General features: G+C 64.2%; 61 protein-coding genes, 1 tRNA gene and 1 other RNA gene (2 of these 63 cut by a window edge). 40 read left to right on the top strand and 23 right to left on the bottom strand.

Annotation, left to right across the window (positions count from 1 at the left end):
• Positions 1-460: the 5' end (the start) of a transketolase gene (gene tkt, locus AABF56_RS14460; protein WP_272806451.1), read on the bottom strand. Its footprint begins 1523 nt before the window's first position; the window shows 460 of its 1983 coding nt (coding positions 1-460); the start codon lies at positions 458-460; its stop codon lies beyond the left edge, outside the window.
• A gap of 329 nt (positions 461-789) precedes the next feature.
• Between tkt and AABF56_RS14455 the strand changes: the two genes are divergently transcribed.
• The 3 genes from AABF56_RS14455 to ssrS all read left to right on the top strand — a co-directional run bounded on the left by AABF56_RS14455 (position 790) and on the right by ssrS (position 1666).
• A complete protein-coding gene (locus AABF56_RS14455; protein WP_037408596.1) occupies positions 790-1062 on the top strand; it encodes a DUF4164 domain-containing protein in 273 nt (90 codons plus the stop codon).
• Between the two features lie 23 nt (positions 1063-1085).
• The gene (locus tag AABF56_RS14450) at positions 1086-1457 is read left to right on the top strand and encodes a cell division protein ZapA (protein ID WP_244768321.1); all 372 of its coding nucleotides are present in this window, start codon (positions 1086-1088) and stop codon (positions 1455-1457) included.
• Between the two features lie 50 nt (positions 1458-1507).
• Positions 1508-1666: non-coding RNA, 6S RNA (gene ssrS, locus AABF56_RS14445), on the top strand.
• Between the two features lie 109 nt (positions 1667-1775).
• Here ssrS and AABF56_RS14440 read toward each other — a convergent pair.
• Both AABF56_RS14440 and tal read right to left on the bottom strand, forming a co-directional pair.
• Positions 1776-2183, bottom strand: coding sequence for a hypothetical protein (locus AABF56_RS14440; RefSeq protein ID WP_272806450.1), 408 nt, complete (start codon positions 2181-2183; stop codon positions 1776-1778).
• Positions 2184-2337: 154 nt separating this feature from the next.
• Complete coding sequence (gene tal, locus AABF56_RS14435) at positions 2338-3300, bottom strand: transaldolase (RefSeq protein WP_272806449.1); 963 nt, start codon at positions 3298-3300, stop codon at positions 2338-2340.
• Positions 3301-3589: 289 nt separating this feature from the next.
• Here tal and AABF56_RS14430 point away from each other — a divergent pair, with 289 nt between their 5' ends.
• A complete protein-coding gene (locus AABF56_RS14430) occupies positions 3590-4576 on the top strand; it encodes a sugar-binding transcriptional regulator (protein WP_272806448.1) in 987 nt (328 codons plus the stop codon).
• A 4-nt stretch (positions 4577-4580) separates the two neighbouring features.
• Here AABF56_RS14430 and AABF56_RS14425 read toward each other — a convergent pair whose 3' ends face one another.
• Positions 4581-4802, bottom strand: a complete 222-nt coding sequence (locus AABF56_RS14425) for a LuxR C-terminal-related transcriptional regulator (protein ID WP_244768325.1) — start codon at positions 4800-4802, stop codon at positions 4581-4583.
• A gap of 219 nt (positions 4803-5021) precedes the next feature.
• Between AABF56_RS14425 and AABF56_RS14420 the strand changes: the two genes are divergently transcribed.
• Positions 5022-5606 carry a 5-formyltetrahydrofolate cyclo-ligase gene (locus AABF56_RS14420; protein WP_272806447.1) on the top strand — a complete coding sequence of 195 codons (585 nt, stop codon included), beginning with the start codon at positions 5022-5024 and terminating at the stop codon, positions 5604-5606.
• 9 nt (positions 5607-5615) lie between these two features.
• Positions 5616-6440 (top strand): TIGR00282 family metallophosphoesterase, encoded by an 825-nt coding sequence (locus tag AABF56_RS14415; protein WP_244768327.1) that lies wholly within the window; start codon positions 5616-5618, stop codon positions 6438-6440.
• 97 nt (positions 6441-6537) lie between these two features.
• Here the strand turns inward: AABF56_RS14415 and AABF56_RS14410 are convergent, their stop codons facing one another.
• Positions 6538-7074, bottom strand: coding sequence for a pyridoxamine 5'-phosphate oxidase family protein (locus AABF56_RS14410; RefSeq protein WP_244768328.1), 537 nt, complete (start codon positions 7072-7074; stop codon positions 6538-6540).
• 166 nt (positions 7075-7240) lie between these two features.
• Between AABF56_RS14410 and AABF56_RS14405 the strand changes: the two genes are divergently transcribed.
• The 3 genes from AABF56_RS14405 to AABF56_RS14395 all read left to right on the top strand — a co-directional run bounded on the left by AABF56_RS14405 (position 7241) and on the right by AABF56_RS14395 (position 9503).
• A complete protein-coding gene (locus tag AABF56_RS14405) occupies positions 7241-8077 on the top strand; it encodes an MBL fold metallo-hydrolase (protein ID WP_272806446.1) in 837 nt (278 codons plus the stop codon).
• A gap of 15 nt (positions 8078-8092) precedes the next feature.
• Positions 8093-8587, top strand: a complete 495-nt coding sequence (locus tag AABF56_RS14400; RefSeq protein ID WP_272806445.1) for a hypothetical protein — start codon at positions 8093-8095, stop codon at positions 8585-8587.
• A gap of 169 nt (positions 8588-8756) precedes the next feature.
• Positions 8757-9503: a YebC/PmpR family DNA-binding transcriptional regulator gene (locus AABF56_RS14395; RefSeq protein WP_272806444.1), complete on the top strand. Its 747-nt coding sequence runs from the start codon at positions 8757-8759 to the stop codon at positions 9501-9503.
• Positions 9504-9708: 205 nt separating this feature from the next.
• Here the strand turns inward: AABF56_RS14395 and AABF56_RS14390 are convergent, their stop codons facing one another.
• Positions 9709-10710, bottom strand: a complete 1002-nt coding sequence (locus tag AABF56_RS14390) for an LLM class flavin-dependent oxidoreductase (protein ID WP_272806443.1) — start codon at positions 10708-10710, stop codon at positions 9709-9711.
• A 171-nt stretch (positions 10711-10881) separates the two neighbouring features.
• Here AABF56_RS14390 and ruvC point away from each other — a divergent pair, with 171 nt between their 5' ends.
• From ruvC to serA, 20 genes are all read left to right on the top strand, one after another.
• Complete coding sequence (gene ruvC / locus AABF56_RS14385; RefSeq protein WP_272806442.1) at positions 10882-11394, top strand: crossover junction endodeoxyribonuclease RuvC; 513 nt, start codon at positions 10882-10884, stop codon at positions 11392-11394.
• Positions 11395-11449: 55 nt separating this feature from the next.
• Entirely contained in the window at positions 11450-11710 is a 261-nt protein-coding gene (locus tag AABF56_RS14380) for an AbrB/MazE/SpoVT family DNA-binding domain-containing protein (protein WP_064331122.1), read from the top strand.
• The gene (locus tag AABF56_RS14375; protein WP_272806441.1) at positions 11691-12107 is read left to right on the top strand and encodes a type II toxin-antitoxin system VapC family toxin; all 417 of its coding nucleotides are present in this window, start codon (positions 11691-11693) and stop codon (positions 12105-12107) included. Before AABF56_RS14380 ends, AABF56_RS14375 begins: the two co-directional genes overlap by 20 nt.
• Positions 12108-12118: 11 nt before the next feature.
• Positions 12119-12736, top strand: a complete 618-nt coding sequence (gene ruvA, locus AABF56_RS14370; RefSeq protein ID WP_064331120.1) for a Holliday junction branch migration protein RuvA — start codon at positions 12119-12121, stop codon at positions 12734-12736.
• A 40-nt stretch (positions 12737-12776) separates the two neighbouring features.
• Positions 12777-13817 carry a Holliday junction branch migration DNA helicase RuvB gene (gene ruvB / locus AABF56_RS14365; protein ID WP_272806440.1) on the top strand — a complete coding sequence of 347 codons (1041 nt, stop codon included), beginning with the start codon at positions 12777-12779 and terminating at the stop codon, positions 13815-13817.
• Entirely contained in the window at positions 13818-14720 is a 903-nt protein-coding gene (locus AABF56_RS14360) for a metallophosphoesterase (protein WP_272806439.1), read from the top strand.
• A 66-nt stretch (positions 14721-14786) separates the two neighbouring features.
• Positions 14787-15257, top strand: coding sequence for a tol-pal system-associated acyl-CoA thioesterase (ybgC, locus tag AABF56_RS14355; RefSeq protein ID WP_272806438.1), 471 nt, complete (start codon positions 14787-14789; stop codon positions 15255-15257).
• Between the two features lie 314 nt (positions 15258-15571).
• Entirely contained in the window at positions 15572-16288 is a 717-nt protein-coding gene (gene tolQ, locus AABF56_RS14350; protein WP_244768339.1) for a protein TolQ, read from the top strand.
• A gap of 26 nt (positions 16289-16314) precedes the next feature.
• Positions 16315-16767: a protein TolR gene (tolR, locus tag AABF56_RS14345; RefSeq protein ID WP_244768340.1), complete on the top strand. Its 453-nt coding sequence runs from the start codon at positions 16315-16317 to the stop codon at positions 16765-16767.
• Between the two features lie 9 nt (positions 16768-16776).
• Complete coding sequence (locus tag AABF56_RS14340) at positions 16777-17889, top strand: hypothetical protein (RefSeq protein WP_244768341.1); 1113 nt, start codon at positions 16777-16779, stop codon at positions 17887-17889.
• A gap of 75 nt (positions 17890-17964) precedes the next feature.
• Positions 17965-19269, top strand: coding sequence for a Tol-Pal system beta propeller repeat protein TolB (gene tolB, locus AABF56_RS14335; protein WP_244768342.1), 1305 nt, complete (start codon positions 17965-17967; stop codon positions 19267-19269).
• A 243-nt stretch (positions 19270-19512) separates the two neighbouring features.
• Positions 19513-20049 (top strand): peptidoglycan-associated lipoprotein Pal, encoded by a 537-nt coding sequence (gene pal / locus AABF56_RS14330; RefSeq protein ID WP_064331113.1) that lies wholly within the window; start codon positions 19513-19515, stop codon positions 20047-20049.
• A 151-nt stretch (positions 20050-20200) separates the two neighbouring features.
• Complete coding sequence (ybgF, locus tag AABF56_RS14325) at positions 20201-21196, top strand: tol-pal system protein YbgF (protein WP_244768343.1); 996 nt, start codon at positions 20201-20203, stop codon at positions 21194-21196.
• A gap of 20 nt (positions 21197-21216) precedes the next feature.
• The gene (gene tilS, locus AABF56_RS14320; protein WP_272806437.1) at positions 21217-22503 is read left to right on the top strand and encodes a tRNA lysidine(34) synthetase TilS; all 1287 of its coding nucleotides are present in this window, start codon (positions 21217-21219) and stop codon (positions 22501-22503) included.
• A 200-nt stretch (positions 22504-22703) separates the two neighbouring features.
• Positions 22704-24626, top strand: coding sequence for an ATP-dependent zinc metalloprotease FtsH (ftsH, locus tag AABF56_RS14315; protein ID WP_244768345.1), 1923 nt, complete (start codon positions 22704-22706; stop codon positions 24624-24626).
• Positions 24627-24908: 282 nt separating this feature from the next.
• The gene (glmM, locus tag AABF56_RS14310; protein ID WP_272806436.1) at positions 24909-26261 is read left to right on the top strand and encodes a phosphoglucosamine mutase; all 1353 of its coding nucleotides are present in this window, start codon (positions 24909-24911) and stop codon (positions 26259-26261) included.
• Positions 26262-26521: 260 nt separating this feature from the next.
• On the top strand, positions 26522-27355 hold the full coding sequence (locus AABF56_RS14305; RefSeq protein ID WP_272806435.1) for an outer membrane protein: 834 nt from the start codon (positions 26522-26524) through the stop codon (positions 27353-27355).
• Positions 27356-27562: 207 nt separating this feature from the next.
• A complete protein-coding gene (locus AABF56_RS14300) occupies positions 27563-28396 on the top strand; it encodes an outer membrane protein (protein WP_272806434.1) in 834 nt (277 codons plus the stop codon).
• A gap of 177 nt (positions 28397-28573) precedes the next feature.
• Positions 28574-29755 carry a phosphoserine transaminase gene (locus tag AABF56_RS14295; RefSeq protein WP_272806433.1) on the top strand — a complete coding sequence of 394 codons (1182 nt, stop codon included), beginning with the start codon at positions 28574-28576 and terminating at the stop codon, positions 29753-29755.
• Positions 29756-29830: 75 nt separating this feature from the next.
• The gene (gene serA / locus AABF56_RS14290) at positions 29831-31426 is read left to right on the top strand and encodes a phosphoglycerate dehydrogenase (RefSeq protein WP_244768350.1); all 1596 of its coding nucleotides are present in this window, start codon (positions 29831-29833) and stop codon (positions 31424-31426) included.
• A 219-nt stretch (positions 31427-31645) separates the two neighbouring features.
• On the opposite strand, the gene AABF56_RS14285 is transcribed toward serA, so the two are convergent.
• Positions 31646-32539, bottom strand: a complete 894-nt coding sequence (locus AABF56_RS14285) for a DMT family transporter (RefSeq protein WP_244768351.1) — start codon at positions 32537-32539, stop codon at positions 31646-31648.
• A 221-nt stretch (positions 32540-32760) separates the two neighbouring features.
• Between AABF56_RS14285 and AABF56_RS14280 the strand changes: the two genes are divergently transcribed.
• Together AABF56_RS14280 and AABF56_RS14275 are read left to right on the top strand one after the other, a co-directional pair.
• Positions 32761-34065 carry an adenylosuccinate synthase gene (locus AABF56_RS14280; RefSeq protein ID WP_244768352.1) on the top strand — a complete coding sequence of 435 codons (1305 nt, stop codon included), beginning with the start codon at positions 32761-32763 and terminating at the stop codon, positions 34063-34065.
• Between the two features lie 69 nt (positions 34066-34134).
• Positions 34135-36387, top strand: a complete 2253-nt coding sequence (locus AABF56_RS14275) for a hypothetical protein (protein ID WP_272806432.1) — start codon at positions 34135-34137, stop codon at positions 36385-36387.
• A 62-nt stretch (positions 36388-36449) separates the two neighbouring features.
• On the opposite strand, the gene AABF56_RS14270 is transcribed toward AABF56_RS14275, so the two are convergent.
• The 3 genes from AABF56_RS14270 to AABF56_RS14260 form a co-directional block, all read right to left on the bottom strand.
• Positions 36450-36998: a GNAT family N-acetyltransferase gene (locus AABF56_RS14270; protein ID WP_272806431.1), complete on the bottom strand. Its 549-nt coding sequence runs from the start codon at positions 36996-36998 to the stop codon at positions 36450-36452.
• Between the two features lie 164 nt (positions 36999-37162).
• Positions 37163-38068 (bottom strand): RNA polymerase sigma factor RpoH, encoded by a 906-nt coding sequence (gene rpoH / locus AABF56_RS14265; protein ID WP_064331103.1) that lies wholly within the window; start codon positions 38066-38068, stop codon positions 37163-37165.
• A 257-nt stretch (positions 38069-38325) separates the two neighbouring features.
• Positions 38326-39351: an RluA family pseudouridine synthase gene (locus AABF56_RS14260; RefSeq protein ID WP_272806430.1), complete on the bottom strand. Its 1026-nt coding sequence runs from the start codon at positions 39349-39351 to the stop codon at positions 38326-38328.
• A 35-nt stretch (positions 39352-39386) separates the two neighbouring features.
• Between AABF56_RS14260 and AABF56_RS14255 the strand changes: the two genes are divergently transcribed.
• Both AABF56_RS14255 and AABF56_RS14250 read left to right on the top strand, forming a co-directional pair.
• Positions 39387-39779 carry a hypothetical protein gene (locus AABF56_RS14255; RefSeq protein ID WP_272806429.1) on the top strand — a complete coding sequence of 131 codons (393 nt, stop codon included), beginning with the start codon at positions 39387-39389 and terminating at the stop codon, positions 39777-39779.
• Positions 39780-39785: 6 nt separating this feature from the next.
• Entirely contained in the window at positions 39786-40616 is an 831-nt protein-coding gene (locus tag AABF56_RS14250; RefSeq protein WP_272806428.1) for a TrmH family RNA methyltransferase, read from the top strand.
• A 34-nt stretch (positions 40617-40650) separates the two neighbouring features.
• On the opposite strand, the gene AABF56_RS14245 is transcribed toward AABF56_RS14250, so the two are convergent.
• The 3 genes from AABF56_RS14245 to AABF56_RS14235 form a co-directional block, all read right to left on the bottom strand.
• Positions 40651-41034 carry a hypothetical protein gene (locus tag AABF56_RS14245; protein ID WP_272806427.1) on the bottom strand — a complete coding sequence of 128 codons (384 nt, stop codon included), beginning with the start codon at positions 41032-41034 and terminating at the stop codon, positions 40651-40653.
• Between the two features lie 25 nt (positions 41035-41059).
• Complete coding sequence (locus tag AABF56_RS14240; RefSeq protein ID WP_272806426.1) at positions 41060-42208, bottom strand: hypothetical protein; 1149 nt, start codon at positions 42206-42208, stop codon at positions 41060-41062.
• Positions 42209-42345: 137 nt separating this feature from the next.
• Entirely contained in the window at positions 42346-42924 is a 579-nt protein-coding gene (locus tag AABF56_RS14235) for a DUF1134 domain-containing protein (protein ID WP_244768360.1), read from the bottom strand.
• 219 nt (positions 42925-43143) lie between these two features.
• Here AABF56_RS14235 and chpT point away from each other — a divergent pair, with 219 nt between their 5' ends.
• Both chpT and AABF56_RS14225 read left to right on the top strand, forming a co-directional pair.
• Positions 43144-43797: a histidine phosphotransferase ChpT gene (gene chpT, locus AABF56_RS14230; RefSeq protein ID WP_244768361.1), complete on the top strand. Its 654-nt coding sequence runs from the start codon at positions 43144-43146 to the stop codon at positions 43795-43797.
• A 115-nt stretch (positions 43798-43912) separates the two neighbouring features.
• Entirely contained in the window at positions 43913-44275 is a 363-nt protein-coding gene (locus AABF56_RS14225) for a response regulator (RefSeq protein ID WP_244768362.1), read from the top strand.
• Between the two features lie 158 nt (positions 44276-44433).
• Here AABF56_RS14225 and ctrA read toward each other — a convergent pair whose 3' ends face one another.
• The gene (ctrA, locus tag AABF56_RS14220) at positions 44434-45132 is read right to left on the bottom strand and encodes a response regulator transcription factor CtrA (RefSeq protein ID WP_064331096.1); all 699 of its coding nucleotides are present in this window, start codon (positions 45130-45132) and stop codon (positions 44434-44436) included.
• Between the two features lie 527 nt (positions 45133-45659).
• Here ctrA and AABF56_RS14215 point away from each other — a divergent pair.
• Positions 45660-46010 carry a flagellar export protein FliJ gene (locus AABF56_RS14215; protein WP_244768503.1) on the top strand — a complete coding sequence of 117 codons (351 nt, stop codon included), beginning with the start codon at positions 45660-45662 and terminating at the stop codon, positions 46008-46010.
• Positions 46011-46094: 84 nt separating this feature from the next.
• Here AABF56_RS14215 and AABF56_RS14210 read toward each other — a convergent pair whose 3' ends face one another.
• Positions 46095-46376, bottom strand: coding sequence for a GNAT family N-acetyltransferase (locus tag AABF56_RS14210; protein WP_272806425.1), 282 nt, complete (start codon positions 46374-46376; stop codon positions 46095-46097).
• A 140-nt stretch (positions 46377-46516) separates the two neighbouring features.
• Between AABF56_RS14210 and AABF56_RS14205 the strand changes: the two genes are divergently transcribed.
• Entirely contained in the window at positions 46517-46978 is a 462-nt protein-coding gene (locus tag AABF56_RS14205) for a paraquat-inducible protein A (RefSeq protein ID WP_272806424.1), read from the top strand.
• A 65-nt stretch (positions 46979-47043) separates the two neighbouring features.
• Here AABF56_RS14205 and sciP read toward each other — a convergent pair whose 3' ends face one another.
• Positions 47044-47319: a CtrA inhibitor SciP gene (gene sciP, locus AABF56_RS14200; RefSeq protein WP_023515011.1), complete on the bottom strand. Its 276-nt coding sequence runs from the start codon at positions 47317-47319 to the stop codon at positions 47044-47046.
• A 436-nt stretch (positions 47320-47755) separates the two neighbouring features.
• On the opposite strand from sciP, the gene AABF56_RS14195 reads away from it, so the two are divergent.
• The 3 genes from AABF56_RS14195 to AABF56_RS14185 all read left to right on the top strand — a co-directional run bounded on the left by AABF56_RS14195 (position 47756) and on the right by AABF56_RS14185 (position 50136).
• The gene (locus tag AABF56_RS14195) at positions 47756-48505 is read left to right on the top strand and encodes a helix-turn-helix transcriptional regulator (RefSeq protein ID WP_244768365.1); all 750 of its coding nucleotides are present in this window, start codon (positions 47756-47758) and stop codon (positions 48503-48505) included.
• Between the two features lie 226 nt (positions 48506-48731).
• Positions 48732-49928 carry a tRNA 2-thiouridine(34) synthase MnmA gene (gene mnmA / locus AABF56_RS14190; protein ID WP_272806423.1) on the top strand — a complete coding sequence of 399 codons (1197 nt, stop codon included), beginning with the start codon at positions 48732-48734 and terminating at the stop codon, positions 49926-49928.
• A gap of 131 nt (positions 49929-50059) precedes the next feature.
• Positions 50060-50136, top strand: a tRNA-Met gene (locus AABF56_RS14185).
• 179 nt (positions 50137-50315) lie between these two features.
• Here the strand turns inward: AABF56_RS14185 and AABF56_RS14180 are convergent.
• From AABF56_RS14180 to AABF56_RS14150, 7 genes are all read right to left on the bottom strand, one after another.
• Positions 50316-51056, bottom strand: a complete 741-nt coding sequence (locus AABF56_RS14180) for a hypothetical protein (protein WP_272806422.1) — start codon at positions 51054-51056, stop codon at positions 50316-50318.
• Between the two features lie 24 nt (positions 51057-51080).
• Positions 51081-52016, bottom strand: coding sequence for a hypothetical protein (locus AABF56_RS14175; protein WP_272806421.1), 936 nt, complete (start codon positions 52014-52016; stop codon positions 51081-51083).
• A gap of 132 nt (positions 52017-52148) precedes the next feature.
• Positions 52149-52337, bottom strand: a complete 189-nt coding sequence (locus AABF56_RS14170) for a hypothetical protein (RefSeq protein WP_272806420.1) — start codon at positions 52335-52337, stop codon at positions 52149-52151.
• Positions 52334-53335 carry a contractile injection system protein, VgrG/Pvc8 family gene (locus tag AABF56_RS14165; protein WP_272806419.1) on the bottom strand — a complete coding sequence of 334 codons (1002 nt, stop codon included), beginning with the start codon at positions 53333-53335 and terminating at the stop codon, positions 52334-52336. Before AABF56_RS14165 ends, AABF56_RS14170 begins: the two co-directional genes overlap by 4 nt.
• On the bottom strand, positions 53332-53547 hold the full coding sequence (locus AABF56_RS14160; RefSeq protein WP_272806418.1) for a tail protein X: 216 nt from the start codon (positions 53545-53547) through the stop codon (positions 53332-53334). The genes AABF56_RS14165 and AABF56_RS14160 overlap by 4 nt, the downstream gene beginning before the upstream one ends.
• 1 nt (position 53548) lies before the next feature.
• Positions 53549-53965, bottom strand: coding sequence for a phage tail protein (locus tag AABF56_RS14155; RefSeq protein ID WP_272807511.1), 417 nt, complete (start codon positions 53963-53965; stop codon positions 53549-53551).
• A 12-nt stretch (positions 53966-53977) separates the two neighbouring features.
• On the bottom strand, positions 53978-54133 hold the 3' portion of the coding sequence (locus tag AABF56_RS14150) for a phage tail tape measure protein (RefSeq protein ID WP_272806417.1). The gene runs 2310 nt beyond the window's last position; 156 of the gene's 2466 nt are visible here — the last part of the coding sequence; its start codon lies off the right edge, out of view; the stop codon is at positions 53978-53980.

Raw genomic sequence — 54133 nt, 5'->3', positions numbered from 1 at the left:
CAAGAACGTAGGTGTAGTGTTCGATGAGGTCGGAACCGAACTCGTCGCGCAGCTTGCGTTCGGCGAGCGCCATGCCGACGGCGTTGGCGATGCCCTGGCCGAGCGGACCGGTGGTCGTCTCGATGCCGGCGGCGTGGCCGTATTCCGGGTGGCCGGCGGTCCTGGCGCCGAGCTGGCGGAAGTTCTTGATCTCGTCGATCGTGATGTCCTCGTAGCCCGTCAAGTACAGGAGCGAATAGAGGAGCATCGAGCCGTGGCCGGCCGACAGCACGAAGCGGTCGCGGTTCGGCCAGGACGGCGTCTTCGGATCGAAGGAGAGGAAGCGGGTGAAAAGAACCGTTGCGATGTCTGCTGCGCCCATGGGCAGGCCGGGGTGACCCGAGTTCGCCTTTTCCACGGCATCCATGGAAAGGAAGCGAATTGCGTTCGCCATCCGGTCGTGTTTTTCGCGAGAGATCATGACTGTTCCGTATTCTTCGGGGTTCAGGGCCGCTGCCCTTTCGGGCATCGGTTAGGAAGCGGGGTGACACATAGCAGGTGCACCGTCGGAGTCAACGAATTCGGCGGTTTTTCCGGCCTTTGAAGGCCGATTCCGCCGGCTTTTTTAGCGTTTTCGAAAGGGTGCGGGAGGGGGCTTGCGCTCCCTGCGGGAACGCTGATCCACAGGGGCTTTCCCGCGTGCACGGCCGCGCTGTTGACGCTCGGGCCCGCAGTTGAATACTGTCAACGCAAGAGAACCGGCGCTGGCGGCGGCGATTCGCGTTTTTTGAGAGTGCCGGTGAAGGCTTTATGACGAACGGGGAAACAGTCAGGGCGGCGATCGAGGAACTTCGCAGGGCGATACTCAGCCTCGACAATGCGCTCGACATGCGCTTCGACCGCGAGCGCGACCATGGCGAGGTCGAAGGCGAGGTGCGGCGGGTGAATGCCGACCGCTCGCGGCTCGCCCAAGAGCTCGACCAGTCCGAATTCCGTGCAAATCGCCTGGAGGAGGTCAACCGCGAGGTCTCCCGGCGGCTCGTCACGGCCATGGAAACCATCCGGGCCGTGCTCGACCGCTAGTCCCCGCAATCAGGAAAATCCGCATGGCACAGGTAACCGTACAGATCGATGGCAAGGCCTATCGCATGGCCTGCGAAGAGGGCCAGGAGGCGCATCTCGAAGAGCTCGCCTCCGGCTTCGATCAATATGTCGGGCACCTGAAGAGCCAGTTCGGCGAGATCGGCGACCTGCGCCTGACCGTCATGGCCGGCATCATGGTCATGGACGAGCTCAACGACGTCAGGCGCCGGCTGACCAAGCTGGAGGCGGAGACCGAGGACCTGCGCAAGGGCCGCGAAGGCGTGATGAGCGAGGTTTCCCGCAACGAGGATGCGATCGCCCAGGCGCTCGGTGAGCTGACCAGCCAGATCCAGGGCATGGCTGCGAAACTGTCCGGCAAGCCGCCGGTCAACTGAGCGGCAGAATTGCCACTGGCGAAGACGCCGGTTTGCGCCTATATATCGGATGCGATCTGCGCTTCCCGACAGGAACCACAATCCCTGGGGCCATACTCGATCCAAAGGGAGCTGTCCCTGACCCGGCCCGTGGGCTTGGTCACACGGTGCCCACCTACGTTTGTAGGCACCCAGGATCGTAACTCTCCATCGGTCGTCGCGGATCGTGCTTGTTCTAAAGCATGTTGCGCAAAAGTGCGCAGCGGTTTTGCGGCAACGACATGCGAAAAAACAGGGAGCTAAAGCGCAAGGAGCGAATCTGAAAGATCGCGGCGCGCTTTAGATTGCCAGCCGTTCGATGCGCTTGAACACGCCCTGGATTGTGCGGCTTTTCCCCTGGATCGGCTCGATCCTCATCTTCATCAGAAGCTCGTCGTCCGTGTTCAGGCGCATGCGGATGTTGAACGTCTTTCCGGAATAGGTCTTCCGCGTTCCCCGTTTCCAGAATCCGGCACCGCTTGCGGTGTCACGATCGCCGGTCTCCGCAAGTGCCGTCCAGTCGTTGTTGGCGATGATCTGGAGGGAGGCGCCGTTTTGGCGAATGGTGATGCGGCAGCTCGGGCATTCACCCGCATTCGAGGCGATCTGCTGCCACTCGCCGTGGAAGGCGTCTTCGGCGGCCACAGGCGCGGCAAATCCCGATATGCAGAATAAGGCTGCCGCCACCAGAAAACGCCGCATGCCCAAGTCCTTTCGTCGTCTCGCCTCGGTGTAATCTAGGCGTGTGACGGTGGCTTCGCGAGTCCCTCCAGCGTGTTTGTCGATCTATGGTTAAGGCACAAAAGAAAGGCCGCCCCGAGGGCGGCCTTCATGACGGAAGGGCAGTGCTTCTTGACAGGCCTCAAGCAGCCGCCTTCAGTTCCTTGTCGATCATGGCGCGCAGGCTGCCGAGGTCCTTGGCGAAGGCGCGGATGCCTTCGGAGAGCTTTTCGGTCGCCATGGCGTCTTCGTTCAGCATCCAGCGGAAGGCCTTCTCGTCGATCTTGATCGGCGAGACCCTGGCGACCTTTTCCGGCGAGAGCTTGCGCTCCAGCGTGCCTTCGGCGGCGTCGAGCTCTTCGAGCAGTGCCGGGCTGATCGTCAGGCGGTCGCAGCCGGCAAGGGCTTCGATCTCGCCGGTGTTGCGGAAGGAGGCGCCCATGACGATCGTGTCGATGCCGTTAGACTTGTAGTAGTCGTAGATGGCGCGGACGGAGAGCACGCCCGGATCCTCTTCCGCCGTGAAGGTCTTGCCGCTGGCCTTGACGTGCCAGTCGAGGATGCGGCCGACGAAGGGCGAGATGAGGAAGACGCCGGCATCGGCGCAGGCGATGGCCTGCGCCTTGTTGAAGAGCAGCGTCAGGTTGCAGTCGATGCCGTCCTTCTGGAGGACTTCCGCGGCGCGGATGCCTTCCCAGGTGGAGGCGAGCTTGATGAGGATGCGGTCGCGGGTGATGCCACGCGCCTCATAGGCCTTGATGATTTCGCGGCCCTTGGCGATGGAGGCTTCGGTGTCGAAGGAGAGGTCGGCGTCGACTTCGGTCGAGACGCGGCCGGGCACGAGTTCGGCAAGCGCCGCGCCGACGGAGATGGCAAGGCGGTCGGCCACGGCCGAGACGACGCCCTCGCGGTTGCCGCCCTGCGACTGGCCCCAGCGGATGGCTTCCGTGACGGTGTCGGCGAACATCGGCGTGCCGAGTGCCTTCAGGACGATCGTGGGGTTGGTGGTGCAATCGACCGGCTTCAGGCGGCGCACGGCTTCGATGTCGCCGGTGTCTGCCACGACGGTCGTCATCGCACGAAGTTGTTCAAGCTTGGACGTCATATCCGAAATCCCGAATGGTTGTTGCTGGGCCGCCGGGCGCTGGAACGCTCGGGCCCTCCTCCATGTTCCTGTGATAGCGCGCGCGGCGACCGTGCTTCCTGTTTCAGTCGCCGTGCGGGCCGGCACAACCAATCCGCCGACGGAATGCCGCCAGCCGATATGACGCGGACTATCATCGCTTCCGCGGGGAAAAGTCAAGCACTTTTGATCAATCTCTTGAACATATGTCGCATTTTTTGTTTCCTGTGTTATGGTGCGATCGAATATTGCAGAGAAAGATGGAGGCGACGTGGCAAGGCTCCGGCGCGACACACATACGGCCTATTCGGAATCGGCGGCACTGCGCCTGCGGGCGGCCTGGCTCTATTACAACCAAGGCCTCACCCAGAAGGACGTGGCGGAGAAGATCGGCGTCAGCCGCACCACGGTCATCCGCATGCTGGACGAGGCGCTGAAGCGCTCCGAGGTGCAGATCTGGATCAACGAGGGTGTCGCCGATTGCGTCGAGCTCGCCGTGCGGCTGGAGAAGGCCTATGGGCTCGACGAGGCCGTGGTGGTGCCGGCGGCCGACAGCGCCGAGGCGACCGCCAAGGGCGTGGGCCTCGCGCTCGGCCAGTTTCTCACCGAGGCGATCCCGGACGATTGCACGATCGGCGTCGGCTGGGGACGTACGCTCACCGCCTCGCTCGCCAGCTTCCGTCCGGCGCGGCGCGAACGGGTGAAGGTCGTCTCGCTGCTCGGCGGGGTCGTCGAGGCGCACCATATCAACCCGATCGAATACACCTGGCGGCTGGCGAGCCAGCTCGGCGCGGAGTGCTACCTGTTCCTGGCGCCGCTGCTCGTCGATTCGCGGGAGACCAAGCGCAGCCTCATCGAGAAATGCGGCCTGAAGATGCTGTTCGAACTGGCGGAGAACATGGATATCGCCGTCGTCAGCTGCGGCGACATCGGCCCGCGCTCTAGCTCGCTCTCGCGCGATTTCATCGCCCGCCACGAGCTGGAGGAGCTGATCGCGGCCGGCTGCGTCTGCGATACGATGTGCAATTTCCTCGACGCCGAGGGCCATACGATCGACCACCCGATCCGCCACCGGGTCATGTCCATCGACCTCGACACGGTCAGCAAGGCGCGTCACATCGTGCTCGTCTCGGGCGGCGCGCATCGCGCGCCGGCGATCCGCGCCACCATCCGCAGGGTCGGCTGCAACACGCTGATCACCGACGAGGGGGCGGCGCTCGCCATGCTGCGGCTGGCGGAGGCTTCCGCCGCCGCATAGGGCCCTAGATCAGCCTGAGGCGGACGGCGCGGGTGATCGCGCCGGTGATGTTGCGGGCGCCGAGCTTTTCGATGGCGCTGCGCATGGCGTCCGTCACGCGCGTCATGGCGATGTCGGTTTCGAGCACGATATCGGCCGGCGTCCTGCCGTTGGCGGCAAGTTCTAGGCACCGCTTTTCGATCTCGGTCAGCTCGGGGAGGGGGGAAAGATCATTTTCCGAGGACATGCGCCCCGCTTAAACGCTGCAGCCTGCCGCCGAAAGCACAAGCTGTCCCAATGCTTAACGGGCCGGCCCGGCTTTTCGCCGCCTTGTCCCGATGTGGCACAGCCGCCTTTCCCGCGTGCCAGTCGGCTTCTGCGACGTCCCGCCGTCGCAACCGGGATGGGGATTTGCCTTCCGGCGCTGCTAGCTGGTAAGCCACGCGCAGCAAGGCTGGAGACGACAGTGACACCGAAGGAACAGAAGGCGGCGATCCGCAACGAGCGGCTGGCGCTGCGCGATGCCATGGCGCCCGAGGCGCGTATCGAGGGCAGCCTTGCCATGGTGGAGCTTGCGGGCGACTGCATCGCATTTGCGCCTGGCACGGTGATTTCGGGTTTCTGGCCGATCCGTTCGGAGGCCGATATCCGCCCGCTGATGGCGCATCTTCGCACGCGCGGGGCGCGGCTTTGCCTTCCCGTCGTGCTCGACCGCGAGACGATCATCTTCCGGGAACTGGCCGTCGGCGCGCCGGTGGTCAAGACCGGCTTCGGCACGACCGGGCCGGGGCCGGACGCGGCGGTGCTCGATCCCGATATCCTCCTCGTGCCGCTCTCCGCCTTCGACCGGGCAGGCCACCGCATCGGCTACGGCGCCGGCCACTATGACCGGGCGATCGATCGCCTCAAGGCAAAAGGCCGTGTGCCGAGGCTGATCGGCATTGCTTTCGATTGCCAGGAAGTGGCATCAGTACCCGCGGAGCCGCACGACGTCGCGCTGGACGCGATCCTCACCGAAAGCGGCCTTCGTTTGTTCCAACAGGTTTCATAAGGTTCTTCGATGCGTTTTCTCTTTCTCGGCGACATGGTGGGCAAGACCGGGCGGACCGCCGTCTGGCAGCGCCTGCCGGGGCTGATCAGCGATCTCAAGCTGGATTTCGTCGTCGTCAACGGGGAGAACGCGGCCGGCGGCTTCGGCATCACGGAAGACATCTTCCTCGAGACGATCAATGCCGGCGCGGACGTCGTGACGACCGGCAACCACGTCTGGGACCAAAAGGAGGCCGTGACCTTCGCCAGCCGGCACGACCAGTTCCTGCGCCCCGCCAACTATCCCGCCGGCACGCCCGGCCGCGGCGCCAATCTCTTCATTGCGCGGAACGGCGCGCGCGTGCTCGTCGCCAACATCATGGGCCGGGTCTTCATGCATCCGGAACTCGACGACCCCTTCACCGCGGGCGAGACGATCCTCGCCTCCTGCCCGCTCGGCGAGCAAGCCGACGCCGTGATCTTCGATTTCCACGCGGAGGCGACCAGCGAGAAGCAGTGCTTCGGTCATTTCGTCGATGGCCGCGCCAGCGTCGTCGTCGGCACGCACACCCATGTGCCGACCGCCGATTGCCAGATCCTCAACGGCGGCACCGGCTACATGTCGGATGCCGGCATGTGCGGCGACTACGATTCCTCCCTCGGCATGGAGAAGGAGGAGCCGCTCAACCGCTTCATCTCAAAGATGCCGAAAGGCCGCTTCGAGGCGGCCTCCGGGCCGGCGACGATCTGCGGCCTGGCGGTCGATATCTCCGATCGCACCGGCCTTGCCGAAAAGATCGCGCCGCTTCGCCTCGGCCCGCGCCTTGCCGAAACCCTGCCGGATTTCTGGACCTAGAGAAATTCCAGCAAAAGTGCGAAGCGGTTTTGCGTCCGGAATTGCGACAAAACAAAAGGTTGAGTGTTTTCGCCGGAAAAGCGGAAACGCTCTGACGTCAGATCATGTGGCGCAGGTGATCGGCCGAGCCGTCGGTGAAGGTCAGGTGTGCCTTCACGCCGACATCCGGCTCCTCGTCCGGGTTGAAGTTGGCCTTGGCGATCTCCCAGCCGAATTTCAGCTTGCTGCCCGTCGAGGCCCAGACTTCCGCGTCCTCGATCTCCAGCGCCAGCATGGTGAGCTTCGGGTCGTCCTTGCCATGGTCGAACCAGGCTTCGACGATGGAGCTCCAGTATTCGTCGACCTTGATCGGATCCTTGCGCACGGAGATGCGGCCCGCAAGGCAGGCATGATAGTCATGGTCCTTGCCGACCACGCAGAAATGGGCGCGGGCGCCCGGTGAAATCGCCTCGACGATCTCCGCATCGGTCTTGGTGAAGAACCAGATCGTTGCGGTCTGGCGGTCGAGCTGCGGGGCCATCGGCTGCATGTGCATGTGGCTTCCGTCGACGCCGAGCATGCCGGCATGGATCCTGTCGATCTCGTCGAAAAGCTGCTCCTTCGGGTTTTCGCGTGCCTGGGTGAGGTTGGACATGGTTGCTCCTCGCAATCGTTGGATTGATGGACGGGGAACGTGAGGCGGCGGGCAAGGTTCCGCTCAACAAGCGCTCAACGGATTGTGATCGGCCGGCCCGCCGCACAATCTCGACCCATCGGCCCCGCGGGCGCATAGTCGCGCCGACCAATGAACGGAGCCGCCCATGCCGCATCTCCTGCTCATTCCGTTGATCCTTGCCGTCCTTGCGGTCTTCGCCGCTCCGCGGGCCTCGCTCGCGCAGGCCGAAACGCCGGTCAGCCAGTGCCAGATGATCGCGCGCTCGCTTCCCGCCGTCACCTTCGCCAGTTTTTCGGCAAGCGCCGCCTTGCGGGCTCAGGCGAAGGCGAACGAGGAGGTGCGCATCACCTATGTCGGCCATTCGACCTTCTTCATCGAGACGCCGGGCGGCGTGAAGATCGCGACGGACTATAACGGCTGGTACAAGCCGCCGGCGCTGCCGACCGTGGTGACGATGAACAAGGCGCATTCCAGCCACTACACGACGAACCCGGAGCCGGGCATCGAATATGTGCTGCACGGCTGGCAGGACGGTTCGGAGAAGGGCGCGGACCATGATGTCGTGGTGGGCGACACCTATATCCGCAACGTGCCGACCGATATCCGCGGCTGGGGCGGGGCGATGGAGCCGAACGGCAATTCCATCTTCATCTTCGAGGTGGCGGGCCTGTGCATCGGCCATCTCGGCCACCTGCATCATGAGCTGACGGAGAAGCAATATGCCGAGATCGGCCGGCTCGACGTGTTGATGGTGCCGGTGGATGGCGGGCTGACCATGGGCGCGGAGAGCATGAGCCGTGTCGTGCAGCGCCTGCGCTCGGCGCTGATCCTGCCGATGCACCGCCGCGGGCCGCCGATCAGCCAGTTCCTCTCCATGTTCGGCGAGGGCTTCGACGCGGTGACCGATGACGATGCGACGGTCACAGTGTCGATCCGCAACTTGCCCAAGCGGCCGACGATTCATATTCTCTCCGGCGTCTGATGCCCGGAGTTTTTCATGCGTTTCCTTCTTGCCGTGCCCGCCGTCCTGCTCTCCTCCGCCCTTGCCTTCGCAAGCAGCGCGCCGACGCCGGGCGGTCCCGGCGCGGAGTCGGGTCAGCCGCGGGAGATCGTGACCCAGCCGGTGGAAAAGCTGCCCACACGCACCTTCGGCGTGGCGCAAAGTTTCGTCATGCCGTCCGGCAATATCGGCTGCATCTACATTCCCGAGGGCGGCACGGAGACCTACCAGCCGGCCGATGGCGGTCCGGAACTCTCCTGCGACCGGGTGGAGCCGAAATATGTGCGCGCGACGCTAGGCCGGAGCGGCAAGGCGGTGGTGCGCACCAATGTCGGCGACCAGGGATGCTGCGGCGGCGACAGGACCATACCCTATGGAGAAACCTGGTCGGCCGGCCCCTTCACCTGCTATTCGGAGCGCACGGGGCTGACCTGCGAGCGCAATGACGGTCATTCCTTCCTCTTGAGCCGTGCCCGCCTGCGCGCCGACTGAAACCGGCCGTCGCTTTGTTCGCCGGACTGCTGGACGTGCGGCGGCAATGAAATTATAAGGCGGCATTCCGAAAATCGGGGCGGCAGGGCGACGCTTTACCGCGGCGACACGCTCCGCACACAGCCGGCGACCAAAGAAACGGGCGCCGAACAGATGAGACAGGGGTGCCATGGCTGGCCATTCACAGTTCAAGAATATCATGCACCGCAAGGGTCGGCAGGACGCCGTGCGGTCGAAAATGTTCTCCAAGCTCGCCCGTGAAATCACGGTTGCGGCAAAGACGGGCCTGCCCGACCCGGCGATGAACGCCCGCCTGCGCCTGGCGATCCAGAACGCCAAGGCGCAGTCCATGCCGAAGGACAATATCGAGCGCGCCATCAAGAAGGCGTCCGGCGCAGACAGCGAGAACTACGAGGAAGTCCGCTACGAGGGTTACGGCCCGGGCGGCGTCGCCGTCATCGTCGAGGCGTTGACCGACAACCGCAACCGCACCGCCTCCTCCGTCCGCTCGACCTTCTCCAAGGCCGGCGGCGCGCTCGGCGAAACCGGCTCGGTCTCCTTCTCCTTCGATCGCGTCGGCGAGATCACCTACAAGCTGTCGGCCGGTGACGCGGACGCCGTCATGGAAGCTGCCATCGAGGCCGGGGCCGAGGACGTGACGACCGACGAGGACGGCCACACGATCATCTGCGGCTTCGAGGATATCGGCGAGGTCTCCAAGGCGCTGGAAGACAAGCTCGGCGAAGCCGAGACGGTCAAGGCGATCTGGAAGGCGCAGAACACGGTGCCGGTCGACGAGGAGAAGGCGCAGTCGCTGATGAAGCTCATCGACACGCTGGAAGACGACGACGACGTGCAGAACGTCTATTCGAACTTCGAGGTCTCCGACGAGGTGATGGCCAAGCTTTCGGCTTGACGAGACAGGAAATCGCGGCTGCTCCTCATCCGGCCTGCCGGCCACCTTCTCCCCGCAGGCGGGGAGAAGGGACAAGCCGCTGGGCTTTCCTCAAACGCGATACCTATTTGTCTTGGAAAAGGGGGGGCATCCCTTCCTTCTCCCCGCTTGCGGGGAGAAGGTGCCGGCAGGCGGATGAGGGGCGGTTTTACGCCACGCTCTCCCCTTATACCGCCTCAGCCAGCGCCTCCCGCGCCTCGGCGAAGAGCCGCACCGATTTCAGCCGCGCCTCCATGTCGTAGACCGGCATCGACACGATCAGTTCGTCCGCCCCGGTCAGCGCTAGGAAATCGGCGATGCGGCGCCTGATCGTCTCCGGCCCGCCGACCACCGCATATTGCAGCGTGTGCCCGACCATGATGCGCTCCTCGCCGCTCCAATGCGGGTCCATATCGTCGACCGGGGGCGGAAACGCTCCGGGCGTGCCGCGGCGCAGGCGCACGAAGGATTGCTGCATGGACGTGAAGAGATAATCGGCCTCCGCGTCCGTATCGGCGGCCGCGCCCATCACGCCGACCATGACATGCGGCTTGTCGAGGTGCTGCGAGGGCTCGAAGCGCTCGCGGTAGATTTCGAGTGCCGTCAGCAGCATGTCCGGTGCGAAATGCGAGGCGAAGGCGAAGGGTAGGCCCAGCATGCCGGCAAGATGCGCCGAATAATGGCTGGAGCCGAGCAGCCAGACCGGCACGTTGCTGTCCGCGCCGGGAATGGCGATGACCTTCTGCGCGGGGCTTGCCGGCCCCATCAGCTGCATCAGCTCGACGACGTCCTGCGGGAAGTTGTTGGCGGCGCTGTCGAGGTTGCGGCGGAGCGCCTGCGCGGTGCGCATGTCGGTGCCGGGCGCACGGCCAAGGCCGAGATCGATGCGATCCGGAAAGAGCGCGGCGAGCGTGCCGAACTGTTCGGCGATGACGAGCGGTGAATGGTTCGGCAGCATGATGCCGCCGGAGCCGACGCGGATCTTTTCCGTGCCTGCGGCGACGTGCTGGATGACCAGAGACGTGGCGGCGCTGGCGATGCCGCGCATGCCGTGGTGCTCGGCGAGCCAGAAGCGCTTGTAGCCGTGCGCTTCGGCTTCCTGCGCGAGGCGCCGGGAGTTCTCGAGCGACTGGGCGACGGTGCCGCCTTCGATGATCGGGGAAAGATCGAGGATGGAGAAGGGCACCATGGCCGCGGCCTCTTTGTAAGCGGATTTGATTGTGCTCCCATGTAGGTTCAGTTTCGTGAAATCCAAGCGATGGCCCGAGGGTTTTCGCGGCGCCGGATGGAATTGCCGGTCTGTTTTTGTTTTGTTCACATTTCGCTGGCAGGGTCCGGCCGACGGGATTAGGGTTTCGCCATGCAGGAAACGATTCGCATCATCGGCATCGATCCGGGGCTTCGCCGCACCGGCTGGGGCATCATCGAGACGCTCGGCAATTCGTTGCGCTTCGTTGCGTCCGGCACCGTGACCTCCGATGGCGACATGGACCTTGCCTCCCGCCTCTGCCAGCTGCATGACGGCCTTTCGGAGGTCGTGCACGGCTATCAGCCGCACGAGGCCGCCGTGGAGCAGACCTTCGTCAACAAGGATGCGACGGCGACCCTGAAACTCGGCCAGGCGCGCGGCATCGCCATGCTGGTACCGGCGCGCGCGGGCCTGCGCGTGGCGGAATATGCGCCGAACGCGGTGAAGAAGGCCGTCATCGGCGTCGGGCACGGTGAAAAGCAGCAGATCCACATGATGCTGAAGGTGCTGATGCCGAAGGCGACCTTCACCGGCAACGACGCTGCCGACGCGCTCGCCATCGCCATCTGCCACGCCCACAACCGCCAAGGGCTTTCCGGTCGCCTCGCCAAACTCGCGGGCTGATTTGTTCTTGACTTGTTCCGGTCTGGCCGTTAAGTAATACCTCGGAGGTATTACTATGCGCGTGACGGAAAAAGGCCAGGTGACGATCCCCAAACCCATCCGCGACCGGCTTGCCATCGAGCCTGGCTCGGAAGTGGATTTCGTCGTGTCGGATGAAGGTGTGATGCTCGTCAAGGTTGGCGACGGCAAACCCGGCTTTGATGATTTCGAAGCCTGGGCGGCCAGTGTCCAGGGCACCTGGGATCTGGACGGCATGACGCCGGACGAATATTTCGAATGGCTGCGGGGGCCGCGTGATGACCTCGACCGTCGTTGATACGAATATCCTCATCGACATGGTGGGCCCGGATCGGCCACAGCGGGACTGGTCCTTCAACGCGCTGAAGCGATGCTTGGAAGAGGGGGAACTGGTCCTCAATCCCATCGTCTGGTCGGAGCTTGCGACCTCGCCGCTCAGCGAACTGGAACTCAACCTCGCCTTCGGCTGGCTGCGCATGCGGCGCGAACCTCTGTCCTACGAAGCCGCCTTCGCCGCAGGCAAGGCACATTATGCCTATCGCCGGGCTGGCGGGTTGCGCGAGCGCACGCTTCCCGATTTCCTGGTCGGCGCGCAGGCGGAAGCGCGGGGCCATCGCCTGCTCACCCGCGATGCCGCGCGCTATCGCAGCTATTTCCCCGCGCTCGACATCATCTCCCCCGAAACCCATCCCTGACGGATTTTCTCATGATCGGCAAACTCAAGGGCACAATCGACGAGATCGGCGAGGACCATGTGGTCGTCGACGTGCACGGCGTCGGTTACGTCGCCTTCTGCTCGGCGCGCACGCTCGGCAAGCTCGGTTCGAGCGGCGAGGCGGCGGTGCTGTTCATCGAGACCTATGTGCGGGAGGACCAGTTCAGGCTGTTCGGCTTCCTGACGGCGCTGGAGCGGGAGTGGTTCCGGCTGCTGCAGAGCGTGCAAGGCGTCGGCTCCAAGGTGGCGCTGGCCGTTCTCTCGACCCTGACGCCAGGGGAACTCGCCAACGCCATCGCGCTGCAGGACAAGACGGCGGTTTCGCGCGCGCCGGGCGTCGGGCCGAAGGTGGCGGTGCGCATCATCACGGAACTGCGCAACAAGGCGCCGGCCTTCGCGGGGGAGGCGTCCGCCTCGATCGGGCTCAAGCAGGAGCTCGGCGAGGGCGTCGCCTCCGCGCCGGTTTCCGATGCCGTCTCGGCGCTGACCAATCTCGGCTATTCGCGCGACCAGGCGGCCAATGCGGTCGCGGCGGCGCTGAAGAATGGCGGGGAGGGGGCCGACAGCGCCAAGCTCATCCGCCTCGGCCTCAAGGAATTGTCGCGGTGATGCGGTTGCCTTCCTTGGCCGACAATGGGATTAGGCGCTCATGAACGACGAGAACAGACTGCTTTCGCCGGAAAAGCGCGGCGAGGACATCGATACCGCCTTGCGGCCGCAGACGCTGGACGATTTCACCGGCCAGGCGGAGGCGCGCGCCAACCTGAAGATCTTCATCGAGGCGGCGAAGAACCGCGGCGAGGCGCTCGACCATGTGCTGTTCGTCGGGCCGCCCGGCCTCGGCAAGACGACGCTGGCGCAGATCATGGCGAAGGAGCTCGGCGTCAATTTCCGCTCGACCTCCGGTCCCGTCATCGCGAAGGCCGGCGACCTTGCGGCGCTGCTCACCAATCTCGAAGAGCGCGACGTGCTTTTCATCGACGAGATCCATCGTCTCAACCCGGCCGTCGAGGAAATCCTCTATCCGGCCATGGAGGATTTCCAGCTCGACCTCATCATCGGCGAAGGCCCGGCTGCCCGCTCGGTGAAGATCGACCTGTCGAAATTCACCCTCGTCGCCGCCACCACGCGGCTCGGCCTCCTCACCACGCCGCTGCGCGACCGCTTCGGCATCCCGGTGCGGCTGAACTTCTACACCGCCGAGGAACTGGAATTGATCGTGCGCCGCGGTGCGCGGTTGATGGGCCTCGGCATGACGGAAGAGGGCGCGCGCGAGATCGCGCGGCGCGCGCGGGGCACGCCGCGCATCGCCGGCCGGCTGCTCCGCCGCGTGCGCGATTTCGCCGAAGTGGCGCGGGCCGAGGCGGTGACGCAAAAGATCGCCGACGAGGCGCTGACGCGGCTGCTGGTCGACAATATGGGTCTCGACCAGCTCGACCGGCGCTATCTGTCGATGATCGCGCACAATTTCGGCGGCGGGCCTGTCGGCATCGAGACCATCGCGGCGGGGCTTTCCGAACCGCGCGACGCGATCGAGGACATCATCGAGCCCTACATGATCCAGCAGGGTTTCATCCAGCGCACGCCGCGCGGCCGTGTTTTAACCGTAAATGCCTGGAAACATATGGGCCTGACGCCGCCGAAAGACCTGGAGGCGACGCAGTTCAGGCTGTTTTCCGAGGACGATTGAGTGATCACCCGCCGCGGTTTGCTGAAGGCTTTTGGAGGCTTCATCGCCGCGGGGTTCGCTTCCTCCGCCTATGCGGTGGGCGTCGAGCCGATGCTGCGGCTGCGCACGGTGACCTACCGGATCGTGCCGCCCGGCTGGCCGACGGGCCAGACGCTGCGCCTCGTCGCGCTTGCCGATATCCATGCCTGCGAGCCTTGGATGAGCGCTGCGCGCATCCGCGGCATCTGCGAACATGCCAACACGCTCGGCGGCGATATCGTCCTGCTGCTCGGTGACTACCTTTCGAGCATGCGGGCCGTCTGGGGCAAGGTGCCGCCGGCCGATTGGGCCGCGGCGCTGTCGATCCTGAAGGCTCCGCTCGGCGTGCACGCGGTGCTTGGAAATCACGACTGGTGGGACGACCTGGAAGCGCAGGCGGCCGGCGGCGGGGAAACGTTCAGCCATCGCATGCTTCGCGAGGCCGGCATCGCGGTCTATTCCAACCGGGCCGTGCGGATCGAGACAATGACGGGCGCGTTCTGGCTCGCCGGCCTCGAGGACCAGATCGCGCTTCGGCCGGGCCGGCAATGGAATCGCGGCGGCTTCGTCGGGCTGGATGACCTGCCGGGAACGCTCGCGCAGGTGACGGACGACGCGCCGCTCATCCTCATGGCGCACGAGCCGGATGTTTTCCCGCGGGTGCCGCCCCGGGTTTCCCTGACACTCTCGGGGCATACGCATGGCGGGCAGGTACGCCTTTTCGGCTACTCGCCCATGGTTCCCTCCGCCTATGGCAACCGCTATGCCTACGGTCATGTCGTCGAAGACGGTCGGCACCTCTGCGTCTCCGGCGGCCTCGGCTGCTCGATCGCGCCGATCCGTTTCGGCTCACCCCCGGAAATCATGGTCGTCGAACTCGGCTGAGCGTGAAACCCTTGCAATTGCCGGCGCTTTGCGGGAGAGAGGCGGAAATTCTTGCCGGACGGGGCCATGACGGATTTCGACCACTATCTTTCAGGCGAACTGAGCGAAGCGGGCCATCGGCTCGCGCAGCGGGTCTATTACGAGGACACGGACTTCTCCGGCGTCGTCTATCACGCCCGCTACCTGCATTTCCTGGAGCGCGGGCGCACGGACTACCTGCGGCTGCTCGGGATCGAACAGGGCAGCCTCATTCTGGAAGAGGACCGCGAGGGACTGGTCTTCGTCGTGCATCGCATGGAGATCGACTTCCGGCTGCCTGCGCGCATGGACGATATCCTGACGATCCTCACCGCCACCGAAAAGGCCGGCGGGGCGAAGATGATCCTCAACCAGGAAATCCGCAGGGGCGAGCAATTGCTGATCGCGGCACGCGTCATCATCGCCGTCATCAATGCGGCGGGCCGGCCGCGGCGGCTGCCGGAGGGGCTGGCGGCGCGGTTCCTTGCGAGGGCAGGGCGCGTTGCCGGCGCGCATTAGCAGTAACACTCTCTTAACCATAATGATGTCTTACTCGCTTCATGAGGATTTTGTGCACTGCACGTCATCCTTTAACCAAAATTGCCGTCAAGAAGGCAGGTTGTAAGCGTTTGACCGGCATGGCGGCCGGCGGCATCAACCGGACATTCTTGACGGACATGCGGAGCGGGTGCGGAGTAAATCCTTCCGAGCGACGCCATGTTTGTGAATGCCGATGCGGGAACCACCTCCCAGGAGACCGCAACGGCGTGAATGTTACCCGGTTCGAGCCGCAAAGGCCCGTGCCGGGTGTCTGGATTCGGGGACATAGGTCTATGGAACAAGTGGGTTTGGAAGCGGCGGCGAATGTGACCCTTTGGGGTCTCTTCATGCAGGCCGGGTTCGTCGTGAAGCTGGTCATGCTCGGCCTCATTGCCGCGTCCGTCTGGACCTGGGCCATCGTCGTCGACAAGACGGTGAGCTACGGGAAGGCGCGCCGCCAGCTCGACAGTTTCGAGCAGGTCTTCTGGTCGGGCCAGTCGCTGGAGGAGCTGTATCGCACGCTCTCCGACCGCCAGACCTCGGGCATGAGCGCCATCTTCGTCGCCGCGATGCGCGAATGGAAGAAGAGCTTCGAGCGCGGCGCTCGTTCGCCGATCGGCCTGCAGATGCGTATCGACCGGGCAATGGACGTGACGCTCTCGCGCGAATCGGAGACCTTGGAGGCGCGGCTCGGCTCGCTCGCCACCATCGGTTCGGCCGCCCCATTCGTCGGCCTGTTCGGCACGGTCGTCGGCATCATGACCTCGTTCCAGGCGATCGCCGGTTCCAAGCAGACGAGCCTTGCGGTCGTGGCGCCCGGCATTGCCGAAGCGCTTCTGGCCACCGCCATCGGCCTTCTTGCCGCAATTCCGGCGGTTATTGCCTACAACAAGTTCTCTGCCGATGCCGGCAAGCTGACGGCGCGCATGGAAGGTTTCGCGGACGAGTTCTCCGCCATCCTGTCGCGCCAGATCGACGAGAAGCTGCAGCCGCGCGCCGCGGCGCAGTGACCGCCCTTTAGACGGAGAACGATGCCATGGGCATGTCAGTCGGAGCGAAAAATGCAGGCGGTGGCCGTCGCCGTCGCGGCGGAGGCAAGAGGGCCCCGATGAGCGAGATCAACGTGACGCCGTTCGTCGACGTCATGCTCGTTCTGCTCATCATCTTCATGGTGGCGGCGCCCCTGATGACGGTCGGCGTGCCGCTCGACCTGCCGAAGACGCAGGCGAAGGCTCTCAACGCCGACACGCAGCCGATCACCGTTTCCGTCAAGGCGGACGGCCAGGTCTACCTGCAGGAAACGCCGATCCCGATCGACGAGATTGCCGCAAAGCTCCAGGCCGTGGCGACCACGGGCTATACGGAGCGCGTCTTCGTGCGCGGCGACGGCACGGCGCCCTATGGCGTCATCGCCGACGTGATGTCGCGCATCCAGGCCGGCGGGTTCACCAATATCGGCCTCGTCACCGAGCAGAAACCGGACAGGTGATCGCACGCCATGAAGGGCAGCCTCGCCACATCCGCCGTCATCCACTCCCTGGTTCTCACCTGGGCGCTGGTTTCGCTCGGCAGTCCTGAAAGCTTCGACGTCGCCAATGTCGAGGCCATGCCGGTCGATATCGTGTCGATCGAGGAGCTGACGCAGATCCAGCAGGGCGACAAGAAGGCCGAAATGAAGGAAAAGGCCGCGCCTATTCCGACCAAGAAGGAAACGCCGGTCGAGAACGCGGAAAATGCCGGCGAAAACGACGTCGACCTGAAGAACCTGCCGACGCCGGAGGAAAAGCCGCGCGACATCGAGACCGCCGCCGCGCCGGAAAAGGCCGAGAAGGTCGTGCAGACGCCGGACACGAAACCCGTCGAGGACGTCAAGCAGGAAGAGCCTGCCAGCGAACCCTCGACCGAGGTTGCGGCGCTTCCCGAGACCAGGCAGGAGGTCAAGCCCGACCCGAAGCCCGAGGCGACGCCTTCCGAGGAGAAGCCGGCCGAGGTCGAGGATGCCGAGGCGCTGCCGGACAGGATCCCGCTTCCCGAGATGAAGCCGAAGCTCGAGACGAAGAAGGCGGAGACCGCGGAAAAGCCGGCCGAGAAGAAGGTGGAGACGGCGAAGGCCGAGACCGCCAAGACGCCGGACCGCAAGAAGGATCAGAAGAAGAAGCAGGAAAAGGCGAGCTCGCTGAACGACAGCGACTTCAACGCCGACGAGATCTCCGCGCTCCTCAACAAGGAAAAGGCGGCCGGCGGCGGTGCGAAGCGCTCGCAGGAACAGGCGGCGCTCGGCGGCAAGAAGACGACGAGCGGCACCAAGCTGTCGCTCAGCGAGATGGATGCGCTGCGCGGCCAGATCCAGAACAACTGGTCGATCATCCCCGGCCTTGCCGATGCCGCCGACGTGCGCATCAAGGTCACGATGCAGCTCGACCAGAACGGCGACATCATCGGCGAGCCGGAAGTGGTCGCGACGGGCGGTTCGGATACCGCGCGCCGCGCGCTTGCCGGCGGCGCCCGCCGCGCCATCATGAAATCGCGGCCCTTCAAGGGCCTGCCCCCGGAAAAATATGATGCCTGGAGCGAAGTCGTCGTGAACTTCGACCCCAGCCAGATGATGTAATACCAAGTCTCGATGATAGGATCCTATGGGTTCCTATCATCGAGACTTGGTATAAAACTAGGAAGGCCTAGATTTATGTTCAGACGCACTCTCCTCCGTTTGCTGGTCGTGCTGACCGGCCTTGCGGCGTCCCTGCCGCAGGCCTGGGCGCTTGTGGAAATCAACATCAACAAGGGCAATGTCGAGCCGCTGCCGATCGCCGTCACCGATTTCATCGCCGGCGGTGATCTCGGCCAGCGCGTCACCGACGTGATCGCGGCCGACCTCAAGCGCTCCGGCCTCTTCGCGCCGGTGAACAAGCAGGCTTTCATCGAGAAGATATCCAATCCCGACCAGGCGCCGCGCTTCGATGACTGGAAGGTCATCAATGCACAGGCCCTCGTGACGGGCCGCGTGACGCAGGAGGGTGACGGGCGCCTGCGCGCCGAGTTCCGCCTGTGGGACACCTTCGCCGGCAAGCAGATCACCGGCCAGCAGTTCTATACCCAGCCGGAAAACTGGCGCCGCGTCGCGCACATCATCGCTGACGCGATCTATGAGAGCCTGACCGGCGAGAAGGGGTATTTCGACACCCGCATCGTCTATGTCGCCGAAAGCGGCCCGAAGACGGCCCGCAAGCGCCAGCTCGCCATCATGGACCAGGACGGCTTCAACGCCCGCGCGCTCACCAACGCCAACGAGCTGGTCCTGACGCCGCGCTTCTCGCCGAACCGCCAGGAAATCACCTACATGTCCTTCGAGGGCAACCAGCCGCGCGTCTACCTGCTCCAGCTTGAGACGGGGCAGCGCGAGGTGGTCGGCAACTTCCCGGGCATGACCTTCTCGCCGCGCTTCTCGCCGGATGGCCAGAAGGTCATCATGAGCCTTCAGCAGGAAGGCAATTCCAACATCTACACGATGGACCTGCGCTCGCGCACCACGACGCGACTCACCTCGACGGCGGCGATCGACACCTCGCCCTCCTACTCGCCGGACGGCTCGCAGATCGTCTTCGAGAGCGACCGCGGCGGCAGGCCGCAGCTCTACGTGATGGGCGCCGACGGCTCCAACCAGCGCCGCATTTCCTTCGGCGACGGTTCCTATTCCACCCCGGTCTGGTCGCCGCGCGGCGACCTCATCGCCTTCACCAAGCAGTCGGGCGGCAAGTTCTCGATCGGCGTGATGAAGACGGACGGTTCGGGCGAGCGCATCCTCACCTCCGGCTTCCACAACGAGGGGCCGACCTGGGCGCCGAACGGACGGGTGCTGATGTTCTTCCGCCAGGCCGCCGGTGCCGGCGGTCCGCAGATCTATTCGATCGACCTTTCCGGCTACAACGAGCAGATCGTGCAGACGAAGGGTTTTGCTTCCGACCCGGCCTGGTCGCCGCTTCTGGAATAGCATCGACACGCGTAAGGCGGGCCTGCCGCGTTCTTGCCGCAAAGTCCTGTAAATCAGGCGGCAGCGAGACGCGGCAGGCCCGTCTCCATTTGATATGCCGAGGGCCGGGGACGGTCTTACAAGCAATCGTTAACCATAATCGTTGAACGCGGATTAACCGACCGCGGTTACAGTCTGGCAACCCTGATTGAAACCGACGCTTCAACGAACTTGACGCAAGAACTGATGCAAGGAGACCGGCTCATGAGCCGCATTCATTCCCCGGCCGCTGGCCGCATGCAGACCATCGCCCGCAACCCGGCAATGATCGCCCTGTTCATGACGCTGGCGCTTGCCGGCTGCGCATCCAAGAAGAACATGCCGAACAATGCCGGCGACCTCGGCCTCAACGGTGGCGCGGGCGCGGCAACCCCGGGCTCGCAGCAGGACTTCACCGTCAATGTCGGCGATCGCATCTTCTTCGACACCGACTCCTCGTCGGTTCGCGCCGATGCCGCCGCGACGCTCGACCGTCAGGCCCAGTGGCTGCAGCGCTACCCGAACTACGCCATCACGATCGAAGGCCATGCCGACGAGCGCGGTACGCGTGAATACAACCTCGCGCTCGGTGCACGCCGCGCTGCCGCGACCCGCCAGTACCTCGCTTCGCGCGGCGTTCCGGCAAACCGCATGAAGACGATCTCCTACGGCAAGGAAAAGCCGGTCGCCGTCTGCGACGACATTTCCTGCTGGTCGCAGAACCGCCGCGCCGTGACCGTTCTGGGTGGCGCCGGCATGTAATTCCTTCCCGGGAAGGATGCGGAAAAGGCGGCCGAGAGGCCGCCTTTCTTTTTTCAACACACTTTGGCCGAACTCCGTTGCTTTTTGAGAGTATTTGGAAAACTCTTCGGCAGCGCTTCGGCGTACAATGGGACCAACAGGACGAAGATAGATGAAGAAACTTGTCGCGGCAGGCGTTCTCAGTCTCGCAGCGGTAGCAGGCATGGTCGGGCCGATCAGCGCATCGCCGCTTTTCCCGCTTGCGAACGGCTTCCTGCCGGCACAAAGCGAGCGGGCGGAGAAGGGCAACGTGATCCTGGCACAGGCCATGGATCCGCGCGTCGGACAGCTCGAAGAGCAGATCCGCAGCCTCAACGGCCGGATCGAGGAAATGAGCTACCAGCTCCTGCAGATGCAGGAGCAGCTTCGCAAGACGCAGGAAGACAACGAGTACCGTTTCCAGGATCTCGAAAGCGGCAAGAGCGGGGGCTCCGGCAAGAGCGGCGCCCTCGACAAGCCGGTGAACGGCGGGACTGCCGACCAGCAGATCGCCACGAACAGGGGGCCGGCGGATGACACCGCCGGAACCGACACGCTCGGCACGGGTGGCGGTGCCCAGCCGCAGGAACTGGGCTCGATCCGCTTCGACGAGAACGGCAACCCGATCGGTGCCGACGCCAATCCGGACCTGAACAACCAGAGCGCCTCGATCGGCAACGACAATTCGCTGCCGGGCGTGGAGAACGGCCTGCCGCAGGCCTCGCAGTCGTCTTCCGCCTCGCTCGACAATCCAGACGATCTCTATCAGGTCGCCTACGGCCATGTTCTGTCCGGCGACTACCAGCTCGCCGAACGCGAATTCCGCGACTATCTCGATATCTTCCCGAAGGGCGAGAAGGCGGCGGACGCCAATTTCTGGCTGGGCGAGGCCCAATATTCGCAAGGCAACTTCAACGATGCCGCAAAGACCTTCCTCAACGCCCACCAGACGTTCAGCAAGTCGAAGAAGGCGCCGGAAATGCTGCTGAAGCTCGGCATGTCGCTTGCCGCCCTCGACAACCGCGAGACCGCCTGCGCGACGCTGCGCGAAGTGAACAAGCGCTACCCGAACGCCTCCAAGGCCGTGAAGACCAAGGTTTCGTCCGAGCAGAGCCGTCTGTCCTGCTGATTGCGGACGGAAGAAACACCGTGGCCCATGCGGACGATCCCGCTCTTGAGGCAGCGGGCCGTTTCCTGAAGAGTTTCAAGCATCCCGCGCACCTGCTGGTCGCCGTTTCCGGCGGCAGCGATTCGACGGGGCTTCTCGTGGCGCTCGCCACGCTCTGCGCGGCCGGGCGCTGTCCCGGCATCACCCTTTCCGCCTGCACGATCGACCATGACCTGCGGCCCGGCTCCGCCGGGGAGGCTGCATGGGTCGGCGCCCTTTGCGCACGCCATGGCGTGAGGCACGTCATCCGCCGCTGGGAAGGCGAAAAGCCGGTTTCCGGCCTGCAAGCCGCCGCCCGCGCCAGGCGCTACGATCTCCTCGCCGGCACCGCCGTGGAAATGGGCGCCGATGCCGTTCTCGCTGCCCATACGCGCGACGACCAGAACGAAACCGTGGCGATGCGCGCCGCGCGGTCGGTGGAAGGGATCGGCCTTTCCGGGATGGCGGATGCCGTCCTGCTCCATGGTGCCGTCTGGCTGCTGCGGCCTTTCCTCGCCATCGACCGGGCGGCCATCCGCGCCTTCCTCGCCGCGCGCGGCGAAGGCTGGCGCGAGGATCCGAGCAACGACAATCCTCGCTTCGAGCGGGTCCGCATTCGGGCGCGCGGCGTTTCGCCCGAACCTGCCGGCGGGGACAGGGCCTTGCTTTCCCGGTGCGCGGCCGCCTTCCTGGCCGAAAATGTCCGGACGGAGGGCGCCTTCTTCGTGCTGGCACCCGCGGCCGTCGGCACTCTCCTTGTCGATCCGGCTGCCTGGCGTGGTTTTCTGGTGCTGGCGGCGGTAGCGGGGGGGCGGGTACATGCCCTTGAGGCGGCGTCGGCCGGTCGCCTGCGGGGATTCCTTGCCAGCGGCACACTGTCGCGGCTGACCGCCGGCCGCGTGGTCTTCGATCGCCGGCGCGACGGCCTTTTCCTCTACCGCGAATGCCGCGGCATCGAGACCCTTGCCCTGCCGGCAGGCGCGGCGGCCGTCTGGGACGGGCGGTACCATGTCGCCAACCGTACCGGCCGGACGATCATGGTTTCGGCTGCCGGCAGCGGGCGAGGGCGGGATGACGGCGCCGGACTGGGCGGACCCGCCTTGCGCGCCAGCCGCGCCGCGCCGCGCCTGGAATTCGAGCATGGCGGGCGGGTGCCTGCGGATCTTGCCGCCATCGAGCCCGTGGTGGCGCCCTATGCCCGTTTCCTGCCGCGCTTCGACCTGCCGCTCGCCAATGCGCTCGCGGAGATTCTCGGGCGCGCGCCGTTTTCGTCTCCGCCGAACGAATGAAGGCGCGCATGAAAGCGTTGTGGTAGAATGGAGGCAATGTCGACGGCAGGCGGCTGCAGGGCCATCCTCGCCGTTGACGATATTGAGAGAAAAGCCCTGGTCCCGTGTGCTTTGCCTTGGCAAGGCCGCATGGCGACCCTATGTTAGGCGACAGAGAAGCGGCCGGGAAACTCCGGCCGGGAAAGTGCCCGGAACGTTCGATGAATCCCAATTTCCGCAACTTCGCCCTGTGGGCGATTATCGCCCTCTTGCTGATCGCGCTGTTCAGCATGTTCCAGACGAGCCCGGCGCAGACCGGCTCGCGGGAAATCCCCTATTCGCAGTTCCTGAAAGAGGTGGACTCGAGCCGGGTGAAGGAAGTCGTCATCACCGGCGACAAGATCGTCGGCAGCTATGTCGAGACCGGCGCGACCTTCCAGACCTACGCGCCGACCGGCGACAATTCGCTCGTCCAGCGGCTTGAGGCGAAGAACGTCGTCGTCAGCGCGCGGCCGGAGACGGATGGCTCGTCTGGGTTCCTCAGCTATATCGGCACGCTGCTGCCCATGCTCCTGATCCTCGGCGTCTGGCTGTTCTTCATGCGCCAGATGCAGGGCGGCTCGCGCGGGGCGATGGGTTTCGGCAAGTCCAAGGCGAAGCTGCTCACCGAAGCGCATGGCCGCGTCACCTTCGCGGACGTCGCCGGCGTCGACGAAGCCAAGCAGGACCTCGAGGAGATCGTCGAATTCCTGCGCGACCCGCAGAAGTTCCAGCGCCTTGGCGGGCGCATTCCGCGCGGCGTGCTGCTCGTCGGCCCGCCCGGCACCGGTAAGACGCTGCTCGCACGCTCTGTCGCGGGCGAGGCGAATGTGCCCTTCTTCACCATTTCCGGTTCCGACTTCGTCGAGATGTTCGTCGGCGTCGGCGCAAGCCGCGTGCGCGACATGTTCGAGCAGGCCAAGAAGAACGCGCCCTGCATCATCTTCATCGACGAAATCGACGCCGTCGGCCGTCACCGCGGCGCGGGCCTCGGCGGCGGCAACGACGAGCGCGAGCAGACGCTGAACCAGCTTCTCGTCGAGATGGACGGTTTCGAGGCCAATGAAGGCATCATCCTGATCGCCGCGACCAACCGCCCCGACGTTCTCGATCCGGCGCTCCTGCGTCCCGGCCGTTTCGACCGCCAGGTCGTCGTGCCGAACCCCGACATCGTTGGCCGCGAGCGCATCCTCAAGGTGCATGTGCGCAACGTGCCGCTGGCCCCGAATGTCGACCTCAAGGTCCTTGCCCGCGGTACGCCCGGCTTCTCCGGCGCCGATCTCATGAACCTCGTCAACGAGGCCGCGCTGATGGCCGCGCGGCGCAACAAGCGCCTTGTCACCATGCAGGAGTTCGAGGACGCCAAGGACAAGATCATGATGGGCGCCGAGCGCCGTTCCTCGGCCATGACCGAGGCGGAAAAGAAGCTCACCGCCTATCACGAGGCCGGCCACGCCATCGTCGCGCTCAAGGTGCCGCTCGCCGACCCGCTGCACAAGGCGACGATCATCCCGCGCGGCCGTGCGCTCGGCATGGTCATGCAGCTTCCCGAGGGCGACCGCTACTCGATGAGCTACAAGTGGATGGTCTCGCGCCTCGCCATCATGATGGGCGGCCGCGTCGCCGAGGAGATCACCTTCGGCAAGGACAACATCACCTCCGGCGCCTCCTCCGACATCGAGCAGGCGACCAAGCTCGCCCGCGCCATGGTCACCCAGTGGGGCTTTTCCGACCAGCTCGGCCAGGTCGCCTATGGCGAGAACCAACAGGAGGTCTTCCTCGGTCATTCGGTCGCGCAGCAGAAGAACGTCTCCGAGGCGACCGCGCAGAAGATCGACAACGAGATCCGCCGCCTGATCGACGAGGCCTATGCCGAGGCCAAGCGCATCATCACCGAGCAGCACCACGAATTCGTGGCGCTCGCCGAAGGCCTGCTCGAATATGAGACGCTGACGGGCGACGAGATCAAGGCGCTCATCCGCGGCGAGAAGCCGGCGCGCGATCTCGGTGACGACACGCCGCCGCACCGTGGTTCCGCCGTGCCGAAGGCCGGCCACAAGAAGGGCGGCGAGGCGGAAGGCGGACTGGAGCCGCAGCCGCAATAAGGCGAGCCGCCGAAAAAGAATCGAAGACGGCCGGGAAGTCTTTCCCGGCCGTTTCCTTCGGTAACGGTCTGTAACGAATTCTGATGCGTGGGTGGATGCTCTTTTTTCGCTTTTGTGGCAAGGAAATGGGGCGGCCGCACGATGTTTAAGGTTTGAACGACGGGGCGGCTATAGAATAGTTTCGCCCCGCGGCCCGTCTTAAATGCTGGGCGTGGCAGGATGAACGCATCAGGATCGGGCGCGGCACGAGTGCCGCCCGGCCAGCGATTTTCAGGAGTGACTATGAAGCGTCGTTATTTCGGTACGGACGGCATTCGGGGACAATCCAACATTTTCCCGATGACGCCGGACCTTGCCATGCGGGTTGGCATCGCCGTGGGTACGATCTTCCGCCGTGGCGCGCATCGCCACCGCGTGGTGATCGGCAAGGACACGCGCCTTTCCGGCTACATGTTGGAAAACGCCATGGTGGCGGGCTTTACCGCCGCCGGCATCGACGCCTTCATCCTTGGGCCGATCTCGACGCCTGCCGTCGCCATGCTGACGCGGTCGCTGCGCGCCGATATCGGCGTGATGATCTCCGCCTCGCACAATCCTTTCTACGACAACGGCATCAAGCTCTTCGGTCCCGATGGCTACAAGCTCTCCGACGAGATCGAGATGGAAATCGAGGAGCTGATCGACAGGGACATCACGGCGCAACTCGCGAAGGCCGCCGATATCGGCCGGGCGAAGCGCATCGACGGCGTGCATGACCGCTATATAGAACATGCCAAGCGCACGCTGCCGCGCGACACGACGCTGAAGGGCCTGCGCGTGGCCATCGACTGCGCCAATGGCGCCGCCTACCGCGTCGCCCCCGCCGCCCTCTGGGAACTCGGCGCCGACGTCGTGACGATCGGTAACGAGCCGGATGGCCTCAACATCAATCTCGAATGCGGCTCCACCCACCCGGACGCCCTGCAGCGCAAGGTGCATGAGGTGCGCGCCGATATCGGCATCGCGCTCGACGGCGATGCCGACCGCGTGCAGATCGTCGACGAGAACGGCAAGATCATCGATGGCGACCAGCTGATGGCTGTCATCGCCGAAAGCTGGGCGGCGGACGGCATGCTGCGCGGCGGCGGCATCGTCGCGACCGTCATGTCCAATCTCGGCCTTGAACGCTTCCTCTCCGGCCAGGGCCTCGGCCTGCAGCGGACCAAGGTCGGCGACCGCTATGTCGTCGAGCACATGCGCCAGCACGATTACAATGTCGGCGGCGAGCAATCCGGCCATATCGTCCTGTCCGATTTCGGTACGACCGGCGACGGTCTTGTCGCCGCGCTCCAGGTGCTCGCCTGCGTCAAGCGCAGCGGCAAGACGGTGAGTGAGGTATGCAACCGCTTCGAGCCGGTGCCGCAGGTGCTGAAGAACGTGCGCATCCAGGCCGGTTCGCCGCTGGAGGACGCCGCGGTTCGCCAGGCGATCGCCGATGCCGAAAGCGAGCTCGCCCGCAACGGCCGCCTCCTCATCCGCCCCTCCGGCACGGAGCCGCTGATCCGCGTGATGGCGGAAGGTGACGACCGGGCACAGGTGGAGCGCATCGTCGACGAGCTGGTGGGCGTGATCGGCTCCGTGCGCAACGCCGCCTGAGCCCGCCCGACGCATTCTTTGAAAAGGCCGAAGCTCTGCTTCGGCCTTTTCTTTTGCGCTCAAGTCGCGTCGAAGTTTCTTTCGGAAGCTTTCCGAAATTTATTCATCCTTTACCGAATTCGTGAACGACGATTAACAAATACGGTAAATCTTTGTAGTTAATCGCCCCTTAACCTTTCCTCGCCATTATCCGTGGCTGATCGAGGGACTTGGAATCCGGCGCGCCGGCCATCCCAAGCAAAGCCTATTGGAGCAAGGCCATGAGGAAAGTTTTGAGTGGCGTGGTTGCCGTCCTGCTGACGGGCACGTCGGGTTATGCGGCCGATGTCTACCAGCCGGAGGTCATCGAGGCGCCGGTGCAGGAAACCGTCATCGAGACGGGCGGCTGGTATCTGCGCGGCGACATGGGCTGGTCCTATAACAAGATGCGCGGCGCGAGCTTCTACCAGGGTTCGAACGACACCTATCGCAGCTTCGATTCCACGCGCCTGAAGAGCGGCTTCACCATCGGCGGCGGTGTCGGTTACCAGATCAACGACCACTTCCGCACGGACGTGACGCTCGACTACATGTTCAAGTCCAAGTTCAAGGGCTCGACGACGGGCGGCTGCGGCGTCGCCGTGAACTGCACCTCCACCGACGTCTCCTCGCTGACCGCCCTCAGCCTCCTCGCCAACGCCTATGTCGACATCGGCACCTACGGCATCGTCACGCCCTATGTCGGCGCAGGTATCGGCGGCACCTATGTGAACTGGAAGGGCCTCAAGAACACCTCGTGCGAAACCGGCGACCCGACGAACTGCGACCCGACCTTCGAACATCGCGGCAGGAAGAGCTGGCGCTTCACCTATGCGCTGATGGCCGGTGCCTCCGTCGACGTCACCTGCAACCTGAAGGCCGACCTTGGCTATCGCTTCCGCCATGTCACCAAGGGCGAGATGTTCGGCTTCAATGCCGGCGGCGGCCCGGGCTACGACAAGGGCTTCTACAGCCACGAGGCACGCGCCGGTCTGCGCTACGCCTTCAACGGCTGCGAGCAGCAGGCCTATATCCCGCCGGCCGACATCCCGATCGAGCAGCCGGTCTACAAATAAGCGGCGTACTGCCGACCGCCTTGCAAGGCCGCCCTCCGGGCGGCCTTTTCGCATTCCCGAACGCGTTGCAGATCCGGACACTTAACCGTTTCTTCATGCCTTAAGATTTATGGTTAACCAACGGTGTAGGGCAGCAATCTCTTAAGGATGCCTGGCCCTGCGCCGATCACGCAACCGCCGGCCCGCCGGCCTTGAGGGATCGAGACCATGTTCCGCCGCATCGCACCGCTTGGTATTGCCATTCTTGCCGGCCTCGTCGCGACGAGCGTGACGGCGAGTGATCTCGACATCATCAACGCGCCGGAAATCGACGTCTCCAGCAGCACGGTGGCCGAGGGCTGGTATATCCGCGGCGATCTCGGTTACTCCGGCTGGGTCAAGCACGACAAGCCGAACTACAGGATCGATGCCTTCGGCGCGACCTTTGCTGACGGGGATTTCGACAATGCCCGTTTCTCCAAGCCCATCTCCTACGGCGTCGGCATGGGCTACCAGTTCAACAATTTCCTGCGCGCCGACCTGACGACGGACTTCTTCAACGGCTCGCTGCGCGGCAGCTCGAACCTCGATTCGCCCTGCATCGCGGCCCCGGCGGGCACGACCTGCCGTCTCGGCCAGAAGGCGGACTACAGCGCGGCCCATTTCCTGGCCAACGGCTATGTGGATCTCGGAACCTATGCCGGCATAACGCCCTATGTCGGTGCAGGCGCGGGCGTGACCTACATGAAATGGGACAGCTTCCGCACCCAGGCGAACTGCCAGAACGACACGGGCTCCTGCGCAGGTGCGACCTTCGACGAGCTCCGCGTGAAGGGCGACGACAGCTGGCGTTTCACCTATGCGCTGATGGCGGGTGCCGCCATCGACCTCACCGAACGCGTCAAGCTCGACCTCGGTTATCGTTTCTCCGACATGGCGGGCGGCAAGGCCTTCGGCGGCACGGCCGAGGTGCCCGGCGTCGGCTCGGTCAGCGTCAAGGGACGGGACGAGGGCTTCCAGAAGCATGAGTTCCGTGCCGGTATCCGCGTCACCACCTGGTGACACCCCTTCTTTTGCTTGCGCGGCGGCGCGTCGGGAAACCGGCGCGCCGTTTCCGTTGCGCCGCATTATTTTTCGTTCGCGACATAATCCTCTTGACTTGAAAACGGCTCTTCCATATTCACGGCGGCGGGACACTCCTCCCCAACGAGGAGCTATCTATCTGGAAGGATAGCGATCATGACGAAGACCGTCACACCGCCGGACGTGCGTCCGAACAATACCCATTTCTCTTCTGGCCCTTGCTCGAAGCGCCCAAATTGGTCGCTCGAAGCGCTTTCCGATGCTCCGCTCGGTCGTTCGCACCGCGCCAAGATCGGCAAGACCAAGCTCAAGCAGGCCATCGATCTCACCCGTGACGTCCTGGAAGTGCCGGCGGATTACCGCATCGGCATCGTGCCGGCCTCCGATACCGGCGCCGTCGAGATGGCGCTGTGGTCGCTGCTCGGCCCGCGCGGCGTCGACATGGTCGCCTGGGAAAGCTTCGGCTCGGGCTGGGTTTCCGATGTCGTGAAGGAGCTGAAGCTCCCCGACACGCGCAAGATCACGGCCGATTACGGTCTTCTCCCCGACCTTTCCACGATCGACTTCGACCGTGACGTGGTCTTCACCTGGAACGGTACGACCTCGGGCGTGCGTGTGCCGAACGCCGACTTCATCCCGGCCGACCGCAAGGGCCTGACCATCTGCGACGCGACCTCGGCCGCCTTCGCGCAGAACCTCGATTTCGCCAAGCTCGACGTCGTCACCTTCTCCTGGCAGAAGGTGCTGGGCGGCGAGGGCGCGCATGGCGTCATCATCCTGTCGCCCCGCGCCGTCGAGCGGCTGGAAAGCTATACGCCCTCCTGGCCGATGCCGAAGATCTTCCGCATGACCAAGGGCGGCAAGCTGATCGAGGGCATCTTCCAGGGCGAGACGATCAACACGCCCTCCATGCTCTGCGTCGAGGACTATATCGATGCGCTCAACTGGGCGAAGCAGGTCGGCGGCCTCAAGGGCCTGATGGCCCGCGCCGACGCCAATGCCAAGGTCATCTTCGACTTCGTCGAGAAGAACGAGTGGATCGCCAATCTCGCCAAGGATCCGGCGACGCGCTCCAATACCTCGGTCTGCCTGACGATCGCCGACAAGGACGTGCTGGCGCTCGATGCCGACGCCCAGGCCGCTTTCGCCAAGGGCTTCGTCGCCCTCCTCGACAAGGAAGGTGTCGCCTACGACATCGGCGCCTATCGCGACGCCCCGTCGGGCCTGCGCATCTGGGCCGGTGCCACCATCGACACGGCCGACCTCGAAGCGCTGATGCCGTGGCTCTCCTGGGCCTTCGAGACCCAGAAGGCGACGCTCGCCAAGGCCGCGGCCTGATTTTGCGACTGGCTTCGTCCTTCGGGCGAAGCCACCCTTATCTCATCTTCCCGGACCCATTGAAGGAGGCCTCTCATGGCACCTCGCGTACTCGTATCCGACGAACTGTCGGAAACCGCCGTTCAGATCTTCCGCGATCGCGGCGTTGACGTCGATTTCCAGCCGAAGATCGGCAAGGACAAGGACAAGCTCGCCGAGATCATCGGCAATTATGATGGCCTCGCCATCCGCTCGGCCACCAAGGCGACGGAAAAGCTGATCGCGGCGGCGACCAACCTCAAGGTCATCGGCCGCGCCGGCATCGGCGTTGACAATGTCGATATCCCGGCCGCTTCGCGCCGCGGCATCATCGTCATGAACACGCCCTTCGGCAACTCGATCACCACGGCCGAGCACGCCATCGCGCTGATGTTCGCCGTCGCCCGCCAGCTTCCGGCCGCCGACGCCTCCACCCAGGCCGGCAAGTGGGAGAAGTCGAAGTTCATGGGCGTCGAGATCACCGGCAAGACGCTCGGCGTCATCGGCGCCGGCAATATCGGCTCCATCGTCTGCTCGCGCGCCATCGGCCTCAAGATGCACGTCATCGCCTATGACCCGTTCCTCTCCAAGGAGCGCGCCGAGGAGATGGGCGTGACCAAGGTCGAACTGGACGAGCTGCTGGCCAAGGCCGACTTCATCACGCTGCATGTTCCGCTCACCGACAAGACCCGCAACATCCTGAACGCCGAGGCGCTCGCCAAGACGAAGCCGGGCGTCCGCATCGTCAACTGCGCCCGCGGCGGTCTCGTCGATGAGAAGGCGCTGGCGGAAGCCCTGAAGTCCGGCCATGTCGCCGGGGCCGGCTTTGATGTCTTCGAGGTCGAGCCCGCCACCGAAAGCCCGCTCTTCGGCCTGCCGAACGTCGTCTGCACGCCGCATCTCGGCGCATCGACCACGGAAGCGCAGGAGAACGTCGCCCTCCAGGTCGCCGAGCAGATGTCGGACTACCTCGTCAAGGGCGCTGTATCCAACGCCATCAACATGCCGTCGATCACCGCCGAGGAGGCGCCGATCCTGAAGCCGTTCATCCGCCTTGCGGACGTGCTCGGCGCCTTCGTCGGCCAGGTCACGGAAAGCGCGATCAAGGAAATCGAGATCCTCTACGACGGCGCGACGGCCTCGATGAACACCAAGGCGCTGACCAGCGCGGTGCTCGCCGGCCTCATCCGCCCGCAGGTGGCCGACGTCAACATGGTCTCGGCGCCGGTCATGATCAAGGAAAAGGGCATCATCCTGTCGGAGGTCAAGCGCGACAAGTCGGGCGTCTTCGACGGCTATATCCGCCTGACGGTAACGACCGGGAACCAGACCCGCTCGATCGCCGGCACCGTCTTCTCCGACGGCAAGCCGCGCTTCATCCAGATCAAGGGCATCAACCTCGATGCCGACGTCGGCAACCACATGGTCTACATCACCAATACCGACGTTCCCGGCATGATCGGCTTCATCGGCACGACGCTGGGCGAGGCGGGCGCCAACATCGCCAACTTCCAGCTCGGCCGCGACAAGCAGGGCGGCGATGCGATCGCGCTGCTTTATGTCGATGCCGCCGTCTCCGAGGATGTCCTGAACAAGTTGCGCGTCAACCCGGCCATCCGCCAGGTCAAGTCGTTGGTCTTCAACGTCGACTGATCTTCGTCCTCCCAAGACGAACAGAAAGGCCCGCCGGAGAGATCCGACGGGCCTTTTCTCTGGCGGCATTCGCGGGATCAGGCGGTTTCACGACTTGGAACTCGAAGAGGCCATGTTGCAGGCGAGGGCAACATTGAAAACCCAGACAAGATTTAAGCGCCCGCATCAGGGGTGGATCTTCACGGAATACAGGTTATTGCGGGTGATTTCTTGCATTTGTCAGTTGTTCTTCTCTTTCGGCCGTCCCCATTCGGCAATCGCGATGCCGCCGAGTACCAGAAGAAGGGCGACGATGTGGAACAGGTGCATCGTCTCGCCGATCAGCGCGACGGACAGGATGGTGCCGAAGACCGGGATGGCGTTGATGAAGAGACCGGCCCGGTTGGCGCCGATCATCTCTACGCCGCGCACATAGAGCACCTGCGAAAGTAACGAGGGGAAGATGCCGGCATAGAGCACGACGATCCAGCCGGTGGTATCGGGAAAGATCGCGGCGCCGCGCGACACTTCCCAGAAGAGCAGCGGAAGGGCGCTGAGGAACGCGCCGAAGACGGGCGCGGCGATGAAGCTCTGCCAGTGCATCTCCGGCTTCCAGCGCAGCGAGACCGTATAGGCGGCATAGACGATGCAGGCGCCGAGCATCAGGGCATCGCCGAAGTTGAACTCCAGTTCCGCCAATGCCGAGAATTCGCCATGCGCGGCTGTTACAAGAACGCCGACCAGCGTGACGGTAAAGCCGAGAACCTGCGCGATCGAGGCCTGGATGCGGAAGAGCGCGAAATTGAAGACGAAGATCAGCATGGGGATGCCGGCCTGCTCGATGACGGCGTTGATGGCGCTGGTATAGCCGAGCGCGGTGTAGAGCAGGGCGTTGAAGGCGGTGAAGCCGAAGACGCCGTAGAGAAGCAGCTGCAGCCAGTGCCGGCGGATCGCCGGCCAGTCGCGCTTCACCTGCGGCAGCATGAGAACCAGGATGACGCCGAGCGCGATGGTCCAGCGGAAGGTGGTCAGCACCATCGGGCTGACATGGCCGACGGCAAGCTTGCCGGCCACCGAGTTCGCGCCCCAGAAAAGCGAGGTGACGCACAGGTAGAAATAGGCTCTGCTGTTCAAGGCGGCTGGGTCCGATAGGTGGAAGGATGCATGCAAGGCGGGCCGGCGGGTGGCCCACATAAGGTGAAAAAGCGCCAGATGTCATGCAAAAAGCGGATTGCGGCCGTCATAACAGGGTCGCAATCCCAAGGACAACACAGTATAGATGCGCGGGTTTGTGTCAGGCGCGCGCATGCGTGCGTAACAGCAAGGCGCTCGTGCGCGAAAACGGGAAAGATGAAATGACGAACGTCGTGGTGATCGGATCGCAATGGGGTGACGAAGGCAAGGGCAAGATTGTCGACTGGCTTTCCGAACGCGCCGATATTGTCGTGCGCTTCCAGGGTGGTCACAATGCCGGCCACACGCTCGTCATCGACGGCACGAGCTACAAGCTCTCGCTGCTGCCTTCCGGTGTCGTGCGCCCGGGCAAGATGGCCGTTATCGGCAACGGCGTCGTCGTCGATCCGCATGCGCTGATCGCCGAGATCGACAAGCTGGAAAAGCAGGGTGTCAAGATCTCGCCGGAAAACCTGCGCATCGCCGACAATGCGACCCTCATCCTCTCCCTGCACCGCGAACTCGACGGTATCCGCGAGGACGCGGCCTCCAACTCCAATTCCGGCGTCAAGATCGGCACCACCCGCCGCGGCATCGGCCCGGCCTATGAGGACAAGGTGGGCCGCCGCGCCATCCGCGTCATGGACCTTGCCGATCTCGACACGCTGCCGGGCAAGGTCGAGCGCCTGCTGACGCATCACAACGCGCTGCGTCGCGGCCTTGGCGAAAGTGAAATCACGCATGATGCGATCATGCAGGAGCTGACCTCGGTCGCCGACCGCGTCCTGCCCTTCCGCGAGACGATCTGGCTGATGCTCGACAAGGAGCGCCGCCGCGGCGCACGCATCCTGTTCGAAGGCGCGCAGGGCTCGCTGCTCGACATCGACCACGGCACCTATCCGTTCGTGACCTCGTCGAACACGGTGGCCGGGCAGGCTGCGGCCGGCTCGGGCATGGGGCCGGGCTCGCTGGGCTATATCCTCGGCATCACCAAGGCCTATACGACGCGCGTCGGCGAAGGCCCGTTCCCGACGGAGCTGAACGACGAGATCGGCCAGTTCCTCGGCGAGAAGGGCCATGAATTCGGCACGGTGACGGGGCGCAAGCGTCGCTGCGGCTGGTTCGACGCGGCACTGGTACGCCAGTCGGTCGCCACCAACGGCATTACCGGCATCGCGCTCACCAAGCTCGACGTGCTCGATGGCCTAGACGAACTGAAGATCTGCGTCGGCTACACGCTCGACGGCAAGGAAATCGATCACCTGCCGGCGAGCCAAGGCCAGCAGGCCCGTGTCGAGCCGGTCTACATTACGCTCGAAGGCTGGAAGGAATCGACCGTCGGCGCGCGCAGCTGGGCGGATCTTCCGGCCCAGGCGATCAAATATGTGCGCCAGGTCGAAGAGCTGATCGGCGCCCCGGTCGCCCTGCTCTCGACCAGTCCGGAGCGGGACGACACCATACTTGTGACCGACCCGTTTGAGGACTAATCTCAAGCTCAACACCAGTTCCGTGACGTATTCCAATGAGATAGCGAGCGGACACGACGGAAAGTTCTGATGGCGGATTTTGTAGCAGTCATTCGAAGGGCCGTGGACGGCCTCTCGGACAACAACGCCGAGATGCGGCAGAAGGTTTACGAGAAGGCCCGCGGCGCCGTCCGCCGGCAGCTCGAATCCATGAACCCGCGCCCTTCCGATGACCTTGTGAAGCGTCAGCTCGACAAGCTCGAGGCGGCGATCAACAGCGTCGAGATAGACCATGCCGAGGCGCTGCCTGCCGAGGACATCGCGCCGGAACCCGCCGAAGAGGTGTTGCAGCCGGAGCCGGTGGCGGAGGAACCCGCCGCCGTTCCCGAAGCCGAAGAAGCGGTTGCCGAGACCGAGCCGGAGCATCATGAGGAGCCAGTCGCCGAGGCCGTAGACGCGCCTGCCGAGAAAGCAGAAGCACAGGCGATCGAGGAGGAGCCGGCCGCCGAGCCGCCGGTGGAGGATACCCCGCCGGCTGAAGCCCATGCCGAGCCCGAGCCTGAACACGCCGCGCCCGTCGTCGAAGACGCCGAGCCCGCCGAAGACCTTGCGGGGCAGGAAGAGCAGCCGGCCATCGTCGAGGCGCACAACGAGCCGTCCTGGCATGTCGAGGCCGCACCGGCTGACGACTATGTGCCCTCCTGGCAGGAGCCGGAACAGGAGCCTGCGCACGAGGCGGAAGCGGAAGAGACGGCCGAGGCCGCCGAGCCGCAGGTGCAGGCCGATCCGGTGCATGGCGATCCGGTGCATGAAGAGCAGGTGCCCGACGCCGAGCCGGCGGCGGACACCCGCATGCCCTCGGCCGAGGCCCAGTGGAACTGGAACGAGGCGAGCCCGGCCGATGTGACGGCGGAAAACCACGTCCAGCCGGCGGACACCACCGCCAGCGACCCGCTCACCTGGGACTGGCCGGAGGAGAAGGCCGCACAGCCGGAGGCAACGCCGGAACAGGCGTCTTCACGCGACTGGAGCGATCTCGACGAACTTCTCGGCCACGGCCCGAAGGCTGGTGCGGCCGCTGCCGGCGCGGCCGCCATGGCGGAGGCCGGGCTTGCCGATGCGACATCTCCCACGCCGACCGTGGAAACGGCCCGCGCGCCGCAGCGCTCCTTCCGCGCCGAGCCGCGCAAGTCGCGCCTCAATGTCGCGGCGCTCGCAGCCGTGGTGGCGCTGGTCGCCCTTGTCGGCGGTGCCGGCGCTGCCTACTGGTTCAACCGCGATACGGTGAACGACTGGGTCAACGAGCGGATCGTCGCCTTCACCGCGCCCTCCACCGAAACGCCGGCAGAAACCCCGCAGACGGCCGAGACCGCCGAAGGCAGCCGCAGCCTGCCGGCGGCGAACACCACCTCGGGCGAGACGGCCCAGACGCCGGACACCGCGGCAGGCACATCGACGAACACCGAGGTTGCCGTGGCAACCCCGAGCGGTACCGGCAAGTTCACGCAGCGCCTCCTGGCGGATGGGACCGAAGTGGACGAGGGGCCGGCCGCCGCGCTCGACGGCGCAACGCCGGAAGAGGGCAAGTCGGTCGCCGCGCAGACCCCGGAAACGGCGGGCGTGACGACGGAAGACGGTCCCGCGGCAGCCAGCGGCACGACGACGGGCGAGGTGACCCCTGAAACCGACGGCGCGGCACAGACGCCTGCCGGCACGGGCGATGCGACGACCACGACGGAGGGTGGTACGCCCGCAGCCACCGGTGAGCAGCCGGCGATCGGCGTGACGCAGAAGATGTTCCTCTACGAAGAGCGCCTCGGCCAGACGGCGCCGACGGCGATCGAAGGCACGGTGGCCTGGTCGAGCGCGGAAGAATCGCCGGGCGGCGACGCCAAGGACGAGCCGGTGGTGCGCGCGCAGGTCAACGTGCCCTCCAAGGGCCTGACGGCGCTGATCACCTTCCGCCGCAACGGTGACCGCTCCCTGCCGGCGAGCCATCTGGTGGAGCTCGTCTTCTCGCTGCCGGAGAATTTCGAAGGCGGCGGCATCGAAAGCGTGCAGCGCGTGGCGATGAAGCGCACCGAGCAGGATCGCGGCGACGCCCTGATCGCCGTGCCGGCGAAGATCACCGACGATTTCCACATGATCGCGCTCAACGACTTCCCCGAGGCGATCGCCAAGAACACGGACCTCCTGCGCACCCGCAGCTGGATCGATATCCCGATCACCTACCGCAACGGCCGCCGTGCGCTGATCACGCTCGACAAGGGCACGGCCGGCGCGGAGGCGTTCGACAAGGTGATGAAGGCCTGGGCGACGCTCGGCACGCCGGGCAGCCAGTGAGGCGATTTTCCGTCAAGGCAAAAGCCCGGCTCTGCCGGGCTTTTTTCATGCCCGGCCGGTGTTCACCGCACCCGGGCATAGAGGAAGCTGTCGCGCGGCTCGTCCGACAGGTTCGGATGAAGCACGTGGCGGCGCAAGAGCCCCTCCCGTACCATGCCCGCCTTCTCCATCACGCGCGCCGAAGCGGCGTTGGCCGTGTCGCACGTTGCTTCCGCCCGGAAAACAGACGGATGCGAGAGCGCATGCGTGACGACCCAGCGAACGATCTCGCTGGCGACGCCTTGCCCCCAATGGTCCCGGCGGACAAGCCAGCCGTAGGACACCTTTGTCGATGCAAGGCGGGGATGAACCATGCCGATGAGGTCGCCGGGGGACTGCCGGGGGCTTATCACCGCCGGAAAGCTCGCACCGGCCTGCCAATCCCGGCTGGCATGCCGGATAAAATCCTGCGTCTGGGACATGTCCGTATGCGGGCGCCAGGTGAGGTAGCGGGTCACCTCGGGATCCGTCGCCCATCCGGAAAAGAGCGCCTGCGCATCGGAAGGGCGGATGCGGCGGACCAGATGGCGTTCGGTCGTGAATTCTTCCGGCAGGCGATAGGCTTCGGTCATTGTCGATGTCCAGTTTCAATGCCACGGACGGCAAAATCCGGCGCGCTGCCCGCCCCGTGATGCGCTGCCTGAAGTATGGACCGGCGAAGTGCCGATGCGGCAAGCCTCAAGCAAAAGGCCCGGCATCGCTGCCGGGCCTGTTCATGGTCGGATGGCCGCCTCTATCAGGCGTCTTCGATGACGCGCACGGCGCGGGCCTGCTCGGCCGCGTATTTCTGCACGGCTTCCTGTACCTTCTCGAAGGCGCGGACCTCGATCTGGCGGACGCGCTCGCGGCTGATGTCGAACTCGGCGGAGAGCTCTTCCAGCGTCACCGGGTCTTCGGCGAGGCGGCGGGCCTCGAAGATGCGGCGCTCGCGCTCGTTGAGGACGCCCATGGCGCGCGCCAGCATGGCGCGGCGGGTATCCAGCTCGTCCTGCTCGATCAGCGTCTGTTCCTGGCTGTCGTGGTCGTCGACGAGCCAATCCTGCCACTGGCCGGATTCGCCCTCGCCGGCCTTGATCGGCGCGTTGAGCGAGGCGTCGCCGGTGAGGCGACGGTTCATCGAAACGACTTCCTCTTCCGAGACCTTCAGCTTGGTGGCGATTTCCTTCACCTGGTCGGGCTTCAGGTCACCGTCGTCGATCGCCTGGATCTTGCCCTTCATGCGGCGCAGGTTGAAGAACAGCCGCTTCTGGTTGGCGGTGGTGCCCATCTTCACCAGCGACCACGAGCGCAGGATATATTCCTGGATCGAGGCCTTGATCCACCACATGGCATAGGTGGCAAGGCGGAAGCCGCGTTCCGGATCGAACTTCTTCACGGCCTGCATGAGGCCGACATTGCCCTCGGAGACGACTTCGCCGATCGGCAGGCCGTAGCCGCGATAGCCCATGGCGATCTTCGCCACGAGACGAAGGTGGCTCGTCACGAGCTGGTGGGCGGCGTTGCGGTCGCCGTGCTCCTGGTAACGCTTGGCGAGCATGTATTCCTGCTGCGGCTCAAGCATCGGAAACTTGCGGATTTCATCGAGATAGCGGTTGAGACCACCTTCTCCGGCCGTGATCGACGGCAGCGTATTGCGGGCCATTCAGCACCCCTTTCTGAGACGGCTTCCATTCCGGCAAGCCTTGGTACGGAGCCTGATCCTGAAAACCGGATCCCCGTCAGCAACCATGCTCCCCGTGGGTCATGGCGACCCCACTGATCCTACAGATAGGTGTGGCGAAACAATGTTTCAAGGCTCCGCAAGCTTCACGGCTGCGTGAAGGCGGGACGGGCGGAACGGATTTTGCGACACATCCCCCAAATGGGGTCCAGCGCCCGAGAATCAAGGGGCAGCGGGGTTCAGACGGCCCGCAGCGCCTCGATCAGGCGGGCCAGATCCGCCGGCGGCGGGGCTTCGAAATGCAGGGTCTCGCCCGTCGAGGGATGCTCGAACTGCAGCAGGAAGGCATGCAGCGCCTGGCGGTGGAACCCGTTCACCACGTCGCGCGCCTCGTCCGGCAGCCGGTTGGCCTTGGTCTTGAAGGCACCGCCATATTCCGGATCGCCGATCAGCGGGTGGCCGATATGGGCCATGTGCACGCGGATCTGGTGCGTGCGGCCGGTTTCGAGGTGGCACTCGACGAGGGAGGCGAGGCTGGTGCCGTCCTCGGTCTCGCCATAGCGCTCGACCACTTCGTAATGGGTGATCGCCTCGCGGGCATCGTCGGCGTCCTCGCGCTTCACCGCGCGCTTGGTGCGGTCCATGCCGCGGCCGAGCGGGGCGTCGATCGTGCCCCTGAGCTGGCGGGGGCGGCCCCAGACGACGGCCTGGTAGGCGCGTTCCAGCGGGCCGGTGCGGCCGTGGTCGGCGAACTGGTCGGAGAGGTGGCGGTGCGCGGCGTCGTTCTTGGCGGCGACCATGACGCCGCTCGTCTCCTTGTCGAGTCGGTGCACGATGCCCGGGCGCCGCACGCCGCCGATGCCGGAAAGGCTCGTCCCGCAATGGTGGATGAGCGCATTGACCAGCGTGCCGGTCCAGTTGCCGGCGCCGGGATGGACGACGAGGCCGGCCGGCTTGCAGATGACGATCAGGTCGTCGTCCTCGTAGAGCACCTCGAGCGGGATGTCCTCGGCCTTCGGCTCGGGGTCGCGCGGCTCCGGCAGCGCGATCTCGACGCGATCGCCAGGATGGATCTTGCGCTTCGGCTCGCCGATGGCCGCGCCGTTGACGTGCACGGCTCCTTCCTCGATCAGTGCCTTGATGCGGCTGCGCGAGAAATCGCCGGCAAGCGTGGTGGCGAGCCAGGCGTCGATGCGCCCTTCGGCGTCTTCCGGCACCGTCAGGACTTTTCTTGTGGCGTCGGCTTCTTTAAAGGGGTCGGTCATCGTTCACTACACTCATTGCCGGAAGGGCGCCTGCCATGTCCAACATCGAAAACGACGATCAGGAAGACAAGCCGCTCGACCCGGTGATGGAAAATGTTCGTCGCAAGATGATGCGCCTGCAACTGGTCTCCGGCGGCATCATGCTCCTGATGTTCATGGCGGTGCTTGCGGCCATTGTCTATAAGATCAACGCGCGCGATGGCAAGCCGGAAGCCGCCGCCTCGTCCGGCGGCGCCCTGGCCGTGCCGAGCGACGCGCCGGTCAAGGCGACCGCGACGCTGCCCGATGGCTTTGCCGTCTCGGCGGTCTCCAATTCCGGCGGCCAGATCCTGTTCTATGGCGTGATGGCCGACGGCGCGCGCAAGGCGTTCCTCTTCGACATCGCGGCCGGGCGCATCGTCGCCGAGGTCGCCATCGCAGGCAACTGACCGGGCATGGCGGCGGAGCCGGCCCTGATCGAGGATCCCGCCGATCCGCGCATTGCGGGTTTCGTCTCGATCCGCGAACGCGACCTGACGGGCCGGGACGGACTGTTCATCGCCGAGGGCACGGTGGTGCTGCGCATGCTCGGCGGGGTTTCGGCCCGCAAGAACGGGTTTGCCGCCGAGGCCATCCTGCTGCTCGAAAACCGCCTTGCAGGCGTTGCCGATGTGCTGGCCTCCTTCCCGGAGACAGTGCCGGTCTATGTCGCCTCGGCCGCGGTCTTCGATGCGATCGCCGGTTTCAACATGCATCGCGGCGTGCTGGCCCTCGGCCGCAAGCCGCCGCCGGAACAGGGGGCCGCGCTTCTCGGCCGCCTGCCGGAAACGAGCCTCGTGCTTGCGGGCTGCGGCCTGTCCAACCATGACAATGTCGGCGCGATCTTCCGCAATGCCGCCGCCTTCGGCGCGGATGCGGTGTTCCTCGACGAGACCTCCTGCGATCCGCTCTACCGCAAGGCGATCCGCGTCTCCGTCGGCTCGGTGCTGAGCGTGCCGTTTTCCCGCGGCCCCGGCGCCGAGGCCATGCTCGCCGGCCTTGCGGACGCAGGATTCGAGATCTGGGGACTTTCGCCGCGCGGTGCAGTGCCGATGGCGGAGATCCCGGCTGCGCGGCGCATCGCGCTCGTGCTCGGCACGGAGGGCGAGGGGTTGCCGGAGGCCATTCTCTCCTCCTTCCGCACGGCGCGTATTCCGCAGCGGCCGGGGCTCGACAGCCTGAACGTGGCGACGGCGAGCGGCATCGCGCTCTACCAGATCGCGCTTGCCATGGGGCGTGTCGCGTAGGCGCTCGCAGCCCTTCCGTTGTTCGCAGTGCCCCTCAGCAGCGAACGCCGTCCCAAAGTTCGTTCGGCCCGCCGGTCTGGTCCTGCCATGTGCCGGTGAAGCCGCTGAAATCCGGGCTGAGGGTGATGGAGAGCTTGCCGCTGCCGTACATGTCCTGCCAGTCGAGCGTGCGGGCAAGGCCCTCGCCGGGCGGGTCCTCGCTCAGGGTGCCCGAGGTTCGGCCGCCGCCGTCGACGAATTCATAGGTTCCGCCCAGCCGGCCGTCGCCTGCAAGCTTCAGCACCGTGATCGCCTCGACCAGCACGCCGTTGCTCCAGAGGCGGCCGCAATAGCGCCCGTCGATGCTGGCTGCCTGTCTGGGCGAGGGGGCCGTCGCGCCGGTGACGCCGATGAGCAGGGCCAGGATTGCTGCCTTCATCTCGCACTCCTCCGCCGTGACGGGGCTATGCCTCGTCGCGGCCGATCCGCTCGCGCACGCGCTGGGCAAGGCTGCGCTCATCGCCGTCGAGGGCGGGGTCGATCGTGGCGATGAGATCGTGCACCGGCGAACCGGCGCCCTCGCGGGTAGCGGTCAGCACGATCATCTTGCTGGCGAGATCGGCCATCTCCTCGCGCAGTGCCGCATCGTTCTCGCCGGTCTTCGCCGCCATCAGCCGTTCGGAGAGGGCGGTGCCCTGGTTGCGCACATCCTCTTCCAGCGCGGCGATGTCGATCGGCGGGGGTGCGATCTTGTCGGCACGCCGGGGCGAGGGCCGGCTTGCGGCGATGGTGCGGGCAAGCTCCGTGGAACGCACGGCCTTCACCGCTTCCTTGTTTTCCGCTGTCAACGTCTTCACCTTGTCGCGCAGGCGGTTGATTTCCGCAATGCGCCGTTCGATCGCATTGTCCTTGTCGGCACTGCCGGCAAGCTCGCGCGTCAGCCGCGTTTCGAGCTGGAGCACGCGGCCCTCCTCGCGCGACAGGCGCACTTCCAGGGCCTTCGCGCTCTGGTTCGCCGTCTTGAGATCCTCGCGCAGCCTGTCGCGCTCGTCCTTGAGATTGCCGATGCGGCTCTTCAGGTTTTCCATCGTCGTGTCGCGGGTGGCGAGATCGATCTTCATGGCGTCGAGATCGGCTTCGAGGTGGTTGATGCGGGCGTGAAGCGCCTCGATATCGGCTACCTTGCCGCGAATCTCGCGGTCGGCGGTCGCGAGCGCCGCCTTGAGTTGCTCGCCCTTCATTTCCTCACGCCGCAGGGCGGAGCGCATATCGCCGGCCTCTATGTTCATGTCGGCGATCTGGGCGTGCAGTTCGGCATTTTCCGTGCCGATCGCCGCGGCCTGCGCCAGCAGCTTCTCGTTGCGCACCATTTCCAGCGTGTGTTTTTCCCGTTCGCGGCGTATCCCTTCCGACAGGCGGGCGTTTTCCGCGGCATAGGCGGCGCGGGCCATGTCCTTCTGGGCACGCACCTCCTGCGGGCTCAGCGGCATGGTGGCGCGCATGCGGTTCTCGGTGAACTTGACGATGCGCTTCTGGACGGCCGGCGCGACGAGCAGGCCGGTCAGCGTGGCGGCGAGAAAGCCGAGCGCGAAGAGAAGGGCATACTCGATCACGGGTCCACTCGTTCCAAAACTGGCCCCAAACGGGCTCGAACGAGCCCACTATAGCGGCTCGTCCAACCTTGCGGGAGGGGCCCTCCATCAGAAATCAACTCTCGGTTAACCGGACGGGCGAGGGCGCCCTTTCATTCTCAGAAGGGATTCCAGGTCGGCTCGCGCGTCAGCTTCAGGTAGCCGGCATTGATGCCGAGGCGGGCGCCGACGCCGGTGCGGATCGGCACGAGCACGACGTCGCGGTTGACGTTGACCTGCATGCCGACGCCGGCGATCACATAGGCCGAGCCGGAAACGCCGCCGTAGCGCTCGTAGAGCGAATTGACGTCGGGCAGGTTGTAGACGAGCATCATGGTGCGGCTGCCCTGGCCGCCCCAGTCGAGGCCGAGCGACGGGCCCTGCCAGAACACCGAATGCTGGCCGGCATTCTTTGTGTTGAGCGTGCCCTCGCCATAGGTCAGGCCCGCAACGAAGGCGCCGGACCCTTCTTGGCCGAGGATATAGCCGTTGGGCAGGCCGTAGGATTCGAAGGCGCGTTCGACCACCTTGGCAAGGCCGCCCGAGGTCGAGCCGAAGAAGCCGTGGCCGGCGTCGACGATCTCCTGCATGGAATATTGGCCGTTCTGCTGCGCCTGCGCCGGCAGAACCGTGAAAAGCGCCAGGATCGCCGCTGTTACGATCCTGAGCGCGATCGTGACCAGATTTGAAACACCCATGTCCCGCTCGCCTTCCTTCATGTATCGGCCCCGTTCCATGCTGCAATTTGATCCGATCGTCTTAACAATCGGTTTACCAAATGTGGTGTCATTATGGCTGTCTTCAAATCGGGCACGCCTCGCGCACTTCCCGCGTGCTATGCGTCGCGCAGGATGCCCGCGAATGTGCCCATGCTAGGGCCGTCCGCGTGAAGTGATGCGTGGATCTGGGAGAAATTTATGGCGAAAAATCCGAACCTTACGCTGACCGGTCCCGACCTGGCAGCGCTTCTGTGCAGCCGTGTCTGCCATGACGTCATCTCGCCTGTCGGGGCGATCAACAACGGGCTGGAGCTGCTTGACGAGGGTGGCGCCGATGCCGACGCGATGGACCTCATCCGCACCAGCGCGCTCAATGCCTCCGTGCGGCTGAAATTCGCGCGGCTTGCCTTCGGTGCCTCCGGCTCGGTCGGTGCGTCGATCGACACGGGCGAGGCGGAAAAGGCCGCGCGCGATTTCGCCGCCGCCGAGAAGAAGACGGAGATCACCTGGACCGGGCCGCGTGCCATCGTCGCGAAGAACCGGGTCAAGCTGCTGCTCAACCTGTTCCTCGTCGCCTATGGCGCCATTCCGCGCGGCGGCTCGATCGACGTGACGCTCGACAATCCGGAATTCGACGCCACCTTCAAGCTCGTCGCCAGGGGCCGTATGCTGCGCGTGCCGCCGAAGTTCACGGAAATCCTCTCCGGCACGCCGGAAGAGGCGGTCGATGCCCATTCCATCCAGCCTTATTACACCGTGCTGCTCGCCGACGAGGCGGGCATGGCGCTCGACGTCGCCGTGAGCCCCGAGGAGATCGTCTTCTCGGCCCGGGTCGTTCCGGCCTCGGAATGATCGATGGCGGCCATGGCCCGTTAACCATGGCCGCTAACGCTTTGTTTGCCAGTCGGCGGTAGAGTTGCACCTTGTATTGTTCCCGCTTAACGGGCGGGAGACCTAGGAGCAGCGAATGCAGCGGTTGATGATCGCCGATGGTTCCGACGTCGTCCGTAAGGTCGGCAAACGTATTCTCTCCGGTTTCGATTTCCTTGTGCTGGAAGCGTCGAGCTCGCTGGAAGCCCTTGTGCGCTGCGAGGCGGAGCTGCCCAATATCCTCATCGTCGATTCGACGATGGACGGGGCTCTCGAACTCATCGGCAATGTCCGCAACCTGCCGCAGGGCAAGTCGGTGCGCATCTACTACTGCGTGGTCGAGGCAGACCTGAAGAAGATGATGATGGGCAAACGCGCTGGCGCGGACGACTTCCTGCTCAAGCCCTTCGACCGCAAGATCCTGACCCAGGTCTTCGGCAGCCTCTCGGCCGCCGCCTGAGACGACCGGACTGACCGTTTGAACGCGGCCGCTCTTGAGGAGCCGGCCGCGTTTTCGTTTGTCGATGTCTCGCCCCGCCCACGACCAACTCGAACAAAGAAAAACCCGCCGGCAAGCGGCGGGTTGAAATCTTGAGCGGAAAAGGGGAGGAGGGCCGGTCAGGCGCTTTCGAGATAGTCGCCGTCGGGCTCGCGCAGCACATAGCCGCGGCCCCAGACCGTCTCGATATAGTTCGCGCCGCCGGCGGCGTTCGCCAGCTTCTTGCGCAGCTTGCAGATGAAGACGTCGATGATCTTCAGTTCCGGCTCGTCCATGCCGCCATAGAGGTGGTTGAGGAACATTTCCTTGGTGAGCGTCGTGCCCTTGCGCAGCGAGAGCAGCTCGAGCATCTGGTATTCCTTGCCCGTCAGGTGGACGCGCTGGCCGCCGACCTCGACCGTCTTGGCGTCGAGATTGACGATGAGCTCGCCGGTCGAGATGACCGACTGGGCGTGCCCCTTGGAGCGGCGTACGATGGCGTGAATGCGGGCGACGAGCTCGTCCTTGTGGAACGGCTTGGTCATGTAGTCGTCGGCGCCGAAGCCGAGGCCGCGCACCTTGTCCTCGATGCCGGCCATGCCGGAGAGGATGAGGATCGGCGTCTTGACCTTGGACAGGCGCAACGTGCGCAGAACCTCGTAACCCGACATGTCGGGCAGGTTCAGATCGAGCAGGATGATATCGTAATCATACAACTTGCCGAGATCGACACCTTCCTCGCCGAGGTCGGTGGTATACACATTAAAACTTTCGGACTTCAGCATCAGTTCGATGCTCTGCGCCGTCGCGCTGTCGTCCTCAATGAGTAGAACCCGCATATCTGTCCCCTTTTCCGCCGCTCAAGGTACCTGGCCCCCTACGCGATACGGATCCAGTCGTTGCCTGATTTGGAGGCTGCCACGAATTGGTTAACAAATCCTGATTCCCTTTGGCAAGGTGTATCGATCTGTTAATTATTTTAGGCAGCCCCCTGATTTCATGGATGAATCAGAAATGTGACTCTTAAACTGTCTCTTTAAGAAGCACGGTTAACCGACTCTTTCGACTCATCAATGTGACGCACCCGTTTTTTAGCGAACCGCATTTACTGAGCCTTAAATCATCGCACCTATGATTAACGATGCCCGTAAACGAAAGGTTACCAGCGGTAGGGTTTTATTAATATCGCTGAATTTTTTCGTGGGCCCGGCGCATTTTGCCGGGTTTCGGGCTCAATGCCGGTCTCCGGCGTGCGGTGAAACGCCGCGCTTCGGGCACTGATTTGGAATGCCGGGTGAACGGTTGCCGTGTTTTGGCGGTCGTTCGCTCCAATGCCGGGGTCTCGCTATCCACGGGAGTATTGCGTATGAAGTCGCGTGAGAGCCTAGTTCGCCTGAAGGAATTTCAGGTGAAAGAGAAGAGGCGGCAGCTGGCCCAGCTTCAGTTGATGATGTCCGAATTCGAACGGATGTCGAAGGAACTGGAAAGCCAGATCGCCATCGAGGAAAAGAAATCCGGGATCACCGATCCCAACCACTTCGCTTACCCCACCTTCGCCAAGGCGGCGCGCCAGCGTTCCGACAACCTCCAGGTCTCGATCCGGGAACTGAAGGTGCAGCAGGACGCGGCCGAACTGGCGCTGGAAGAGGCGGAGGCGGAGTTCGCCAAGGCTTCGGCGCTCGAAGAGCGCGACAACGCGGTCCGGCTGCGCGCCTGACCCGGTCCGGTTCTGAAGAACCCTCGCGAGCGGCCGAAAGACCGCTCACGAGGGCTCTTCGCGTTTTTTTGAGGGGAGGCCGTGTCAGAGATTGACGACGTCGTGCCATTCCTTGTGGCGCATGGCCTGCGCGCGGAAGAACGGGCAGAGCGGCATGATCTTCCAGCCGCCCTTGCGTGCCTCTTCCACCGCATGGGCCGCCAGGGCTTGCCCGACGCCCCTGCCGCGCAGCGCATCCGGCACGCCGGTATGGTCGACGATGACGAGCTTCGGCGAGGCGCGTGAATAGGTCACCTCCGCCTCGTGTCCGTCGACGGTGGCGGAATAGCGGCCCTTCGAGCCGGTTTCTTCGCTGGTGATGTCCATGAGGCCCTCGCTCTCGTTGCTTTGGTGCCATCCTTTCCTGTCCTGCGCCCTCCCGCAACCGTGCGGGATGTGAACAGACCGTGCTGCATCCACGTCGCCGCGGTGCTATGCAGGGGCATCGAAACCAGCGATGACCTGCCATGATCCTTGTCGTTCCCGCCCTTCTCGTGTTCTCCGCGCTGTTCCTCGCCTTCGGCCTCGTCCTGCCGCTCGTGCGTTTCGAAAAACTCTACTTCTTCGACGAGACGCCCTCGTTGATCGATATCGTCGTCTCGCTCTGGGGGCAGGGGAGCGGGGGGCTTGCGGTGCTCGTTGCGCTGTTCTCCATCGTTTTCCCGGTGATCAAGCTCTTCGCGATAGCACTGGAGGCGACCGCGCCGACGCCGCCGGAGGGCAAGGCGAACTGGCTCGCCCGGCTGCTGCCCATCCTTGGAAAATGGTCGATGATGGATGTAATGCTGGTGGCGCTCGTCATCGTCGCGGCGAAGACGAGCGGCATGGCCTCGGCCTTCACCCAGCCCGGCCTCTGGTTCTACGCCGCCTCGGCGATCATGACCGGCCTTCTGCAGATGAAGCTGCGCCCGACCGAGCGCGGCGCTTGACCCCTCAAACGAAACTACGGCCGCGCGGGGCGCAGCCGTAGGGGTCTTGATCGGAAATGAAACGGTTAGTGGCGGTACTGCTGAATGCGCGTGGTGCGCAGGCCGGCAAGGCCGTGATCGTTGATGGAGGACTGCCAGGAGAGGAATTCTTCGACCGTCAGCGTATAACGCTCGCAGGCTTCTTCGAGGCTCAAGAGCCCGCCACGTACGGCGGCGACGACTTCTGCCTTCCGGCGAATCACCCAGCGCCGCGTGTTGGCCGGCGGCAGATCGGCGATCGTCAGGGGGCTGCCATCGGGGCCGATGACGTATTTAACGCGGGGTCGTATCAGATCGGTCATTGGACTCTCTACATAAACTCAAGACCATATGCCGGGGACTGTAGCCCGCCACATTTAAGATTTGCCTAAACGCATGCTAACAATTTTCTAATCTTTTGAGCGGCTTCGCCCGTTGTACCCGGGGCTGGAAGCCTTGGCTTCCCTTACGTTTGCCATGCTCGCCCTGCGCAACACCCGCATGGGAGCCATGCAAATATTTCATTTCCCTTTTATTCAAATCCTGCTAATACGCCCCCAAATTTAAGGGCGGCGTCGATGGATGCCACCGGAAGCCCTAGGATGCATCACCATGAATTTCCTCCGCGAGCTGTTCCCAGTCGGGATATGGCTTCCGCGGCGTTTTTCGTCGCCGCTCTTGTGAAGGGGTGCGCCTTAAATTTTCCGGATCGAGAATGCACCCGAGCCCGGCCTTCGCGCCGGCTGTTGGAAACGGAAAATGAAAGATCCAGACAACATGCTCCTGCAGCAGGCCTGGTCGCCTGAATTCTTGTCCACGGCCAATATCGAATCCGTGCAGACCGAATACGAGGTGCTGCACCTCATGCGCCAGTGCGCCACCCATTTCGGCTTCAGCCACTTCCTGGTGTCGCGCTTCCCGGCCAACGAGCAGCAGCGTTTTGCCGAGCGGCTGATCGTCAGCAACTGGCCGGCCGATCTCGTGCGCAAGTACGATGCGATGAACCTCTTCCATCTGAGCCGGCTGGCGATCGAGACGGGCATGACGAAGCTGCCCGTGCAGGGCGACAGCTCGCTCCTCGCCCCGTCGGACTGGGAGAACGGCCAGGCCGGCGAGGCGATCGCGCTTGCCGAAAGCCACGGCCTTGCCGCCTCGACGGCCTTCCTTTTGCATTCCACGACATCGGATCCCTATCTGATGGCCTTTTCCGGCACGCAGGCCCCGCTTGCCCGCCGGGAGCTGACGGACCTGCATTTCGCCGCCCTCCAGCTTTTCGAGTGCCTTGAAAAGACCTTCGTGGCGGCCACGGCGAGCCGGGAGAAACTGTCGAGCCGCGAGGTCGAGTGCCTGCGCTGGGCGGCGGCCGGCAAGAGCAGCGACGAGATCGCCATCATCCTCGGCATCTCGGCCTATACGGTGAGCAGCTATTTCAAGAGCGCGACCCGCAAGCTCAAGGCGGTCAACCGCATGCAGGCGATCGCCATCGCGCTGCGCCTGCGCCTCATCTGATTTCCTTCGCGCGAGGCCTCTGCCGGCGGACCGGGAAGGCGGGGCCGATGCGCGGCCGGAAAGACGCGGTTTCCGGCCTTCTCTTGCCCTCGGTGCGGCAAGTTTCTATATGTCGCCCGAAAGACGCCGCGCCGATTGCGGGGCGCCGTCCTTGCGTCAAGCAAACCTCAGTGAAAGGTGCCCTGCGGCGGGCTCTCAAGCGCCGCAGCACCGGAACGGACCTCGCGTGAACAGTCTCGATTTCGATCGCAAGCCGGAAGATACCCGTGTCGTCGTCGCCATGTCGGGCGGCGTGGACAGCTCCGTCGTGGCCGGCATCCTGAAACGCGAAGGCTACGACGTGCTCGGCATCACGCTGCAGCTCTACGACCATGGGGCCGCGGTGCACCGCGCCGGCTCCTGCTGCGCCGGCCAGGATATCGACGACGCGCGCCGGGTCTGTGAAACGCTGGGCATCCCGCACTACGTGCTCGACTATGAAAAGCGCTTCCGCGAGACGGTGATCAATCCCTTCGCCGAAAGCTACATTGCCGGTGAAACGCCGATCCCCTGCGTCGCCTGCAACCAGACGGTCAAGTTCGCCGACCTTTTGGCCACGGCCAAGGAGCTCGGCGCGGATGCGCTCGCCACCGGCCATTACATCCGCTCCCGGCCGAACCCGACGCCGGACGCGCCGCAGCGCCGCGCGCTCTATCGGCCGGTCGATGCCGAGCGCGACCAGAGCTACTTCCTCTTTGCCACGACCCAGGAGCAGATCGATTATCTGCGCTTCCCCCTCGGCCATCTCTCGAAGGCCGAAACGCGGGCGCTTGCCGAGGAGATGGGCCTCGTCGTCGCCAAGAAGGCCGACAGCCAGGACATCTGTTTCGTGCCGCAGGGCAAATATTCCGACATCGTCAACAAGCTGAAGCCGAATGCGGCGCTTGCCGGCGACATCGTGCATATCGACGGCCGCGTGCTCGGCCGCCACGACGGCATCCTGCACTATACGATCGGCCAGCGCCGCGGCATCGGCATCGCGACGGGCGAGCCGCTCTATGTCGTCTACCTCGACGCCCGCTCGCGCCGCGTCATCGTCGGCCCCAAGGAGGCGCTGGAAACGCGCCGCCTCTACCTGCGCGATATCAACTGGCTCGGCGACGGCGACCTGGAGGCCGTGGCAGCGGCGGGCTTCGACTGTTACGCCAAGGTCCGCTCGACGCGCCCGCCGCGCCCCGCCCGCCTCAAGTCCGGCCCCGGCGGCCTCTATGTGGAGCTTGCCGAAGGAGAGCCGGGTGTTGCGCCCGGCCAGGCCTGCGCGCTCTATTCCGGCGAAGGCGAGGACGCCCGCATCCATGGCGGCGGCTTCATCCTGCGTTCCGAGCGGGAACCGGCCGCCGAGGATGCCCTCAGGCGCATTCTGTCGACCCCGGCGGCGGCCTGAACACCCGCATCCGCCAAGGCCTTTGCGGACAAAGCGATTTTTGTGTGAACGCCGCTTGACACCCGCGGGAACAGCACCCTATAAGCCGCGCACCGGACGGCAACGGACATCGTTCTGTTCCTCTTTCGGGCGGCGGAGTAGCTCAGTAGGTTAGAGCAGAGGAATCATAATCCTTGTGTCGGGGGTTCGAATCCCTCCTCCGCTACCAATTTTTTTGTTCCGCTAAAGTCCATTGACGGCCACGGCCGTCTAATCCTCCCGACTCATATAACGCTATAGCGCGTGGAAAACGGCTGTAGCTCGCCGCGATTTTTCGGAATTTTGACACGAGAAATCGGAATTTCACAAATTCCGGATGTGGTGACAAAAAGCATGCTCGAAGCCGAATCATAGCCCCTTTGAAGGGCTGTCAAACTGAACCGTCACGCCAGCATCCGCCTGGGCCACGCGTCTTTGCGGACCGTCCCCCGCTCGGCGTGGCCTCCGCTCCGCGGATGGAGGCTCATTGGAGACAGGAGATTTGACCTTAGGCTTCTGCTCATACAAGCGCTTGATGAGATAGTAGAGACCATACGTCGTCACCACAAACAAATGCGCAATTGGGACTGTGAGAGCAATCTTCAGCGCTGGAGACAGCACCTGAGCGAACGTCACGGTCGAGGTATCAAAGATGCGCACTTCGATCAGTTGGCCTAAATATTTCGATGCGGCTAATGCGACGATGACATTAATCCCGATTGAGAGCCCAAACGATAGAAACGACAGATACCCAAAAAGTGCGCAGACGTATTCACGACGACTTAGAGGCTGCCGTTCCCTTACTCCCTCCACGGTTTCAACTCGGATGATTTTCCCAACCTGGATCGGCGAATCGAGATCGGAACCACGTGCCAGGGTCGCTGCAGCGACCAGTGCGGCGACGTAAAAGCCGGCCAATGCGGAGGCCAAGCCGCTCATGCTCGCGAGGAACCCGCCTACACCAAGAAAGTTGGCGTCGGGAAGCCACGTGAATGGAAGTGCAATGAGGGCTGCGAGAAGCAGAGTAGCGGGCGCGTCACGGCGACCAAGCGATCTCGTTTTCTCATCCTGAAGCGTGAGGTATCTCAATGGATAGAGCATCAAAGCCATGATCAACCTCCAGCATCAGCGTTATCATTTGCCTTCTAACAGCTCAATGCTCTTGCTCACGAACTCTTCCACGATCTCGGCGGCGCATACCTTCAGCTCGGTCCGAAAGTTCACCTGATCAGCGCGCACAAACAATATTTCTTTTGCCTCCGCATCGCGATCGATGCGGACAGTGCGCCGCCGCTTGTCGTCCATTTCGAGATCGACGCTAAAATCAGTCCATCCATTTGCGGCTGCCTGGTTTCGCCAAAAAACCAGCCGATCCATGAGTTCTTTTTCGTCTAGTTCGGCGGTGATTTTGAGGGTCGCATACTCTCGTCCGGGGGCGATTACACCCTCAGCGTCTAGGAAGTCGATTTCCGCCGGTCGCGATATCTTTATGTCAATAAAACGGCCCGTTTTTAAGGCCTCCTCAAGGCTCTCGGATTTAATGCCCTCATATTTCAAGGTAGCGTACGTTTCGTGTGTTTCGCCGCGCTTGTCTTCATACTCATATGCATACTCCGCGAGAGCTTGACGAATAATTGGAATGATGGTGCTAGCGCTGAGCCCAGGGATCTCCTCCAGCGCAAATTTATAGGTGTTTGCAATAACTGGATGAGGTTTAATAACCATATGAGCTGAGACGGTCTGCTCTTCATCGTCTTCCTTCACGCTTGGTCGCAGCTGCCGCTTTCCTTTAACAAACCGCCGATACATTGGGTCAGCGGCATCAGGACTGCTGCGGTGAAAAAGCAGGACCAAACAACCGCCGATCCAGTCCATTTCGGCCAAATCAACTGTGTCATTGTTGGGTTGCTTAGCCGAGGCTCCGTCTTTTTCTAACGCGGCATCGAGCGCGTCATACAAGCTGAGCTCGCCCTCTTCTGCATAAAGCGGGATGACGGCACCAAGTTTCTTTCTCGCCCCCAATGTGAATTCGTAGCGACGTATGAAGCGCGAATGCTTTTCAAGAAACAAGGCCCATCCTCCACCAGACGCGATTGCCTATTGAAGCAAATGCAACCGAATCGGGAAGGGCGTCAACAGATATTGGATACCTTGGGTTTTCGCGCGCGGCCTGCTCTCTTTCGGACGGTCCGGGACGCCAATCTAGGCCCGTCGCTTGAGCCGTTCCACCGCCTCGGCCACGATGTGAAGGCAGGCGTGCCAGTCGAGAACCTTGACGTTTGAATAGGTTGAGGACGCCGGGAGCGCATTGTGCAGATCGTGCGCCTTCGCCCTATCCGCCCTTCGCTCCAGGTTGCCATCATCAGAGACCCAGACCTCGACGCGTCTCATGCCTTTTTCTCCTTCCGCACCGCCTCGATATTGTTCGTGTAGATCGCCGAGCCGATGAAATTGTGGGTGATACTGTCGATCGACCACTCGCCGTCGCCGTCGCGATCGATACCGGAAACAATCATCCTGGCCTCCGCCTGCCGGGTCTCCTTGCCGATGACGGTAAGGGAGAGCTTCTCCTCCTCCCGGTCGGAATTGTTGCGCTGACCTTTCACGGCCGCCTTGGCCTCCGCCTCATCCTGAAAGAGTTCCGGGATCTCGTAGACCGGCCCGTCGCCCGCCTCCTCGACCTTCTTGCGGGTCGCCGTCGCCGGATCGTGCCAGTAGGCGCGGATGGAACCGTATCTGGCGCGGGCGCAGCCGCGAAGCCGGAATGCGTCTTCCCCGTGGAGATCGTCCGGTCCGATCTCCACGACAGGCAGGGCGATCCCGGAGACCGACATGCCCTTGCCCTTGCGCGCAAAGACCAGGTGCCCGTCCTTCGTGGTCGACATGGCGCCGAGGCGCTGACCGATCTGGGTCAACATGTGCATGTCGCTCTCGTTAAGCTGGGCCCGGTACGGGATCCTGATGCTCGCGAGGTCCGGATCGACCGCCGGGACGAGGTTCATCTCTCCGGCGATCTGGCTGACGATCTCCTCGATCGTCTTGCCGTCCCAAGCGCGATTCTTCTTCTCCTTCGCCTTCTCGCCGATGCCGCCGGCTCTGGCGATCACGGTGAGGCGGCGTTTCGGGCCACTCTTTTCGGCGTCCTCGATGAGGTAGCTGCCGATCCGTCTCGGACCGCCCGTTTCCCTGTAACCACCGCCGAAGACGAGGCTGTCGCCCTTCTGCGGCCGGTCGAGCACGTCGCCGGCGTTGTCGAGCTCGACCGTGATGCCGTCGCCCTCGATGCCGGTGCCATCGGTGACGGTGGCGCGGATAAGGCGCGGCTGCATCAACCCGGAAACGTTCCTGCCGTTGATCGAGCAGAAGATCTGCGGGGTGTATTCCCTCATGTGAATATCCTCACGCTGGCGCCCGCCGCCGGAGCCCGCTCGGGCAGGTCCGGGCAGAGGATGCGGAGCCCTGCGGGCAACATCGGCGGATAGCGGCATAGGCCGGGGTTCGCCTCAAGGATGGCAACGAGGCCCTCCGGCCGGTCGCCGTAGACCTTCCAGGCGATTTCATCGGCCATGTCTCCTTCGGTGGTGGTGACGATCGTTGCCATGTCACAGCCCGAAGAAGCCGGATACGCCGCCGCCCGGTCCGTCAGCGCCGAAGCGCGTCCAGCTTCCGAGCAGGGCGACCATGCCGGGGCGCCCGCGCTGGTCGAGATAGCTGTGATCCTGCTCGATCGAGGCGAGACCGTACCACCCGATCATGCGCCAGTCGCCCCGGATGAGAGGCAACGGGGTTCCGGCATCGCCGAGCATGCGAAGGCGGTCGATTGCGCTTTCGGCGTGGCCGGCGCGGTGAAGGGGGAAAAGCACGGCCTCCATGGTCACTTCGCCGGGGCCGCGGCCGAGGAACTGGATGGCGCTCTCTCCGGACAGCCGCTCGGTCGACGGCCAGCGCCATTCGTCCAGGCTTGTGACGCGCCGGGGGGAGACGCCGCGCATTTCGAACTTGAAGGGACCGAACTGCATGAGGGACACCGGTCACGCTCCATCGGCGAGCATTCCAGCCCACCTTCTTTCAAGTTCGGCGCCGAGCTGGTTGACGCCGTCTGCGGCATCCTTCACGCCGTTGAGGACGATCTGACCAATCGAAAGGGAACGGCCGGCGGCCGCGCCCGCCAGCTGGGCCGAGCCCGC

It is taken from the genome of Shinella sp. WSC3-e, from assembly GCF_945994535.1.
GTDB classification, from domain to species: Bacteria; Pseudomonadota; Alphaproteobacteria; order Rhizobiales; family Rhizobiaceae; genus Shinella; species Shinella yambaruensis.
This window is presented reverse-complemented; position numbering and strand designations above follow the sequence as displayed.

What these genes read in the sequence shown, in the direction of transcription:
- AABF56_RS14455 (WP_037408596.1), top strand. Translation starts at nt 790, where the DNA reads ATGACGAACGGGGAAACAGTCAGGGCGGCGATCGAGGAACTTCGCAGG.
- AABF56_RS14450 (WP_244768321.1), top strand. Translation starts at nt 1,086, where the DNA reads ATGGCACAGGTAACCGTACAGATCGATGGCAAGGCCTATCGCATGGCC.
- tal (WP_272806449.1), bottom strand. Translation starts at nt 3,300, where the DNA reads ATGACGTCCAAGCTTGAACAACTTCGTGCGATGACGACCGTCGTGGCA.
- AABF56_RS14425 (WP_244768325.1), bottom strand. Translation starts at nt 4,802, where the DNA reads ATGTCCTCGGAAAATGATCTTTCCCCCCTCCCCGAGCTGACCGAGATC.
- AABF56_RS14415 (WP_244768327.1), top strand. Translation starts at nt 5,616, where the DNA reads ATGCGTTTTCTCTTTCTCGGCGACATGGTGGGCAAGACCGGGCGGACC.
- AABF56_RS14410 (WP_244768328.1), bottom strand. Translation starts at nt 7,074, where the DNA reads ATGTCCAACCTCACCCAGGCACGCGAAAACCCGAAGGAGCAGCTTTTC.
- AABF56_RS14405 (WP_272806446.1), top strand. Translation starts at nt 7,241, where the DNA reads ATGCCGCATCTCCTGCTCATTCCGTTGATCCTTGCCGTCCTTGCGGTC.
- AABF56_RS14400 (WP_272806445.1), top strand. Translation starts at nt 8,093, where the DNA reads ATGCGTTTCCTTCTTGCCGTGCCCGCCGTCCTGCTCTCCTCCGCCCTT.
- AABF56_RS14395 (WP_272806444.1), top strand. Translation starts at nt 8,757, where the DNA reads ATGGCTGGCCATTCACAGTTCAAGAATATCATGCACCGCAAGGGTCGG.
- AABF56_RS14390 (WP_272806443.1), bottom strand. Translation starts at nt 10,710, where the DNA reads ATGGTGCCCTTCTCCATCCTCGATCTTTCCCCGATCATCGAAGGCGGC.
- ruvC (WP_272806442.1), top strand. Translation starts at nt 10,882, where the DNA reads ATGCAGGAAACGATTCGCATCATCGGCATCGATCCGGGGCTTCGCCGC.
- AABF56_RS14380 (WP_064331122.1), top strand. Translation starts at nt 11,450, where the DNA reads ATGCGCGTGACGGAAAAAGGCCAGGTGACGATCCCCAAACCCATCCGC.
- AABF56_RS14375 (WP_272806441.1), top strand. Translation starts at nt 11,691, where the DNA reads ATGACCTCGACCGTCGTTGATACGAATATCCTCATCGACATGGTGGGC.
- ruvA (WP_064331120.1), top strand. Translation starts at nt 12,119, where the DNA reads ATGATCGGCAAACTCAAGGGCACAATCGACGAGATCGGCGAGGACCAT.
- ruvB (WP_272806440.1), top strand. Translation starts at nt 12,777, where the DNA reads ATGAACGACGAGAACAGACTGCTTTCGCCGGAAAAGCGCGGCGAGGAC.
- ybgC (WP_272806438.1), top strand. Translation starts at nt 14,787, where the DNA reads ATGACGGATTTCGACCACTATCTTTCAGGCGAACTGAGCGAAGCGGGC.
- tolQ (WP_244768339.1), top strand. Translation starts at nt 15,572, where the DNA reads ATGGAACAAGTGGGTTTGGAAGCGGCGGCGAATGTGACCCTTTGGGGT.
- tolR (WP_244768340.1), top strand. Translation starts at nt 16,315, where the DNA reads ATGGGCATGTCAGTCGGAGCGAAAAATGCAGGCGGTGGCCGTCGCCGT.
- AABF56_RS14340 (WP_244768341.1), top strand. Translation starts at nt 16,777, where the DNA reads ATGAAGGGCAGCCTCGCCACATCCGCCGTCATCCACTCCCTGGTTCTC.
- tolB (WP_244768342.1), top strand. Translation starts at nt 17,965, where the DNA reads ATGTTCAGACGCACTCTCCTCCGTTTGCTGGTCGTGCTGACCGGCCTT.
- pal (WP_064331113.1), top strand. Translation starts at nt 19,513, where the DNA reads ATGAGCCGCATTCATTCCCCGGCCGCTGGCCGCATGCAGACCATCGCC.
- ybgF (WP_244768343.1), top strand. Translation starts at nt 20,201, where the DNA reads ATGAAGAAACTTGTCGCGGCAGGCGTTCTCAGTCTCGCAGCGGTAGCA.
- ftsH (WP_244768345.1), top strand. Translation starts at nt 22,704, where the DNA reads ATGAATCCCAATTTCCGCAACTTCGCCCTGTGGGCGATTATCGCCCTC.
- glmM (WP_272806436.1), top strand. Translation starts at nt 24,909, where the DNA reads ATGAAGCGTCGTTATTTCGGTACGGACGGCATTCGGGGACAATCCAAC.
- AABF56_RS14305 (WP_272806435.1), top strand. Translation starts at nt 26,522, where the DNA reads ATGAGGAAAGTTTTGAGTGGCGTGGTTGCCGTCCTGCTGACGGGCACG.
- AABF56_RS14300 (WP_272806434.1), top strand. Translation starts at nt 27,563, where the DNA reads ATGTTCCGCCGCATCGCACCGCTTGGTATTGCCATTCTTGCCGGCCTC.
- AABF56_RS14295 (WP_272806433.1), top strand. Translation starts at nt 28,574, where the DNA reads ATGACGAAGACCGTCACACCGCCGGACGTGCGTCCGAACAATACCCAT.
- serA (WP_244768350.1), top strand. Translation starts at nt 29,831, where the DNA reads ATGGCACCTCGCGTACTCGTATCCGACGAACTGTCGGAAACCGCCGTT.
- AABF56_RS14280 (WP_244768352.1), top strand. Translation starts at nt 32,761, where the DNA reads ATGACGAACGTCGTGGTGATCGGATCGCAATGGGGTGACGAAGGCAAG.
- AABF56_RS14275 (WP_272806432.1), top strand. Translation starts at nt 34,135, where the DNA reads ATGGCGGATTTTGTAGCAGTCATTCGAAGGGCCGTGGACGGCCTCTCG.
- AABF56_RS14270 (WP_272806431.1), bottom strand. Translation starts at nt 36,998, where the DNA reads ATGACCGAAGCCTATCGCCTGCCGGAAGAATTCACGACCGAACGCCAT.
- rpoH (WP_064331103.1), bottom strand. Translation starts at nt 38,068, where the DNA reads ATGGCCCGCAATACGCTGCCGTCGATCACGGCCGGAGAAGGTGGTCTC.
- AABF56_RS14260 (WP_272806430.1), bottom strand. Translation starts at nt 39,351, where the DNA reads ATGACCGACCCCTTTAAAGAAGCCGACGCCACAAGAAAAGTCCTGACG.
- AABF56_RS14255 (WP_272806429.1), top strand. Translation starts at nt 39,387, where the DNA reads ATGTCCAACATCGAAAACGACGATCAGGAAGACAAGCCGCTCGACCCG.
- AABF56_RS14250 (WP_272806428.1), top strand. Translation starts at nt 39,786, where the DNA reads ATGGCGGCGGAGCCGGCCCTGATCGAGGATCCCGCCGATCCGCGCATT.
- AABF56_RS14245 (WP_272806427.1), bottom strand. Translation starts at nt 41,034, where the DNA reads ATGAAGGCAGCAATCCTGGCCCTGCTCATCGGCGTCACCGGCGCGACG.
- AABF56_RS14235 (WP_244768360.1), bottom strand. Translation starts at nt 42,924, where the DNA reads ATGGGTGTTTCAAATCTGGTCACGATCGCGCTCAGGATCGTAACAGCG.
- chpT (WP_244768361.1), top strand. Translation starts at nt 43,144, where the DNA reads ATGGCGAAAAATCCGAACCTTACGCTGACCGGTCCCGACCTGGCAGCG.
- AABF56_RS14225 (WP_244768362.1), top strand. Translation starts at nt 43,913, where the DNA reads ATGCAGCGGTTGATGATCGCCGATGGTTCCGACGTCGTCCGTAAGGTC.
- ctrA (WP_064331096.1), bottom strand. Translation starts at nt 45,132, where the DNA reads ATGCGGGTTCTACTCATTGAGGACGACAGCGCGACGGCGCAGAGCATC.
- AABF56_RS14215 (WP_244768503.1), top strand. Translation starts at nt 45,660, where the DNA reads ATGAAGTCGCGTGAGAGCCTAGTTCGCCTGAAGGAATTTCAGGTGAAA.
- AABF56_RS14210 (WP_272806425.1), bottom strand. Translation starts at nt 46,376, where the DNA reads ATGGACATCACCAGCGAAGAAACCGGCTCGAAGGGCCGCTATTCCGCC.
- AABF56_RS14205 (WP_272806424.1), top strand. Translation starts at nt 46,517, where the DNA reads ATGATCCTTGTCGTTCCCGCCCTTCTCGTGTTCTCCGCGCTGTTCCTC.
- sciP (WP_023515011.1), bottom strand. Translation starts at nt 47,319, where the DNA reads ATGACCGATCTGATACGACCCCGCGTTAAATACGTCATCGGCCCCGAT.
- AABF56_RS14195 (WP_244768365.1), top strand. Translation starts at nt 47,756, where the DNA reads ATGAAAGATCCAGACAACATGCTCCTGCAGCAGGCCTGGTCGCCTGAA.
- AABF56_RS14180 (WP_272806422.1), bottom strand. Translation starts at nt 51,056, where the DNA reads ATGGCTTTGATGCTCTATCCATTGAGATACCTCACGCTTCAGGATGAG.
- AABF56_RS14170 (WP_272806420.1), bottom strand. Translation starts at nt 52,337, where the DNA reads ATGAGACGCGTCGAGGTCTGGGTCTCTGATGATGGCAACCTGGAGCGA.
- AABF56_RS14165 (WP_272806419.1), bottom strand. Translation starts at nt 53,335, where the DNA reads ATGAGGGAATACACCCCGCAGATCTTCTGCTCGATCAACGGCAGGAAC.
- AABF56_RS14160 (WP_272806418.1), bottom strand. Translation starts at nt 53,547, where the DNA reads ATGGCAACGATCGTCACCACCACCGAAGGAGACATGGCCGATGAAATC.
- AABF56_RS14155 (WP_272807511.1), bottom strand. Translation starts at nt 53,965, where the DNA reads ATGCAGTTCGGTCCCTTCAAGTTCGAAATGCGCGGCGTCTCCCCCCGG.